The organism is Nonomuraea sp. NPDC048892, assembly GCF_040649735.1.
GTDB classification, from domain to species: Bacteria; Actinomycetota; Actinomycetes; order Streptosporangiales; family Streptosporangiaceae; genus Nonomuraea; species Nonomuraea maheshkhaliensis.
Genome location: NZ_JBEZFZ010000005.1, coordinates 346,093 through 402,345 on the forward strand (window position 1 = coordinate 346,093; position 56,253 = coordinate 402,345).

Consider the following 56,253-nt stretch of genomic DNA (forward strand, 5'->3'; position numbering starts at 1 on the left):
CGAGCCGGTCTTCACGGGCGACGGCGCGCTCGGCCCGCTGGAGACGGTCGAGCAGCGCGAGTCGGTGTCCATGGGCCTGCTCGTTCTGCTGGAACGGCTCAACCCGATGGAACGGGCCGTGTTCGTGCTGCGGGAGGCGTTCGGGTACGGGCACGCGGAGGTCGCCGGGATCCTCGGCATCGAGGAGGCGCACTCGCGCCAGCTGCGCCGGCGCGCCCGCGCGCACGTCGGGCAGCCGCGCAAACGCTTCGACGGCGACCGCGAGCAACATCTGCGGATCGTCAGGAGCTTCTTCGCCGCGACCGTGGACGGCGACGTCGAGACCCTGGAACGGATGCTCGCCGACGACGTCGTGGCCTGGGCGGACGGCGGCGGGGGCACGGCCGCGCGCCGGCCCGTGCGCGGCCGGGCGAGGGTGGCCCGTTACCTGAGCGGGCTCAGCAGACGCCCCGAGGCCGGTCAGGTGACGTTCGCGTTCGAGGAGGTCAACGGTGAGCCGGCGGTGCTCATCCGCGAGCCCGGCGGGCTGCTCGCGATCATGGCCGTGGAGATCGCGGACGGGCGGGTCGCCGCGGTCCGCACGGTACTGAGCCCGGCCAAGCTCGCCTACGCGACCGCCCAGCTCATGTGACTCGCGTCATAGGCCCGGGTTGTCACGAACCTCCCGCGTGCCCGGTTCAAGTGGGGACTTCGACAGGGGAGGAACCATGAAGGACCGCATCGTGGTGCTGGGCGCGGGCTACGCGGGGCTGGCGGCGGCCAAGCGAGCCGCCCGCCGGCTGCGCCGCGCCGGAGCACGGGTGACGCTGGTCAACGCGGCGGACCGGTTCGTCGAGCGGGTACGTCTGCACCAGCTCGCGGCCGGGCAGCGGCTGCCCGACCTGCCGCTGGCCGTGCTGCTGGCGGGGACCGGGGTCGAGCTGGTGGTGGCCAGGGCCGTCGGGATCGATCCGGTGGCCAGGACGGTCGAGCTGGACGCGCCGCCGTACACGGTGGGCTACGACATCCTGGTCTACGCCCTCGGGAGCGGCTCGGACGCGGGAGCGGTGCCGGGGGCGAGCGAGTACGCGTACCCGCTGGCCACCGGCGACGAGGCGGCGCTGCTGCGGGCCCGCCTGGCCTCGGGGCATGGGCCGGTCACCGTGGTCGGCGGCGGCCTGACCGGCATCGAGGCGGCGGCGGAGTTCGCCGCCGCCGGCCTGCGCGCCGAGCTGCTGTCCGCCGGCCAGGTCGGGCCCGGATTGTCCGCCCGAGGCCGCCACCACGTGCACCGGGCGCTGGCCCGCATGGGCGTCTCCGTACGCGAGCACGCGCGGGTCACCGGTGTCGGCCCCGAGTGTGTGCTGCTGGCGGACGGGGACGAGCTGCGCGCGGGGACCGTGGTGTGGGCGGCCGGCTTCCGCGTCCCCGGCCTGGCCGCCGCCGCCGGTCTGGCCACGGACGAGCACGGCCGCATGCTGGTGGACCGCACCCTGCGGTCGGTGTCGCACCCGGACGTCTTCGGCATCGGCGACGCGGCCGCCGCCGGCCACGCGACCAGGATGGCCTGCCAGACGGGGCTGCCCATGGGCGTCTGCACGGGCCGGGCGGTCGCCGACCTGCTGACCGGCCGCGATCCGCGCCCGGCCAGGTTCCGGTACGTCTGGCAGAACGTCAGCCTGGGCCGCCACGACGGCGTCACCCAGTTCACCAGGGCGGACGACAGCCCGCTCGACACCGTCATGACGGGCCCCGCCTCGGCCGCCTTCAAGGAGACCATCACCCGAGGCACCGTCTGGACCATGCGCCACTGACTCCCGCCCCGCGCGGCCGGGCACCGTGAGGGCCAGGCACCATCGGGCCGGGGCCCGTCGGCCTGGGGCTTGTCGGTCTGGGGCTGTGAGGCCGGGGCCCGTTGGGCTGGGGGCTGTGGGGACTGGGCGCTTCCCGGCTACATGCCGTCAGGTCTGGCCGTCGTTCAGCAGGTGCCACGGCAGGACGACCGGCGTGGCGGGCGGGTCGCCGGCGACGATGCGGCTCACCAGCGGACCGAGCCCCGCCGGCACGACCTGCTCGCCGTCGAGATCCGAGCCGGCCAGCTCGCCCAGGCTCCACCAGCGGAAGTGGTCGGTCGACTCCCGCTCCTCTTCGTCCATGCCCGAGGTGTCCACCTCCAGCCCGTCCACACGCAGGGCGAAGAAGGAGTCGCGGGCGAAGAACCGCCGCCCGCCGGAGGTCCACGGGCCCTCGCTGGTCGCCACCACCGGTCCGAGCGCGTCGGGGGAGACGACGTGCCCCAGCTCCTCCCGCAACTCCCTGGCCGCGGCCCGCCGTGCGCTCTCCCCGGGATCGACGCCTCCGCCCGGCGTGAACCAGGCGTACGGTGGATCCTCCGCCTGCAGCAGCCGGCCCCGGTAGAGCAGCAGCCGGTCGGCGCGGTCGATCACCAGCACCCGCGCCGACTCCCGAAGGATCACCTCACTCATGCGGTCACCTCGCACCTGGTCGCCTCACTCACGTGGTCATCTCCGCCGTGATGGCCCAGCGCTCGTGGTCCCGCCAAGCCCCGTCGATGAACTGGAACCTGGGCGAATAACCCTCCCGCTTGAAGCCGACCCGCTCGATCAGGCTCAGGCTGGCGGTGTTCGACGGCTGGATGTTGGCCTCCAGCCGATGCAGCTCCATCTCGCCGAAGGCGTGCCCGACGAGCAGCCGCAGCCCCTCGGTCAGGTAGCCGCGGCCGGTCGTGGAGGCGTAGGCGGAGTAGCCGATGGTGGCGCTCTGGTGGGTGCCGCGGATGATGTTGTTCACGTTGACCCGGCCGACGATCGCGCCGGTGTCGCTCCGGCAGATGAGGAAGCCTTCGTGCAGCGGGCCGTCGAACCTGGACAGGTACCCCTCGAAGTCCTCGTACGTGACGATCGGCGGCCCCGGCATCCACCTGGCCAGCATCTCGGCACTCTCCTGGTGCAGCGCCGACAGCTCGTCGAAGTCCGCCAGGCAGATGTACCGGATCGCCACCCGGCCCCCTTGCGCAAGATAGATCACGTCAGCATTCTCCCGGCCAGTTCCGGCACCGCCACGCCCGCCCTGGGCCGTACTCGACGAGAAACGGCACCGCGTGCGGCAGCGGCGCCCCCCAGACCCGCCCACCCAGCCCACAGAGCGCCCCGAGCCCGGTGGTCAGGCTGGCGACGTGCCCGACCACGGCGATCGTCCCGCCGGGATGGGCCGTGACCAGCGACCTCAGGGCGGCGGTGACGCGGGCGGTGACGGTGTGGCCGCTCTCGCCGTCGCCCACCGCCTCGTCCAGGTCGCCGTCCACCACCCAGGCCCGCAGCACCTCGGCCGTACGGGCCCGCACCGCCGGGTCCCGCGAGCCCTCCAACCGGCCCAGACCGACCTCCTCCAGGCCAGGCACGACGGTGACGCCGGAGGTGAGGCCGAGGGTGCGGGCGACGATGGCGGCGGTCTGGCGGGCGCGGACGGCGGTGCCGGCGTACACGTGGGTGATCCCCTCATCGCCGAGCCGCAGGCCCGCCTCCGTCGCCTGGGTGCGGCCCCGCGCGGTCAGTGGGGCGTCGGGCTGGGCGCCCGCGGTGCCGGTGACGACATTCTCGGACTCGGCGTGGCGCAGGCAGTGGAGCCGGACGTGGTCGTTCACCTCGGCTCCCTCCGATCCCCCCGTACCAGTAAGGGTCATTATCTTCTGTGACAGGTGCGGCAGAAGGGGTGTTCGGGGCAAGATGGTCAGCACAGGCGATGTCCCGACGATCTTCAGGGGGTAGGGGTCGGATGACAGCCCTCGACATCCATTTCCAGGCACTCGAAGACTGCGCGAAGATCGCGCGTGAGGTGGCGGGCCAGCTCCAGTACACCTCGACCAAGGTCGAGACGGCCGGTCTGTCGGGGATGCTGGCCGGCGCGGGCATGTTCGGCAAGCTCGCCGGGTCCGCCGGGCTGGTGTCCGCGGTCAACGAGGTCGAGACGATGGTGGGCGGCGAGTTCGAATCCGCCCGCGAGAAGATCGAAGCCGTCGCCAAGGCCCTGGGTGCGGTCGAACAGAACGTCCGCGCGGCCAACAAGGCCAACGGGGCGGCGGCGTAGTGGGCGCCAGCCTGGCCGAGAAGGTCGCCGCCTTACCGATGAGCTGGCAGCTCGTCCCGATCGTGCAGAACATCGAGGGCACCAGCCCCGCGGACATCCGCGACATCGCCAAGCGCTGGCGCAAGGCGGCGGGCAAGGCGAGCGAACAGTCCGGCCGGCTGAACCGGGCGGTCGGCGACGTCGACAACGCCTGGAAGGGCCAGTCCGCGGACGCGTTCGTCGGATACATGGGCAAGTACCGCAAGGCGGGCATGGCGCTGCACGACGCGGTGGACAGCGCCGCCGGCTCCCTCGACCAGGCGGCCCAAGCCCTGGAGACGGCCAAGACCAAGGTGACCACGCTCTGCAACGAGCTGCTCACGTTCAAGGCGGAGCAGAAAGACCCCGACAGCGACGCCGCGAAACAGGCCCTCGTGAACAAGGTCCTGGAGGCGGTGCCCAAGGCCACGGAGCTGGAAAGCACGGCGAGCAAGGCCCTGTCCACCGCCATGACGGAGATCAACAAGCAGCTGAAGGAACGGACGCCGACGTTCCGCTCCATCGACAGCCCGAGTGACGAGCCGTGGCGGCCGTCGAGCGGCAACACCATCGACTGGAAGCCGGTCCCCAGGACGACGCCGACGTCCTTCCAGGGCGGGAACGGCGGCAACGGCGTCACCCCGACCGCGTACACCCCCGGCGGCACCCCTGGCGGCGGGTCCGGCCCCACCGGCGCGGGCGGCGGACCGGGCGGCGGTGGCGTGCCGCAGCCCCTGACGTTCGCGCCGGGCACCGGGACGGGAGCGCGCATCGTCGAGGCCGCGCGGCAGCACATCGGCAGGCCGTACGTCTGGGGCGCCAACGGCCCGAACGCCTTCGACTGCAGCGGGCTCGTCTACTACGTGCTCAACCAGGCCGGCATCAAGATCGGCGACACCACGGCCGCCGGATACCAGGCGAGCGGCAAGCCGGTGTCGTCGCCGCAGCCTGGCGACATCGTCTTCTTCGGCCATCCCGCCAGCCACGTGGGCATCTACATCGGCGACGGCCAGATGATCCACGCACCGAAGCCGGGGTCCGACGTCACGGTGGCTCCCGTGGTGGCCAACGGCCGCTCCATCAGCTACCGCCGCTTCACCTGACCGCTCCGCAGAACGCGCGGACCCCGCCTTGGACGCGGGCCCCGGCCTTTGGACACGGGCGCGGCCTTGGACACGGGCGCCGGCCTTGGACACAGGTGCCGCAGGCGGTCTCGTCACCCGACCGACCGCTCACAAAGCGGAGGCCCCGGACCGTGATCACGGTCCGGGGCCTCTCGGCGTCCGTCGGGGTGCGGCCCCGCGGTGTCGTCCGGATTACCAGTCGCCGCCGCCGAAGTCGCCACCACCGAAGTCGCCGCCACCGCCGCCGAAGTCGCCCCAGCCGCCGCTGTCGCCGCCGCCGAAGTCACCGCCGCCGCCGTCGGAGTAACCCTCGGCGTAGCCGGCGCCGTAGCCGCCGAAGCCGCCGCCGAGCATGCTGCCCATCATGGTGCCGATGAACATGCCGGTCATGATGTCGCCGAAGCCGCCGTAGTAGCCGTAGGCGTACGGCTGGTAGGCGGGGCCCGCGTCGTAGTAGGGCCGGCGCTGGCCGTCGACCATGACCTCGCGCATCTGCGGGTCGAAGCCGCGCTCCACGGCCTCGGCGTCCATCTTGCAGGCGGGCACGTCGCGTACGGCGCCGCCGGGCGGGGCCCAGCGGATGTCGCGGACGGACGGGCCGTGCTGCGGGTTGAAGAAGCAGGGGGCGCGGCGCTCGGGCACCGGCTCCTTGTTGACCTTGGCCTTCACCACGGCGAGCGCGTAGCGGCCGTCCTCAAGGGTCTGCGTGACCTCGCGGACCTGCTCGGCTCGCTGCACGGTGGCCAGTTGCGTCTTGGCCTTCTCGTAGGAGTCGAGCGCCGTCTGCCACTCGTCGATGTGGCTGCCGCCCTGACCGGCGAGCGTCACGTCGGTGTCGAGAGCGGTGATCTCCTCGCCGAGCTTGGTGACGTCCTCTTCCACGGTCTGCTTGACCGCGGCGAGGTCCTTGGCGTCCTGGATGGCCTTTTTCTTCTTCTTGTTGCTGGAGTAGAGGAAGTAACCGCCACCGCCGACCACGATCAGCCCGCCGAGGACGGCGAGCGCGGCGGTGCCGCCGGCGCCGGGGTTGGCCTGGCTGCCGGGGTCGAGGGCGGAGCGGTCGCCCTTGACGGCCATGTCCACGCGGTTGGCGAAGTCCTTCATGCCGGCGGCCAGGTCACCCGAGTTGGCGGTGGTGGACAGCCGGGCCAGCTGGCCCGCGACACCCTGCCCGCGGATGGAGTTGGACGCGGCGTACAGCGTCGTGCCGTCGAGGACCGCGTAGGTCGCGGACGGCGCGCTCGCCGCCTTCATGGCGGAGTTGAGGCCGGTCATGAAACCGGCGATGCTGGAGTCGTCGACGGTGCCGTCGGGCAGCGCCACAGCGTAGATCTTGCTGCTCGCCCCCTCAAGCGCGTCACGGATCTCACTCTGCTGGTCGGACGTCAGTGACGAGCCGGACTCCACGTAGAGCGGGTCCTTCTTCCAGTTGGAGACCACCGTTCCAGGGTCCGGCGGCGCCGCCGCGTTGGCGGCAGGGGACAGCGCAAGAACGACGATCAGTCCGGCGATCAGAGCCGCGATCGCGGCCCCTGCTCGGCGCAGCGAATGGGTCATTGGCAGCAAGCCTCCTTCGCCCTTGAGGACGAACGGGCGGTCGGCAAAGTTCCTCAATGCGCACGCTACCTGTCCGGAGACTCGCAGGTGCGCATCGTGACCGAAGCGCAGTCACCGGTTCGGCTGCGTTCCGGTCGGGCGCGGGTCAAGGACGCTTCGCGAGCCCCGCTCACGTGTCCTTGATCTCGCAGATGGTGGCGCCGGCGGTGACCGTCTGGCCCACCGCCGCCGTCAGCCCTGTGATCGTGCCCGACTTGTGCGCCGTCAGCGGCTGCTCCATCTTCATCGCCTCGAGGACGACGACCGTGTCGCCCTCGCTCACCGCGTCGCCGTCGGAGGCGACGACCTTGACGATGGTGCCCTGCATGGGGCTGACGAGGGTGTCGCCGCCGGTGGCGGCCTTCTTCGCCTTGCCGCCGCCGCGCCTGGGCGCCTTGTTCGCGGCGGGCGCGGGGGCGGCGCCGCCCAGGCCCGCGGGCAGGACGACCTCCAGCCGCTTGCCGCCGACCTCGACCGTCACCGTCTCGCGGGCGGGGGCCTCGGCCGAGGCCACCTCGCCTTCGTACGGCGCGATCGGGTTGTCCCACTCCGTCTCGATCCACCGCGTGTGCACCGAGAACGGCGACGACGTGAACGCGGGGTCGGACACGACGGCCCGGTGGAACGGCAGCACGGTCGGCATCCCGGAGATCTCGAACTCCGCGAGTGCCCGCCGCGAGCGCTCCAGCGCCTCCTGCCGGGTGCGCCCGGTCACGATGAGCTTGGCCACCAGCGAGTCGAACGTCCCCGGCACCGTCATCCCGGCCTCGTAGCCGGAGTCGAGCCGGACACCGGGCCCGGAGGGCGGGCGCAGGGTGGTCAGCGTGCCGGGGGCGGGCAGGAAGTTCCGTCCGGCGTCCTCGGCGTTGATCCGGAACTCGATCGAGTGCCCGCGCACCACCGGGTCGTCGTAGCCGAGCGGCTCGCCGTCGGCGATCCTGAACATCTCGCGGACGAGGTCGATGCCCGCGACCTCCTCGGTCACCGGGTGCTCGACCTGCAGCCTGGTGTTGACCTCCAGGAACGAGATCGTCCCGTCCTGCCCGACGAGGAACTCGCACGTGCCGGCCCCGACGTAGCCGGCCTCCTTGAGAATGGCCTTGGAGCTGGACCGCAGGATCTCGACCTGCTCATCGCTGAGGAACGGCGCCGGGGCCTCCTCCACCAGCTTCTGGTGGCGACGCTGGAGCGAGCAGTCGCGGGTGCTGACCACGACCACGTGGCCGTCGCGGTCGGCCAGGCACTGGGTCTCGACGTGGCGGGGCCGGTCGAGGTAGCGCTCGACGAAGCACTCGCCGCGCCCGAACGCGGCGACCGCCTCGCGCACGGCCGACTCGTACAGCTCGGCGACCTCCTCCAGCCGGCGCGCCACCTTGATGCCGCGCCCGCCGCCGCCGTACGCCGCCTTGATCGCGATCGGCAGCCCGTGCTCCTCCGCGAACGCCACCACCTCGGCCACGTCCGCCACCGGGTCCTTGGTGCCCGCGACCAGCGGCGCGCCGACCTTCTGCGCGATGTGCCTGGCCCGCACCTTGTCGCCGAGCGCGGCGATGGCGGCGGGCGGCGGGCCGATCCAGATCAGGCCCGCGTCGATGACGGCCTGCGCGAACGAGGCGTTCTCGGCCAGGAAGCCGTAACCGGGGTGCACGGCGTCCGCGCCCGAGCGGCGGGCGACGTCGAGCAGCTTGCCGATGTCGAGGTAGGTCTCAGCGGGCGACTGGCCGCCCAGCGCGTACGCCTCGTCGGCGACCTTGGCGTGCAGGGCGTCGAGGTCCTGGTCGGCGTAGACCGCCACGCTGCCGATCCCGGCGTCCTTGCACGCACGGGCCACCCGCACCGCGATCTCGCCGCGGTTGGCGATCAGAACCTTCCGCACCGGCCTTCCTTCCTGTCATGGGCCTGCTCTTGGGTTCAGCGGCCCAGATAAGCGCCGCCGTTGACGTGCAACACCTGCCCGGTGACGTGCCCGGCTCCCGCGGAGGCCAGGAACAGAACGGTATCGGCCACGTCAGCGGGAGTTCCAGGGCGGCCGTTGCGCGTGTTGTCGACCCTGGCCCTGATGCCCTCCTCGGTGAGGCGGCCGCGGAAGAACTCGGTGTCGAGGACGAGCCCGGGGGAGACGACGTTGGCCGTGATGCCCCTGGGGCCGAGCTCGGCGGCCAGGTCGGCGGTCCAGGACTCCAGGGCGGCCTTGGCGGCGCCGTACGAGCCGGAGCCCGTGCCCCTGGCGGCGATCGAGCCGAGCGAGACGATCCGGCCGCCGTCGTTCAGCCGCGGGGTCAGAGCGGTCGTCACGAGCACGGCGGAGATGAGGTTGGCGTTGAGGTTGGCCCACCAGCTCTCGGCCACTTCGATCAGATCTTCCGGCTCTCTGCGGCCCAGGTTGGTGTTGCCGCCGGCGTTGTTGACCAGCACGTCCACCCGCTCGGGCAGGTGGGGCAGCGCCTCGCGCACCTCGGCGGCGCTGGAGGCGTCGAACGCCACGTATTCGGCCCTCAGCTTGCGTGCGGCCTCGGCCAGTACGTCCTCGCGGCGGCCCGTGATCGTGACGCGGTCGCCGAGCGCGGCGAACGCCTCGGCCATCGCGTATCCGATGCCTGTTCCGCCGCCGGTCACCACAACCTCGCGCATGAAACCGACAGCTCCCGAATGCGATCCGAACATTCCTCGGGTAGACCATAGCCGCTCGGCATATCTCCGGCGACGGCCGGTGCCCCTTCCTTAGGGTGAGTGCGCTTTCACAGGTCTCAGGAGGTATGCATGAGCCAGAGCATGTTCGGCGGAGACCCCGCGGAAATGCAGCAGATGTCGAGCCAGTTCACGCAGCAGTCGGAGGCGGTCCGCACCACGATGACCGCGCTCGACCGCGAGGCCGCCAAGGTGGGCACGGCGTGGACGGGGCCGGGTGCGCAGCGCTTCCAGCAGTCGTGGCAGAACTACCGGACGGCATTCCAGCGGATGACCGAGGAACTGCAGGAGGCTTCGCGGGTCATCCAGACCTACCGGCAGAACATCGAGTCCGCCACGAAATGATCACCGAGAGGGGCCCTGGCGAGGGTGCTGGGGCTTCTTTCCGTTGTGCCCGGGTTCTGCGGTGAGCGCGGCCTTCCCGCAGCATCGGCCCTATCGGCCCGTTCCGGGTCGATGACAGCCCGGAGGTGCATTGACGGTGAACTGTCAGAGAGGCGAACCGAAACCTCTGATGCGTATGTGACGTATTTGGTTAAATGTCTCTGTTCATGACGCCCATCCGGAGAGGACTGTCATGGCGGAGAAGGACTCCTCCACGCCTGAGCGCATAGGAGGCCGCACGATCGTCGGCCGCCTGGGCGAGGGGCCGCGAGGCCCGGTCCATCTGGCCCGTGAGTCCGAGGGCGCATCCCAGGTCGTGATCAAGACGCTGGCCGCCGATCCCGGTTTCGCCGACCGGCTCAGGGCCGCCACCCGGGTGTCCGGCCCGCAGCTCGCCCGCACGCTGGACGCCGGTGTCGAAGGCGGCGTCGCGTACGTGGTCAGGGAGCACGTCGAAGGCCGTTCGCTCACCGAGACCGTCGTGGCCGAGGGCCCGCTGACCGGCGACGCGCTGGAGCGAGTGGCCGTCGGCACGCTGACCGCGCTGACCGCCGTGCACGCGGCCGGGTTCGCGCACCGGGGGCTCACCCCGTCGAACGTGATCCTCACCGGCGACGGGCTCCGCGTCACCGACCTCGAACTCGGCGATCCGGTCGGCGAGCTCGGGTATCGGGCGCCTGAGCAGTTCGGCGGGCAGCAGTACGGGCCGTACGCGGACGTCTTCGCCTGGGCCGCGACCGTGGTCTTCGCCGCCACGGGCTCCGCGCCGTTCCGGCCCGACCCGGCCGCCGTGCTGAACGAGGAGCCGCAGGTCGGCGCGTTGCCGGAGCCGCTGCGTCAGGTGGTGCTGGCCGCCCTCGCCAAGGACCCGGCGAGCCGGCCGACGGCGTACGCGGCGCTGGAGCGCCTCCACACCGCCGTCGGCGCCCCCACCCCCAGCTCGACCGAGACCCCCGCCGCCCCGGCTGCGGTGGTGCCGGCCATCCTGCCGATCCAGCTGAACATCGAGGGCCTCCAGGCCCCCACAATGCCCCCTCCCCAGGCCGCCCAGGCAGGGCCGCCACCCCAGGCCGGGCCGCCACCCCAGGCCGTCCCGATGCCGCCCCCGCCCGCGCAGCCCGGCCCGATGAGCCCGCCTCAGATGGGCCCGGGGCCGATGGGTGCGGGTCCAGCGGGTCCTGGACCGATGAGCCCGATGGAACAGGCTCCCGGCTGGCCGGCTCCGGTCGGGCAAGGGCCGGTGGAGCAGGCCCCAGCCGGTCCAGGCCCGGTCGGGCAGGGGCCGATGGGGCCGGTTCCCATGGGTGCCGGGCCGATGGTTCCGGGTGCGATCGATTCGGGCCCGATGAGTCCGGGGCCGGTCGAGCAGGGCCCGATCGGCTCTGGGCCGGTGGGACAGGGTCCGATGGGACCTTGGCCGGTGGAGCAGGGGCCGGTGGGACCGGTGCCGATGGGGTCTGGGCCGGGGGAGGTCGGTTGGGCTGGTCCCGGGCCGGTCGCCGGACCTGCTTCCGGGCCGGTTGGCGGGCCTGGGCCGATGGGCGGTGGGGCCGGAGAGCCGGGGCCCGGGATGGTGTATCAGACCTGGGGACCTCCGCCCGGTCCCGGGCGGCCGGAGCCGGCCCATGGGTGGACGCCTCCGAGCGGGCCCAGGCAGGACGACGGCCGGCAGCAGAAGCCGTTCCCCATCGGGCTGGTGGCGGGGGTGACCGCCGTCGTGCTGATGGCGGGCCTCGGGTTGTGGGGCGCGAGTCAGTACACCGGCAAGGTGACGTTCACCCCGATCGCCGCCACCGGCGGCGGGACGACCACGGCAGAGCCGTCGGCCGGATCGGTCCCGAACGCCGTGACGAACCCGCCGACGCAGCCGCAGGACGAGGTGACCGCCCCTTGGGCGACCACGCCAGGCCGGCAGAACGACGACGAGGTCGGCCCGATGGTGCTGCCGACCGAGAACCCCACGGGCACGGCGAGCGTCCCGGTGCTCACGACGGTGCCGACCCCGGCGCCGCTCCCGACCAGTTCGGTGGCGATCCCCACGGCCAGGCCCACGGTGACGAAGACGGCCAAGCCGGCGACGCCCACCAGGAGGCCGGTCAAGAAGACGCCCACCAGGCAGGCCAGGCCCACGGCGACGGTGACGAAGACGGCGCGCCCGTCGGCCAAGCCGACGCAGACCCCCGCGCCGACCAGGACCACCCAGGCGCCCAAGCCGACCCCGAAGAAGACCACCAAACCGCCGGAGCCGAAGCCGACCCCGACCAAGACGACCGCGGCTCCGGTGAAGAACCCCTACACCGCGACCCAGGTGTGCGGCGGCGGCTTCGTGGTGCAGCGGTCGAGCTCGTTCTCCGGTGGCACGACGTACCAGCTGTGGAACAACAGCACGTCCCAGAACTGCGTGGTCACCATCAAGTCGGGTGCGAACGTCGGCAAGGAGACGCCGGTCAGCGCGACGCTGGAGGTGCAGGGCGGCGGCAGCAAGACCGACTCCGGGTCCTTCAAGTGGTACGCGGGCCCGGTGAAGCTGACGGCGGCCGGGAAGTGCGTCCGTTATTCGGGCAGCGCGGGTTCCGGCAGCACGAGCGCGGGATGGGCTAATTGCGGGTGATTCCTGGGGCTCGGGCGGGGCGCGTGATCGTGCGTGCCCTGCTGGCGATCGTGCTCGCCCTGCACGCCCTCGCGGCCCCGGCCGCCGCGGCGGCGCCGGAGGAGTGCAACCCCAAGAAGGGCACGCTGAAGCTGCCGGCCAGCGAGCCGTGGGCGCAGAAGCGGCTCGACATCAAGAACGCCTGGCGCCTGACCAGGGGCGCGGGTGTGCGGATCGCGGTCGTCGACAGCGGCGCCGATTACCGCCACCCGCAGCTGCCGATCGCCAAGATCATCGACGAGACGCACACCGGGCACACCGACTGCGTGGGCCACGGCACGGCCGTCTCGGGCATCATCGGCGCCCGCTACGTGGCCGGCGTCCCCTTCCACGGGGTCGCGCCCGAGGCCTCGATCGTGGTGGTCAAGCAGAGCAACAAGAGCGAAGGTGACATCAACAAGCTCATCGACGCCATCAACGACGCGGTCTCGGCCAAGCCCAAGGTGATCAACATCTCGGTGAAGGCAGCCGACCATCCCAACCTCAAGGCCGCCATCCAGCGCGCTCTGGCGCAGGACGTCGTCGTGGTCGCCGCCGCGGGCAACGTGGACGGCCCCGAGGACGAGGACGTGCCCGCCTATCCGGCGGCGTACGAGGGCGTGCTGGCCGTGGGCGCGGCCACCCCGGACGGCCGCAGGGCCGACTCCTCCAACGCCGCCACCCCGGTCGGCGTGCTCGGCCCCGGCACCGACATCACCGCGCCCTGGCCGGGCGGGACCTACATGCGCGGCCTGGAGGGCACGAGCTTCGCGGCGCCGTACGTGGCGGGCACCGCCGCCCTGGTGCGGGCCCGCTTCCCCCAGCTCGACCAGGAGCAGGTACGCCGGCGCATCATCGCCACCGCCGACGGCGCGGCCGGGGCGGGCACCGGGGCCGGCATGGTCAACCCGCTGCTCGCGCTGACCGCCGTGCTGCCGTACGAGCGGGGCGGCATGCCCGTGGTGGCCGAGCCGCCCCCCAGCGCGTTGCCCGCCGACGCCGTGGCCAAGGTTCCGCCGCGGGACGAGAACGCCGTCGGCGTCGCCATGGCGGTGGGCACCGGCGTGATGCTGGCGATCATGCTCACCGCCGCGTTCGCGTTGCTCATTCCGCAGGCGCGCCGCAGAAGGTGGCGTCCGGGGCGCATGGCTTAAAAGTTGCAATTGGGTGAAATGTCGATCTGCACGGCAAATCCCCTGATGCAGAAGTGACTGATGCGATTGAATGTCGCGATGAAGATCGTGGATTGACTGGAGGGACGGAAATGCACCCCTTGCGGCCGGGCGATCCCGAGAAGCTGGGCGCGTACGAGCTCTTAGGACGCCTGGCCGACGGCCCGCGTGGCGTGGGCTTCCTCGGCAAGGAGTCCGACGCCAAGGAGAACGACGACGCGCCGCTCCGGGTGATCAAACTGCTCCCGCCCGCCCCGAGTCTCGGCGGCGGCGACGACATCGTCCGGCTCTCCGGAACGCAACGCGTGTCGAGCTCGTACGTCGCCAGGGTCCTGGACGCGGGCCGGCACGGCGACCAGCTCTACGTGGTACGCGAGCACATCCAGGGCCACAGCCTGGCCGACGTCGTGACCCACGACGGCCCCCTCGACACCGACACCCTCGAACGCGTGTCCGTGGGCGTGCTGACCGCCCTGACCGCGGTGCACCTGGCCGGCATCACGCATCGCGGGCTGACCCCGCACAACGTCATCATGGGCCCCGACGGGCCCCGCGTGACCGACATCGACCTCGGCGAGCCGATCGGCGAGATGAGCTACCGCGCTCCCGAGCAGATCAAGGGCCTGGGCTACGGCCCGTACGCCGACGTCTTCTCCTGGGCCGCCATCATGGTGTTCGCCGCGACGGGGAAGCCGCCGTTCGGCCCCGACGAGGAGTCGGTGCTGACCGGCGAGCCCGAGGTGGGCGAGGTCGGCGTGCTGGCCGAGCCGCTGCGCCAGGTGGCGCTGTCGGCCCTGGCCAAGGACGTGGGCTCGCGCCCCACCACGTACGTGGCGCTCCTGCGCGTGCTCGGCGACAAGCGGGGCGTCACCGGCGGCCCGAAGGCCCCGCCGCTCCAGCCCGGCATCGCCGCCGCTCCCGGAACCCCGGCCGCCGCTCCCGATGCTCAGGGGATCGCGGGCGCTCCCGGCCCGCAGGGCCCCTTCGGCGCCCCCGGCCCGCTCGGCGCTCCTGGTATGCCGGCGCCCGGTGCCTTCAACCCGGCCGGCGGTCCTCCTCCCGGCGCGTTCCACCAGCCCGGAGCTCCCGGCGCCGCTGACGCGCCGATCGAAGGCGTTCCAGTGCCGAGCCTGCCTCCCATGGCCGGGCAGCCCATGCCGGGCCAGCCCCCGATGGGCGGGCCGCAGGGGCCGCCGCCGCAGCAGCCTTGGGGGCCGCCGGTCGTGCCGCAGGGCCAGCTGCAGGGCCAGCTGGAGGGCCCAGGGGCGATGGCCGGCGTGCCGATCGCGCCCGCGGGCCACGGCGCCGAGCCGCCGCCCGAGCAGCAGCGCCCGACGGCGGTCCTGGGCCAGACGGTGCCCTCCCGCCCGCCGCGCAGGTTCCCGCTGGGCCTGGCCGCCGCGGTCGGCGCGCTCGCGCTGCTGTCAGGAGTGGGACTGTGGGGCGCGGGACAGTACGCGTCCACGCACCGCTTCGAGGTGGTCGCGGCGGCGAACCCGTCGCCCGTGGGCACCGTGGAGGCCGGCGGCAAGGGCGGCGAGGCCCCTCAGTCGGCCGACCAGGGTGAGGGCCAGGGCCCGGGCCAGCCCCAGGCTCAGACGCAGCCCGACCCCGGGCAGCCCCAGGGCGAGGTGACCGTGCCGTGGGGCGTGACGCAGAGCGCCGACCCCGGCAATGACGTCGGCCCGATGGTGCTGCCGAACGACTGGACCTCCCAGACGCCCGCGACGCCCGAGCTCAGCACGGTGCCGACGCCGCTGCCCATCACCACCACCCGGCCCGTCGCGCCGCCGCGGGTGACCGTCCAGCCGCCGGTGGCCCAGCCCACGGTGACCGTGACGGCGAGCACCCCGTCCACGCCGACGCCCTCGAACGAGATCCCGCCCCAGACGACCGACACCCCGACGCCCACCCCGTCGGAGTCCGGGACTCCGGTGCCGACCGTCACCGTGACGATCACGCCCACCCCGACCGTGACCGAGACCGCGACGCCGGTCCCGACCTCCACGGCCACCGCGGCGCCGACCCTCACGTGGCTCCCCACGACGCCCGCCACGACCAAGCCGAAGCCGACGGCGACGCGGACCGCGCCGCGCCCCTCGCTCACCGCGAGGCCGGCTCGCAACCCGCACACGCCGTCCTCGGTCTGCGGGGCCGGGTTCGTCGTGAAGGGCGCGCAGGAGTTCCAGGGCGGCCAGGTCGTCCTGCTCGCCCACCCGTCGAGCGGTGAGGCCTGCGTGGTCACGATGAAGCGCGAGGACGTGGGCCAGAAGGCCAACATGAGCGCTGCGATCTCGGTGCAGAACGGCGGCGGCAAGAGGGACAACGGTTCGTACGAGTACTACGCCGGACCGGTCAAGCTGCCCGCCAAGGGCAAGTGCGTCCGGTACTCCGGCAGCGTCGGCACCGCCGGCACCAGCGGCTCGGCCTGCCTCTGACCCTTACGCGGCACGTGAAAACCCCCTCCGGGCAGGTCTCGGAGGGGGTTTTCCGCGTCAGAGGGGCTCAGCGGGCGTCAGAGGGTCACCGGCCGTTCGTGACCACGTTCAGGGACGCGGACTGCTCATGACCACGTTCAGGGACGCGAGCCGTTCATCAGCTCGTCCCTGGCGGCCGTGGCGGCCTGCTCGGCCATGATGACGGCCGCGGTGATCTCGTCGGCCAGGCGGCGCGCGTCCAGGCGCTTGCGGCTCAGCGGGTGGATGTCCAGCGCGACCAGCGTGCCGAGCGCGTCGGTCCTGGCCACGATGCGGCCCTCGTCGGCGCGCCCGACGAACTGGCGCGCGCTCCACTCGGCCGCCCGCTCCTCGGCCCGCCTGGCGGACGCCACGACGGCGTCCAGCCGCTCCATCAGCTCCCGCATCTCCCGCGTCCCGGGCATTCCAGGAATTCCAGGCATTCCAGGCATAAAAGACATGGCTCATCCCTCCCGCAGCACGCGCTCGATGTGGGGCGCGAGTGGATCGCCGCCGGGCATGGACGGGTTCCGGCCGCCCAGCCCCTCGGTCAGCTCCGTCAGCCGCTCGCCCATGGCGCCCTTGGCCGCGCCGATGGCCTGCTTGACGGCCTCGGCCAGCTCGACGTGGTCGAGGTCGCGCAGCCCGCGCGCGTCGATGCTCAGGCCGAGCAGGCCGCCGGTGCCCGAGACGCGGGCGCGGACGACCTTTCGGGCGTCGGTGCCCTCCATGCGTTCGCGGGCCAGCTCGTCCAGCGCGCCGCCGAGCGCGGCGGTCCAGGCGGTGACCTCGCGGACGAGGCCGGCCAGGTCGCCCTCCCTGCCCTGGAGGAACGCCTCGATCTCGGTCATGACTCCTCCATCGGGACCCAGCGGTCCTGGTGCTGGATCTGGGGCGAGATGTTGAGCTCGCGCGCGCCCTGCTCGGGCTTGCCGGAGTTGTAGAAGGCGCCCAGCAGGTCGTTGAGCCGCAGCTCCAGCTTGTTCAGCTCGCCTTCGTTGGTGACGTAGATGTCGGCGAACTGCTTGAGCAGGTTGCCGAGCGCGCCGGCCCAGATGCCGAGATAGCTCAGCAGGGCCGCCCGGCCGACGGGGTGCGCGCTCATGCCGGCCAGCGCCCTGAAGACGGGCGCGGAGCCTGCGTACAGGCCGAGCACCGACAGGTCGTACTCGGCGACCTCCTTGAACTGCGTCTGCATCGCGCCGCTCATGTCGTCGCTGACCTTGCCGAGCTGGCTGAACAGGCCGTTGACGTTGAACCTGACGTACTGCTGGAGCATCTCCGCCGCGTCGCCCTTCCAGTTGGGGGCGATGTCGTCGAAGTAGCCGCGCCACATGTTCGACCGGTTGCCCTCCAGCGAGCCGCTCATCTCCTTCCAGGTGTCGCGCCTGCTGGAGAAGAGGAACGGGTTGCCGACGTTGAGCGTGGCCGCCACGTCCAGGGCGAGCGCGGCCACGCCGAGCCCGGACAGCACCATCGCCTGGCGGGTGGGCTGGCGGGCGATGTTCAGCTGCCCGATCAGCCGGCGGTAGAAGCCGGGGTCGGGGCGGGCGCCGGCCGGAGTCACCTGGACGGTCCGCGCGATGTTGCCGCTGCGGTTGGCGATGTGGAGCTGCTGCGTGCCCGCGGGAGGAGTGTTCTGGCCGGGTACGACGAGCTTCGGCGGCTGGTTGGAGGGGGTCGACATCAGGATCCTCCACCCGGCCGCTCGGCGTTGCGGTAGTTGTCGGCCGCCATGGCGATCTTGCCGCTGTCGGTCTGGAGGACGTTGCGCAGGATGCCGGCGCTGTCCTTCCAGGAGTCGGAGATGCGATTGAAGCGGTTGACGAACATGAGCCCGACGAGGGGCACGCCGGCGAGGGGAGCCAGGTCCATGCCCTCGAAGCGGGGCGTGTACTCCTTGACCTCGTTCACGCCCTGCGCGGCGCCGCTGATGGAGCCGGCGAACTTGTCGATGGAGCCGGCGTTCGCCTCGTAACCGCCCTTCTTGCCGTCGCCCTTCTGCTCCGGCTTCGGGGCGGGCTTGGACGGGGCGGGGGAGGCGCTGGGCCGCAGCGTCGGCGGCAGGCACGCCGGTGGCGGGCACTTCGGCGTGTGCGGGCACGGGCTGACGACGGTCACGGTCGGCGCGGGCGACTGTGACGGCGCCGGCGACTGCGACGGCCCTGGCGACTGCGTGGGCGTCGGGGTCGGGTCCGGCGTCTGGCTCGGGGTCTGGCTGGGTGTGGGGCTCGGCGTCTGGCTCGGCGTGGGGCTCGCCGTCGGCGTGGGCGTCGGGCTGGACGACGGCGGGGGCGAGGAGGGCCCTCCGGCCGGCGTGTCCGGCGAGACGCCGGCCGTCGGAGACGCGCTGGGAGACGGGGTCGACACGTGATCAACGTAGCACCGGAAGTAACACGAAAAATCGGTATAAGCCCAGGTTAGAGGCCCATTAAGCTACGTTTCACGCACTTGTCATTCGCCGTTCTCCTGGCTCAGTACGGCTTGTATCCGCCGCCGCTCTCCAGCGACCTGATCCCCGGATGGCCGGCCAGGTTCCCGTACCGGCTGTAGGTGTAGAGCACCCCGGCGATGATGTTGTCCACCGGCTCCCGGATCTTGTCGTACCCGGGCAGATGGTGCGTCTTGAACGTCGGCGGGATGGTCTGCATCAACCCCTGGGACGGCACGCCGTTCCGGGCGTTGATGTCCGTGAGGTTGATGGCGTCGGGCCTGCCGCCCGACTCGTGAAAGATGATCGTCCAGATGCGCTGGATGTCCTGGGGATCGTTCGGGTCCAGGTCGCTCACGTTCAGGCCGCGCTGCCGCATGATCGCGGCCATCTCCGGCGAGCGGATGACGGTGAGCGCCTGCTTGATCCACTCGACGACCTGGGGCTTGGGCGCGGGGGCACTGCCGTACGACGACGGCGCCCCGACGCCGCCACCCGCGCCGCCTCCGTCGCCGCCGAGCGTGCCGCCGGGCCCGCCGGGGTCGCCTGTCGAGGCGAACTTGGTGGTCGGGTGGTAACTGCCGATCTTGCGCCAGTCGACCTTCTTCTCACCGGGGTCGAAGTCGGCGCCACCGGCCGCGCGGATGCCCTTGAAGAAGCCGAACCCGTCGCCGAGCTGCCCGTCGAGGGCCTCCTTGGCCGTGGTGAGCGCCTTCTGTGCCCTGGTCACCTGTTTGCCGGCCTCGGTCACGGGGTCGGCGTCGAACTGGCCGCGCACGTGCGCGTCGATCTGCTCCTGCGTGGTGTCGGAGTGCTTGCCCTGGTAGGCGCTCTCGGCGCTCTGCGCGGTCCTGTGCAGCCCGTCGATGGTGTTGTAGGCGCTTTCGAGCGTGGACGCGGCCGTGTCCAGCGCCTTGGCGCAGGAGTCGAGGGCGCCGTCCAACTGGCTGCCCGCCTTCGGGTAGGCCGCCATGTAGCCGGCGAAGGCCGTCGCGGAGTCGCCCTGCCAGGCCTTGCCCACCTCGGCGACGTACTTGGGCAGCCGGTTCGTCGAGGTGGAGGCATGGTCGCCCGCCGTGCGCAGGCCGGCCGCGATGGCGCGGATGGCCGCCGGGTCGCCGTGGACCTTCTCCCTGAGCGCGGCGAGCTGCGAGGCGACGCTCATGCGCCGGAGGCTCCCGCGGCGCCGCGGAAGTTCGCGGCGACCTTGCCGAGCGCCTCCTCGACGCCCTGCATCCGGCTGCGCCCCCAGCCGTACTCCTCCTTGACCGAGCCCCAGACCTCGTCGATCTTCTTGGCCAGGGCGCCCGCGCCGTCGAGCGAGCCGAAGATCTCGGCGCTGGTCGCGCCCTTCGGGGCCTTGCTCTTGCTGCCCGTGAACGCGTCCTCGAAGTCGAGCATGTTCCTGACCTTGTACGCCTCCTGGCGGCACTCCTCGATCGCCTGGACGTGCACATCGACAAAGCTCATGAAACTCCCTGACTGACCGGGCAAACGCGCGCAACGGAGCATAGTGGACGGCTCACGGCGACTCCAGGTACGCGGTCTGGATCAGCCGGGCCCCGAACCGCCGGTCGGCGTAGAAGCCGCGGCCGACCGGCAGCGGCTGCGGGCGGATGTTGCCGAAGAGCTGGCCCTCTTCCCGGTTGCCCGACATGATCAGCGCCGGGCTGGCCATCTCCTTCATCCGCTGCACGGCCTGGTCGTACATGGCCCGGCTGGCGCCGCCGCTCTGCCGGGCCAGGATGAGGTGCAGGCCGATGTCACGGGCCTGCGGCACCAGGTCGGCCAGCGGGGCGAGGGGGTTGTTGGACGTGGCCACCAGGTCGTAGTCGTCCACCACGATGTAGAGGTCGGCGCCCTGCCACCAGCTGCGCGCCCGCAGCTGCTCCGGTGTGAGGTCGGCCGGCGGCAGGCGCTTGAGCAGCGCCGAGCGGGCGTCCTGGATCAGCTCGGTGGCCGCGGTGCTGGAGGCCGCGTAGCCGATGCGGTGGTCGGTCACCGCCGTGTCGAGCAGCGACCGCCGGTAGTCGATCACGATCATCATGGCCTCGCGGGCCGTGTTCCTGGCGACCACGCCCTCCATGATCAGCTTGATCACGTTGGACTTGCCGCACTCGGTGTCGCCGAACACGATGAAGTGCGGGTCGGTGTCGAAGTCGAGCGCCACCGGCGACAGCGTGTCCTCGTCGATGCCGATCGCGATCCGGCCCCGTCCCGTCTGCTCAGGGCCCGGCAGAGCGGAGACGGGCAGCAGCGAGGGCAGCAGCCGCACGGGCGGGGCGGCGGGGCCCTGCCACGACTGCCGTACGGCCTCCACCAGGGAGCGGGTGGCGTCGGCCACGTCGCCGGCCCCCGTCTTGCCGTCCACACGCGGCAGCGCGGCGAGGAAGTGGAAGCCGTCCCTGGTCAGGCCGCGCCCCGGCACGCCTTCCGGCACGGCCAGCTGCGCCTTCCTGTTGACCTCCGACTCGTACGAGTCGCCCAGCTTGAACTCGATCCTGGTGCCGAACAGGTCCCTGATCCCGGACCTGAACTCCGACCACTTGTTGGTCGAGGCCACCACGTGGATGCCGTACCCGAGGCCGCGCGCCGCCAGGTCGGTGATCACCGTCTCCAGGCTCTCGTACTCCTGCCTGATCGTCAGCCACCCGTCCACGACCAGGAACACGTCACCCCAGCCGTCGCTCTGGATGCTGCCGTCGGCGGCCATGCGCCGGTAAGTGGCGATCGAGTCGATGCCGTGCGCGGCGAAGCTCTGCTCCCGCTGCCGCAGCAGCGCGCTCACCTCGGCCACGGTCCTGCGGACCCGATCGGTGTCGAGCCGGGTGGCCACGCCGCCCACGTGCGGCAGGCCGTCCAGCGCGGCCAGGCCGCCGCCGCCGAAGTCGAGGCAGTAGAACTGCACCTCACGCGGCGTGTGGGTGAGCGCCATGCTGGTGACGATCGTGCGCAGGGCGTTGCTCTTGCCGCTCTGCGGCCCGCCCGCCACGCCGATGTGGCCCGCCGCTCCCGACAGATCCAGCCAGTACGGGTCCCGCCGCTGCTCGAACGGCTTGTCGATGATCCCGATGACGGCGTGCAGCCGCCCGCGCCCGTCCCAGCCAGGAGTGGACAGGCCCAGCTCGGGCGTGGCCGACAGCGGCGGCAGCAGGTGCGCCAGCGTGGGCGGGTCGCCGAGTGGGGGCAGCCAGATGCGGTGCGCGGATGGGCCGTGCCCGGCCAGTCGGCGTACCACGATGTCGAGCAGGCTCTCTTGGCCACCGCGCTCGTCCACCTCGGTGGCGCGGGCCTCCTTGGGCTGCTGCTTGACCATGGGCACAGGAACGTAGCTGGGGCCGTACTCGACGACCTGGCGCAGGATGGTGCCGCCGTCGTCGATGCTGGGGCGGCGGGACTCGGACTGGTAGGCGCCCGACACGTACGCGGCCTTGAACCGGGTCATGCCGGTGGTCTCGAACTTCAGGTAGCCGTTGCCCGGCGCGGACGGCAGCTCGTACGCGTCCGCCACCCCCAGCACCACCCGGCTCTCCATGGCCGAGAACGTGCGCAGGCCGATCCGGTAGGACAGGTGGGTGTCGAGACCGCGCAGCCGCCCCTCCTCCAGGCGCTGGGAGGCCAGCAGCAGGTGCACGCCGAGCGAGCGGCCGAGCCGTCCGATCATCACGAACAGGTCGATGAACTCCGGCTTGGCCGACAGCAGCTCGCTGAACTCGTCCAGCACCACGAACAACGTCGGCATGGGGGAGAGCTCGGCGCCCTGCTCCCTGGCCCGCTCGTAGTCGCGCAGCGAGGCGTAGTTGCCCGCGGCGCGCAACTGCTCCTGGCGGCGCACCATCTCGCCGTGCAGGGCGTCGTACATGCGGTCGACCAGCGGGAGCTCGTCCTCCAGGTTGGTGATGACGGCCGAGACGTGGGAGAGCGAGTCGAGGCCGAGGAAGGTCGCGCCACCCTTGAAGTCGACCAGGACGAAGTTGAGGATCTCCGACGAGTGCGTCAGGGCGAGGCCCAGCACCAGCGTGCGCAGCAGCTCGCTCTTGCCGGAGCCGGTGGCTCCGATCACCAGCCCGTGCGGCCCCATGCCGCCCTGCGCGGACTCCTTGATGTCCAGCTCCACGAGGCGCCCGTCGGCGCCGATCCCGATCGGCACCCGCAGCCGGTTACGCCCGGCGCGGGGCCGCCAGACGACCGCGGGGTCCACGTGGGCGGGGTCGCCGACGCCGAGCAGGTCGGTCAGCGTGGTGTTGACCGCCAGCACGTCCTCGGCCTCGCCGCCGGTGGCCGCCGAGGCCCGCAGCGGGGCGAGCTGCCTGGCCATGCCCTCCGCGCGCATGTAGTCGAGCCCGTCGGGATCGCCGAAGCGGGTCTTGTGCTCCTTGCCCGCGTGGTCGATCTTCACCATGTGGAAGCCGTCCGGCCGGACGTCCAGCCGCAGCGTGCTGTTCTCCTCCACGTCGGGGGTGGAGCCGGACAGGTCGATCACGGTCACGCCCTGGATGGCGTCCGCGCCGAGCTGGGAGTCCTGCGACACGTAGCCGCCGTCCACGATCAGCACGTGGTACGGCAGCACGTCGGCGGCCGCGCCCGGGCGGAACCGGGCGCGTTCCTTGAGCTCGTCGCCGACCAGCCGGTCCAGCTCGCTCAGATTGTCGGTCATCAGCCGCACCTGGCCGGCCGCGTCGGTCTCCTCCGGGTGCAGCGCGTGCGGGAGCCACTTGATCCACTCCCAGTGCGGCATCCACTCGGCGTTGGCGCACACCATGATCCGCATGTCGTCCGGCGAGTGGAACACGGTCAGCTGCGCCACCATCGCCCGCACCAGGTCGCGCATCGCCGTCGGGTCGCCGGTCAGCCTGATCCGCGCGAACGAGCCGAGCGCCACCGCCACGGGCAGCTTGGCCACCGTCGAGTGCGCCCTGATGAAGCGGCGCAGCGCGCCGGCCGACAGCGCGTCCAGGTCCTCCACGGGCTTGGAGTCCGGGGGGATGATCTGGATGGCCAGTTTCTGCACGCCGGTGCCGAGCCGTACGGTGGCGAAGTCCTCGTCGCGGGGGCGGCGCTCCCACAGGCGCTGGCTCATCGCCACCCACCACAGGCCGTCCGGCTCGGGGTTGCTCCACTCCAGCGCCTCGCGCTGCTGCTTGGCCGCCCGCCTGGCCCGCTTGCGCACCTGGTCCAGGTAGCGGAAGTAGTCGCGGCGGGCGCCGTTCAGCTTGTACTTGCGCTCTCCCGACTGGCGGCCGACCTGGCCCAGCGTCATGCCGACCATGGACAGCGCGAACAGGCCGCTGGAGACGTACATGATCGGGTTGGAGTTGCCGAACGAGGTGAACATCAGGGCCATCGCCGCCGCGCCCGCCAGCATGGGCAGGTACGTCAGCACGAGGACGAAGCCCTGCCCCTGGATCTCGGGGATCTCGGGAGGGGATTCGAGCAGGATCTCGCCCCGCGGCGGCTTGGGGCCGGGGCGGCGCTCGGGGCGACGGACGACGACGATGCTCATCGAGACGTTCTTACCAGAAGAGACCAGATATGTTCTTCGTTGTCCCTTAGCGTTGCTGTGGACGGAGTTAAGAGTTGGGTCACATCGTTCAGGGACCTCCGCCCGGGCGGCCCCCGATGCCGGGACCTCCCCACGGTCCGCCCCCCATGCAGGCGCCACCGCAGGTCTACAACGGGCGGATGGGTCCCCCGCCGCCGCAGGGCCCCTTCCAGCAGGGCGCCCTGCCGCAGGTGCCCATGCCGCTCCCGACCCAGTGCCACGTGACCGTCGTCGGCCCGCGGCGCAAGGCCGACCTGGCGCTGCCCGCCGACATCCCCCTCCCGAACGTGCTGCCCAGCCTGCTGCGCGCGCTGGGCGAGGTGGGCGGCGACGCCGCGGCGGCTCCGGGATGGACGCTGCAGCGGCTCGGCGGAGCCCCGCTCGACCTGGGGCAGAGCCTCAGCACCCTGGGCGTGCTCGACGGCGAGATCCTCTATCTCAGGCCGCGTGAGGCCGTCCTGCCGCCCGCCCTGTACGACGACGTGGCCGACGTGGTCGCCACCGGCGTGCGTGGCGGACGCGGCGTGTGGTCGCCCAAGCACACCAGGATCGTCGGCGCGAGCGGCGCCATGGGCCTGCTGATGCTGGGCTCGGTCGGGCTGGCCGTGTCGGGCATGCCGGGACTGACCGTCACGATCGTGGCCGGGCTGCTGGCGCTGCTGCTCATCGTCACCGGCACGCTGCTGTCGCGCGCGGTCGGCGACTCGATGGCCGGCGCGCTGATCGGGCACGCGGCGCTGCCCTACGGGTTCGTGGCCGGCCTGTTCGCGCCCGGGACGGCGGCCGGCTTCGGGGCCCCGCACATGCTGGCCGCGCTGGCCTGCACGGCGCTGGTGGCGGCCGTCAGCGGGGCGCTGATCTCCGACGGCGTGCCCGGCTTCCTCGGCACGGCCGGCGTCGCCACGGTCGGCGGCATCTGCGCCGCGGTGGTCATGGTGTGGGCGGTGCCCCCTGCCGGGGTCGCGGCGCTGGCCATGGCGCTGCTGCTGGCCTTCAGCCCGCTGGTGCCCACGCTGTCGTTCAAGCTGGCCAAGGTGCCGCTGCCGGCGATGCCGACCACGGCCGAGGAGCTGCGCGGCGACAACCAGCGGCTCGACGCCCCCGTGATCCAGGAGCGCACCCGGGTCGCGCAGGGCTACGCCACGGGCATGATCGCCACCCTCGCGCTGTCGGCCCTGGCCACGCAGACGCTGCTGGTGCTGAACGACGACTGGGTGTCGGACGTCATGACGGTGTCGCTGTCGCTCACGCTGATCATGCGGGCCCGGGTCTTCCGCGGGCTGGGGCAGCGGCTCTGGCTCATCGGCACGGGCCTGGCCGGGTTCGCCATGCTCGCCCTGTCGCTGGTGGGCGAGGGCGGGATCGTGGGGTCGCTGGCCGTGGCGATCGGGGTGCTGTGGCTGTCGCTGATGACCGTGGGCGTCGGCGTCTGGCTGGCGACGGGCAAGCCGTCGCCGTTCTGGGGCCGCGCCGGCGACATCCTGGACGTGGCCTTGATCGTCCAGCTCTTCCCGCTCGCCCTGGGAGTGCTGGAGCTTTATACCTGGGTGCGCGGACTGTCGGGATAGGAGTGGCATGAACGAGTTCGGAGACTTCGCGAACATCGACGTCGACAAACTGCTCAGGGAGATGGACCGGGAGGTCGGCCGCCTCGACGACTTCCAGCGCGACATCGGAAAGTGCGTCGGCCGGGCCGAGGACGAGAACGGCTTCGTCACCATCGAGTACGGCAGCGACGGCGTACGAGAGCTTGAGCTGCACCCGAAGGCGATGCGGCTGTCCTCGGGCGAGCTGGCCGAGCTGATCAAGGACGTGCTCCACGAGGCGACCCAGGACTTCCAGGACCGGATGTACTCGCTGGCCAACGACGCCTTCGGCGAGGCGGACAACCCGCTGCGGCAGATGAAGGACCCCGACGCCGCGCTCGCCAAGATCAAGCAGGCCGAGGCCGTCTACGACCGCGCGTTCGAGGACGTGATGAAGGAGTTCGACAAGATCCGCCGCCGGATGAACCTCTGACGCGGCCCCTAACGTGACGCGGCAACTGTGCCGGCGGCCGAAATGTCAGAGTTGACAGGGGCCTTCGACCTGCGGATTTGTCCGATAGTCACCATGTCGCGACAGATCCGTAATCTGAGGTTGCTGGGAAAAATGGGGTCAATGGTGGCTACGATGCCATTTGATGTTGTTCGCGGGGGGTAGTCGGTTTCCTTGCGGGACCGCCCGCCCTAGCAGACGAAGCCATCTCGACTTGGAGGTCCAGTGGCACTGTACGGGGCAAGCCCGACTCAGCTGACGAACGCGGCAGGCTACTGCGAGGAGACCGCGCAGTACATCGAGGGCATGAGGCAGCGGGTGCAGGCGATCAAGACCCAGCTGGTCACGCAGGGGTGGAAGGGCGGGGCTTCCCAGAAGTTCAGCGGCGCGCTCGACCAGTGGGACCTGGAGTTCAAGGCCGTCATCAAGAGCCTTGAGGACATCTACGACCGCCTGAACATCGGCGCCGGGGTCTACAAGAACGCCGCCGACGAGAACATGGACCTGGCCGGCCGCGCCACCAGCGCCGGCGCCGGTCGCGTCGACTCCCTCATCAACCGCTGACCTGGACGGAGCACAACGCCATGGGTATGCCCGCAGAGGACTACACGTTCGTCCGGTTCGGCTCGATGGACGAGGCCTACGAGGACCTCAAGAAAGTCATCACCGAGCTCGACCGGGTCACCGACCAGCTCTACGCCGACATCAAGAAGGAGCTCGGGCCGAGCTGGCAGGGTGACGCCCAGCAGTACTTCGACAAGAAGCGCGAAGAGTGGAACACCCACGAGAAGGCCATGGGTGAGCAGCTCTTCCAGGCGGCCTCCTCGGTCAACATCGCCAACGGCAATTACCAGGCCGCTGAGCGCCGCAACATCAGCATCTGGTCGGACTGACCCGACACCTTTCCACCCTCTCGGCCATCGCCGCGGCGCGATGGCCGAGAGCACTGTTGCCGGGGGAAGGCATGAGCGAAAACGCGCCGGAGATGAACGTCGACCCCAAGTTGTTCGACGCGCGGGAGAACTCGCCGTCGAGCATGCGGGTGATCGCGGAGGAGCTGAGGAGCACCTTCGAGGCCCTGATGGGCAAGAGTGAACGCCCGAACGGCAACGTCAACCAGATCTACAAGGGCGGCGAGCTGTCCCGCGCCGAGTTCGGGCAGTGGAACGACGCCACCCGCCTGGCCGCCCTCCTCGGCTCGGACAACGCGGGCAAGAAGTTCGTCGAGGTGTACGAGAAGTTCATCGAGGCGTTCGAGAAGGTGGCCGACGCGGTCGAGGTCAGCGCCGCCAACCACGACAAGGCACGCCGGGAGAACGAGGGTGAGGCCTGATGGGTGATCACGGGTCGGTCTGGCTGGCCCAGGGCGCCGCCGGTCCGTCGGGGGAGTACCCCTCGGAGGACAAGAGCCAGATCAAGCAGTGGCTCGACGGCGCCAACCCGCTCGTCATCGACGGTCAGGGGCAGACCTACCTCAACGCCAGCAGCAAGGTCGAGCAGGCGTACACGGCCCTGGAGACGCACGCCCCCAAGATCGCCGCGATCTGGAAGGGCCCCGACGCCAACAAGGCCAAAGAGGCACTGGAGCTGCTGCACGCCACCGGCAAGGAGCTGTCGGGCGCGCTGCAGAAGATGGGCTCGCAGCTGTCCACGTACGCCCAGCACCTCACGACCGCGCAGACCAAGGTCGACGAGGAGCAGAAGGTCCCGTCGGGCACGGAGGACGCGGCCACCGTCAAGAAGGTGCTGGAGGACATCCACGCCCGGCAGACGCTGCACGAGCTCAACCAGAAGATCGTCGAGGTCTACAACGCGGCCCCGAAGTACCTCAACTACAACCTGCCGACGGTCAGCCTCCCCGGCTCCGGCGGCCCGACCACGACGAACCCGAACTACCCGACCGGCACGCGGTACACGACCACCGGCTCCGGCTACGACGGGTCGAGCGGCGGCAACTACGGCGGATACGACGGATCGGGCGGATCGGGCGGATCGGGCGGATCGGGCGGATCGGGCTCCGGCGGGTCAGGCTCGGGCGGCGGCTCCGACTCGGGCGGCTCCAATCCCGGCGGGACGAACCCGGGCGGCACGAACCCCGGCGGGACGAACCCCGGCGGCTCCGACCCCGGCGGGACCGACCCGGGCAACTCAGGCCCCGGCGCCCCCGGCACCCCTGGGGACCCCGGTCAGACGCCGCCCCCCACCACCACGGGGCCAGGCGACGGCACGGTGCCCCCGGTCATCGGTGACCGCGACACCACCACGACCACCGGCGGCCCCACCACGACCGACTCGCGCCAGACGGACATGGCGAGCTACCGGCCCCCGGTGGTCCCGACCACCCCGACCGTGCCGACGACCATGACGCCGCCGCCCACCACGCTGACCCCGACGCCGGGCTACGGCATGCCGACGCCCGTGGGCGCCGCTCCCGGCATCCCGTCGGTCATCGGCTCTCCCGGTGTCGGCGGCGCCCACCCCGCCCTGGCCGGGCCCGGCTCAGGCCGCGCCGGCGGCGTCGGTCCCGGCGGCATGCCGATGATGCCGTTCATGGGTGGCGCCGGAGGCGGCGGGGAGTACAGCGACCTGGAGCGGAACACGTACATGCCGGAGGACTCCAGCAACTGGACGTCCGGCCATGAGACGACGGATCCGGTGATCGGATGACGAACAACGGTTCAAGCCCCTACGGCGATCTCGGCGGGATGCCCGGCATGGGACAGGGCGTCTCGTTCGAGAAGGGCGAACTCGACCGGGCCGGCGGGAAGATCGACGGCCACGTCCAGTACTTCTCCAGCCTCGGCGAGAAGGCCGACGCCCTGCGTGTTCCCTCGCCGCACTTCAGCGTGCTCGGCATGGGCGTGCAGAGCGCCCACGAGAAGGCGATCCAGAACCAGCGCGACGTGCTGAAGCGCGCCCACGACGCGCTGGCCTCCTGGAAGTCGGCGCTCAAGGCGGCCGACCAGAACTACAAGGCCGCGGAGGACGGGAGCGGCAACCAGTACCCTCCCGGCGGGCTGCCCACCGGCAAGCTGCCCGGCGGCATGAACCCCGGTGGCCTGAAGCCGGGCGACCTGCCCAACGGGGGCGGCCTCGACCTGCCCAAGCCTCCGGGCAGCGACCTTCCCGGTGGTGACCTGCCCAAGCCTCCGGGCAGCGATCTTCCCGGTGGTGACCTGCCGGGCGGCGATGTGCCCGGGGCCGACGTGCCCGGCGCGAACACCCCGGGCGGGCCGGGCACGAACCTGCCCGGCACCGACATCCCCCAGCCCGAGCTGCCGAAGACCGATCCGGCGGACATGAAGGTCCCCAGCATCGACTCGGCGATCAACGACCCGTCGAAGACCGACCTGTCGCAGTTCACGCCGCAGAACCCGTCGCTCACCGGCAACCTGCCGCCGGGCACAGACCCGTCGGCGCTGGGCAACCGCACGGCCGTGCCGAACACGTACGGCGGGCCTGGCGGCGGCGTCAGCGCCGGCACCGGTGCCGGTCTCGGGGCCAACGGCCTGCCGGCCGGCGGCGCGGCGGGATTGCGCGGCGCCGGCCCCGCGGGCGGCGCGCCGATGATGCCCATGATGCCGATGAGCGGCGGTGCCGGCGGCCAGGAGGGCCGCGACCGTGAGAAGACCATCGGGCTGTCGGAGGACGAGGGTCTCTGGATGGGCGATGAGGACATCGCGCCGCAGGTGATCGGCCAGGAGGAAGTGTGAGCGGCAAGGAGATGTTCGACGCGGCGGCGACGATGTCGGCCGGCGCCGCCCTCATGATCCTGCGGCCCTGGGCGTTCTACGTCGCGGCCACCATCGCCACTCTGCGCAGCCATCCCGATGGCATGCGCGACTCGGCCACCAACTGGCGCTCCGCCGACAAGAACGGCGTGACCACCGAGCTCGACAGTCTCGTGGGCGAACTGAACAACCTGAAGAAGGAGCTGAAGGACCAGGGCAAGTGGGAAGGGGGCGCCTTCGACACGTTCGAGGAGGTCCACGGCAACTTCCTCAAGTCGGTCGAGCAGCTCAAGAGCGCGCGCAACGACGCCGGCGACGCCGTCGACTCGAACGCGAACTTCCACTCGCAGGTCGCGGTGGTCGCTCTCGCCATCGCCATCGCCATGGTGGCCTGGGGCCTGTTCGTCTTCGCCGCACGATGGCTGCCCGCCTACAACGCGGTCGTGCTCGGCATCGACGCCGCGCTGGGCAAGGCCATGCTCCAGGGCGCCAAGAAGATCCTGGCGAACAACATCAAGGCGGCCCTGATCCTCACCGGAGTCATCTTCGGCGTCATCACCCTCAGCGAGATGACGGCCAAGTCGTTCCCCACGGTCAAGGCCATGCCGAACGAGATGTCGGCGATGACCGGCAAGGGGAAGACCCCGGACGACATGCGCCAGCCGTTCACCAACGACGGGCTGGAATACGACAAGGAGACCGGGCAGCTCATGCCCAAGACCAACCTGGAGATCTGACCTCCGGCTGATTCGCGTTCGCCGCCGGCTCGATGCCGGCGGCGGCCGTATTTTGGCCGCGCCGCCGGTTCCACGCCGGCGGCGGCCGGGCGTCACTGCGACTGCTGCTGCTGGAGCGGCATGGTGTCCGGCACCGGCGTCCCCGCCGCCGCCGGGTCCAGCGAGGGGCCGTCGGGGATCAGCCGCAGCAGGTGGGCGGGCACCGGCGCCACGTCGGTGATCTCGTAGCCCAGCTTGCCCACGACGTCGGCGGAGGCCAGCCGGAACCTCCTGCCCTGATCCGTGATCAGCGAGTACTGCTGCACCGCCGAGAGCTGCCCGTCCCCGGGCAGGGTCCCGGCCAGCACGGCGGTGCCGGGCGGCAGCAGGACCTGGTCGACCTTGTCGGGGCCGGCGCTGGCCGGCGGCGTCGGGATGCGGATCTTGCTGCCGGTGGACAGGACCGCGCTGGTCGAGCCCTTGAGGGTGTTGCCGTAGACCGCGCAGAGCGGGGCCGTCACGCCGGGCGCGCGGAAGCGCGGCATCGTCTTGGGCATGCCAGGGTTCTGCAGGTTGCGGGCCGACGCCTTGGTCGCGTTGGCGCTCGCGGCGTCGATCGCCGTCTCGCGCACCGGGCTCTTGCCGTACGCGATCTTGCTGGCCGGGTCCTGGAGCAGCAGCATCGCCTGCGTGTGGCTGATCGGGGCCAGGCCGTCGGGGAGCAGGACGTACCAGCGTTCCGGGGCGCCCGCCATGGAGGCCACCTTGTAGACGTGCCCGGCCCTGGCCGTCGCGCCGCCTGGCCCGCGGGTCTTCTTGCCGCGCTGCGGGATCACCGGAGGGGCGAAGTCCGTGCCCGCGGGGATGGCGTTGACCCAGGAGGCGGGCACGCGGCGCGGTGTCTGGTCGGTGAGGCGGTCCACGTTCCGCACGCGCATGCGCTGGTTGGCCCACAGCACCCAGTTCTGCTGCCCGTCGCTGACGACCAGTGCCTCGCCGCCCACGGGCGTCCCGCCGACGTCGATCCCGGCCACGAGCGTGACGTACGCCCTGCGTACGTTGGCGGCGTCGGCGCCCTCGACCACGCAGGCCGACCACGGCGCCTTGACCAGCCGGGCCGGCTTGGGCAGCGAGTCGGGCGCGCCCATGATGCCGACCTTGTGCCCCCGGGTGTAGCCGGCCAGCGACTCGGCCGACACCGTTCTGACCTTGATCTCCTGGCTGTCGAGCAGCAGCCGGGCGGAGACGTAGTTAGCCACCGGCTGCAGCGTGCCGCTCTTCTGGTTGTAGACGTAGGAGGCGCCGGTCTCCTCCTCAAGCAGCAGCTGGCCTGCGTCCGTCAGCTTGGTGGCGTTGCCGGGCTTGAGCAGGCCCCAGATCCCGAACGCGGCCATGATGAGCACCGCGATGATGATCCCCGCGAAGGTGGCGACGTTGTGCCGCCGCATCGGGGATTCGGGCAGATCCGGCTCACCCTGGAGCAGGGCGAGTCCCAGGCGCTGCGTCATGAAGCGATGCGCCTGATAAAGATCCTTTTGGTTCTGCATATTTGCTTATGTTACGCATGTTGACTATGGGTCTTCTGTACGGCAAAGAAACGATCCACTAAGCTCCTTGATCGAGTGCCAAGGGGGAGTCTCATGGGAACGGAACCACCTAAGGACTGGCCGGGGCTCGTCGCCGACCGGGACGGTGTCACGTACGACGCGAAGAAGATCGAGAACATCGCGGGAGCGCTGCGCGAGGCACTGAAGCCCATCGACATGATGGGCACCGGCACCCGGCCGGGCTCCCTCCAGGACCTCAGTATGGTGAGCTACACGCTGACGGCGCTGCGTGAGCAGCTGCAGACCATCAAGGGCTGGGCCGGCGGCGAGTTCGGCTCCCAGCTGGAGAACAGCCACACCGAGATACAGAAGATGTATCAGGATGTGCTGACCAGCCTCAACACCGCGATAGCCCTCGTGGAGGCGGGAGCCGGCACCTACAAGGTGACGAACGCCGCCAACCAGGGCGGGAGCTGATCGGCGTGGGGAAGACCAAGCACCAGGTGCACATGCTGAAGACCCTCTGCCTCGACTTCAGCGTCAAGACGGACGCTTACAACGTCGAGCAGGTCGTGACCCTCATCAGGGGCCTCGACCCCACCAAGGGCATCCCCAAGGCGGCGACCGCCTACGAGAACGCCCACAAGGCCCTCGGCACCGCCAGGGAGGCCGTCAAGGACCAGGCCATCGAGCTGGCCAAGGTCTGGGAGGGCAAGTCCTCGGTCGAGGCGCAGACGGCACTCGGCGTCCTGTACGTCACCATGGGCAAGCTGATCGAGGCGCTGTCCCCCCTCAAGAAGTCCCTGGACGGCCTCGGCAAGGTGGTACAGGCGCACCAGGCCTTCATCGACGACGGCCACAAGGGCATCCTGGACACCTGGCACAACCAGAGCATCGGCTCCTGGAACGACAGCATCCCCGACGTGTGGAGCACGTACAAGGGCTACTACAGGAACCCCAACGGCGGCGTCGGTGACGACAACGTCGAGAACGAGGCCGACCACAGCTGGGGGTCGCAGAACGACCTGGCGGGCGAGCACCTGCAGACGCTCAGCGCGGACCTCCAGGCGGTCTTCATGGAGATGCCGGACTCGGTGGAGTCGACGCTTCCCGACATCAAGCCCCCGGACCCGTGGAACGGCAAGCCGCCGCCGGTGAAGTACCCCAATGGCACGCCCTCGCCGCTCAACACCGGCTCCACCCTGCCCCCGTACGGTCCTCCGTACGGACCTGGCCAGAACCTGCCGGGCGCCGGCGACATCCCCGGCGGGCCCGGCGGTCCCGGCAACGGCACGCCGAACCTGCCCGGCACCGGCGACCCGTCGCTGCCCGGCACCACGACTCCCGGCGCCGGCGACCCGTCGAACCCCGGCCAGCCCGGCGTTCCCGGCACCCCCGGCGCGCCGAACGGGTACGTCCCGAACGGGCAGATTCCCACCACCACCGACCCGAACGGCGCCGTGAACCCGGGGACCATCGGCAGCCCCAAGACCAACCTCCAGGACTTCCAGCCCACCGCCACGAACCAGCCCCTCGGCACGACCCCGCCCTACGGCCAGAACGTCCCCACCACGACCGGCTACAACAGCCCCAGCACGCCGTCGTACGGGCCGGGCGGCGGTCCTGGCACCTTCGGCGGGGTGGGCGGCGTCGGCGGCGCGATGGGCCCGGGAGCGGCCGGAGCCGCCGCCCGCGGCGCCTCCGGGACGGGCGGCATGCCGTTCATGCCGATGGGCGGAATGGGCGCCGGTGCGGGCGGGGCCGACCAGTCCAACGACCGCGAGTCCACGACCTGGCTGCACGAGGACGACGACGTCTGGGGCGGCGACTCCGACTCGGTGGTCAACGGCCGCATCGGCTGACCCGCGCCGCGGGCCGCTCATGGGAGCAGCAGTCCCCAGTACAGCGCCCACGGCACGAACAGCGCGCCGCCCGCGACGACCAGCCCGAGCCGGGCCCGCTCGCCGCGGGTGGCGGCCCGCCGCCACCGCGCCGCGGTGAGCGCGGTCGCCACCACGGTCGCGACCGCGACCGCCTGCAGCGCCAGCCAGACGACGGGCCGGCCGGCCAGCAGCGGCCCCGGCTCGGACAGCTTGCCGCCGGTCATGATCACGTAGAACAGGTACGCGAACCCGCCGGCCACCGCCGTGAGCCCGCCCGCGCTGACCAGCCGCGCCGCCTTGACCGGTGCCACGTCGCGCCGCCCCCTGATCCGCCGGATCAGGGCCACCAGCGGATAGCCGCAGAAGGCCACCAGGAACAGCACCAGCGCCACGAGTTGCGCGCCCGCCGACTCCCACCACGCGGTGGGCGGCACCTCGACGGTCCTGCTCGCCTGCTCGGGCGCGGGGCCGGACACCTGGGCCAGGGGAGCGCGTCCTGACGTGGCCTGGCCGACCCAGGTCCCGACCAGCTCGGGATAGCCGGGCGCCAGCTCGGGCAACCGGGTGACGCCGCCGTCGGGGGTCAGGTGCGCGGCGTGATCGGCGCCGGGGAAGAACCGGAACGTGTACCGGCGGTTCCCGCCGTCCTCAAGGGCCTTGGCGAAGATGGGCGGCGTCTCCACCGGCGGCGTGAGCAGGTCGTGCACGCCCCAGACGGCCAGCACGGGCTGACGCAGCCGCCCGATGACCGGCGCCGGGTCGAAGTAGGGCTGGGGGAACATCCCGCCGTCCGCGATCACCCGGTACAGGTTGTGCTCGGCCCGGTCCACCAGCGACCCGCTCACGCCCGCCTTGCGCAGCCCGGCCGCCACGGCCCAGGTCTGCTGGCGCAGCGGGTTGAGTCCGTTGGCGCCGACGAGGATGACGAAGGCGACGTCCCGCGAACGGGTGGCGGCGATCGGGACCACCCATCCGCCTTCGCTGAGCCCCCAGAGGCCGACCTTGGCCGGATCCACGCCGGGCTGGCGCCGCAGCGTCCCGACCGCGCCCAGCGCGTCCTCGGCGAGCTGCGGGTACGAGCGCTCGAAGAGCGAGTAGCCCTCAGAACGCTTGTCGTAGACGAGCACGGACATGCCCTGCCGCGCGAAGGCCACCGCCTCGCCGAGCAGCTTCTCCCTCGGGGTCCCCGTGCCGGCGCCGTGCACCAGCACGACCCCCGGCCGTCCCTCCTTGGCGTCGACCTGGCTGATCACGCTCCCGCGCAGCTCCAGCCCTCCGCCACCGCGAAAGCTCACCTCGGTCGAGGTCAGATCGGCGGGTACGGCGGGCGCCGGGGTTTCGGCGGCGGCGGCGCTGGTCGCGCCGGGCCAGGCCGACGCGACGAAGACGGTTGACGCGGTTAACACGGTGCTCAGGGCCGCGACGATTCTTCTCATACGGCAGAGACTAGTCTGCAGAGAGCTCTCGGCAAACAAAAGTCTGCAGATATCGTTCGGGAGTATTAGCCTGATCCTCATGAAGGATGAGGAGCCGTACCTGCTCGACGACCCCGAGCGGCTCAAGGCGCTGGCCCACCCGATGCGCCGCCGCATGCTGACCCACCTCAACGTGCACGGTCCCGCCACCTCCACCACCCTCGGCGACCTGCTCGGCGCGAAGACCGGCACGACCAGCTACCACCTGCGCCAGCTGGAGAAATACGGCTTCATCGAGGAGATCCCCGAGCGCTCCACAGGCCGCGAACGCTGGTGGCGCCGCGCCCTCACCCCCAGGGACATGCGCCTGCCCACCCCCGACCAGGTGGCGCCTGAGGACCAGGCCGTGCTGGAGGAGTTCCACCGGGTCGGCTACGAGGAGGACCGCGTCCTGTTCGAGCGCTTCCCCGCCGCCTACCAGGCCGACCCCGCCTGGGCGCGCGGTTCGCGCGGGCTGGCCCGCGTGACGAAGGAGGAGCTCGACGCGTTCTACGAGGAGTACATCGCGCTGCTCATGCGCTACAACCGCCCGCCGGAGGAGGCCCCGCCGGACGCCCGCCCCGTCTACGTCCGCTTCTTCACCCTGCCCGCGGACGAGGACTGAGCTCAGGCGGTGTCCGGCGGGGCCTGCCTGGCCCGTGTGAGGTCAGGCGGTGTCCGGAAGGGCCGCCTGGATCGGGGTGAGGTTGCCCGTCGTCACCAGGAACCCGCGTCCCGCCGGCCCGCCGGTCGTGCCGCGCGGCAGCCGGATCGTGAACAGGTCGCCGTCGGTCTGCCCCTGCACCGCCAGGAGCATCCCCGTACGAGCCTTGCGCGCCTCCGCCACGAACCCCCGGTACGCCACGGCCAGGTCGCCCGTCGTGCCCGCGACGAGCAGTCCGTGGTCTCCGTCGCGCCCGGTCCTGAGCACCTCCTCAAGGGCGGTGCCCAACGGGCCGTCGGCGTTGACCAGCTCGGCGTCGTCCACCAGCACGACGTAGTGACGCTGGTCGGCCAGAATCTCCAGCAGGTCGGTGGCCTCGCCGTTCAGCACGGCCAGCGCGCCGTCGAGGTCACGCAGCGGGCTGCGCCTGGGGGCGACGGCGACGACCGGGGTGCCCTGGGAGATCAGCCAGTGAGCGGCGGTCATCAGCACCGACGAGCGGCCCGAGCGCGACGGCCCGGCGATCACGGCGGCGGGCCCCTGGGCCATCAGGTCGATCCCGAGCGGCGCGAGCGCGTCGCCCCCCGCGCCGAGCAACGCCCACAGGGGCGACGGCGGGCTGAACCCCGGCTCCAGAGCCAGCGCCTGAACGGCGGTGATGCGCATCGGCAGCGCGTCGACCCGCAACGGCGGCTCCCCACCCCACCGCCACACACTCCTCCCGGGCACCACGGCATGCGCGGGCCCACCGCTCCTGCCGGCCAGGCCCGCAGCAGCGGAGTCGGCGTCGGCGGGGCCGGTCGGGTCCGTGGCGGTGCGGGCCAGGGCTTGGAGGGCGGCGACCTGGGCCGGGCCGGCCGGGTCCGCGGCCAGCAGGGCGATCTGGTGCTCCACGATGCCGTGCTCGCCCATCGACAGGGCCCGCCCGGCCGGCATCACCGAGGGCAGCCCCTTGAGCGGGAAACCGGCCAAGCCGTAGTCGGCGTTGTCCGACAGCCGCAGCAGCAGCCGGTCGTCGAACACCGTCGACACCTGCCCGAGCAGCCCCGACCGGTCGGCGCTGACCACCGCCCTGAACCCGACCGCCGGCCCCTCACGCAGCAGCTGGAGCAGCGCCTCGATCAGCCGCCCGTAGTCGTAGCCCTCGAACGCGGCCACGAAGCCCTCCCACCGGTCGAGCATGAACACCAGCCACGGCAGCCGATGCCCCGCCTGCCGGTATTCGGCCAGCGAGGCGTGCCCGGCCTCGGCCAGCAGCTGCTGCCGGCGGCCCACCTCGACCCGCAGCCGGGTGAGCAGCCGTTCCACCCGGTCGAGCTGGTCGCGCGTCACGACGGCGCCGCAGTGGGGCATGGCGACCAGGGGCAGCAGCGCGCCCGAGCCGCAGTCCACGGCGTGCAGGTGCACGTCCTCGGGCGAGGCGTGACAGGCGATGGATCCGGCGATCGTGCGCAGCGCCGTGGACCGGCCGCTGCGCGCGGCGCCGGCGATGAGCAGGTGCCCGCCGTGGGCCACGTCGAGCGCCAGTTGTCGCCGGTCCTGCGCCCACGGCCGGTCGGTGATCCCGAACGGGATCGGCGCCACCTCCGCCCCACCTGACACGCCCGCCGGGTGCCCCGCGAGCCGGTCGGTGGGCCGGTCGGTGGGCCGGTCGGTGGGCAGGTCGGTGGGCAGGTCGAGGACCAGGTGGGTGGGCAGCGGGTCCAGCCACGGGCTCGGCTGGGCGGGCACGCCGACCAGGTTCGCGGCCTCGATGAGGGCATCGGTGACGAGCGTGAGGTCGGTGGTCGACGACTCCTCCTCGGCCGGCCGCGGTGGCGGCGGCAGCGGCTTGCCGAGGGCGCGCCAGGCCACGTCCAGCACCCGTACGCCCCCACCGCCCGAGGAGGGCGCGCCTGGCGTACCACCAGGTCCAGCGGGGGAGCGCCCGCCGACCCGCGCCGTCTGCACGGCCACCGCCGCCCCCACCCCTGAACGCACGTAGCAGCGCCCGGGCGTGGACTTGGAGATGTGCGCGGCGTCCGGCGTGTCGATGACGTCGGCCGACTCGGCCGGCTCGGTCACCCGCAACGCGATCCGCAGCGAGGTGTTGGCCTGGATGTCGGCCGTCACCACGCCGGCGGGCCGCTGGGTGGCCAGGATGAGGTGGATGCCCAGCGACCGCCCCCTGCGCGCGATGTCCACGAGCCCCGTCACGAAGTCGGGCAGCTCGGCCACCAGGGCGGCGAACTCGTCGATGATCAGCACCAGCCGGGGCATCCCCGGCCCCTCGTAGTCGTCGATGTCCTTCGCGCCGGCCGACAGCAGCAGCCGCTCCCTGCGCCGCAGCTCGGCCGCCAGCGAGTCGAGGGCCCGCTGCGTCAGGTGCCCGTCGAGGTCGCTCACCATGCCGACCGTGTGCGGCAGGCGTACGCACTCCTTGAAGGCCGCCCCGCCCTTGTAGTCGATCAGCACGAACGTGAGCTGGTCGGGCCGGTTGGCCACCGCCAGCGAGCAGATGAGCGTCTGCAGCAGCTCCGACTTGCCCGCGCCGGTGGTGCCGGCGATCAGCCCGTGGGGGCCGTCGAGCTTGAGGTCCACGGTGAAGGGCCCGTCGGGGCCGACGCCGATCAGCGCCTCGGTGCTGCCGTGCTTCCGCCACTGGGCGGCCAGTTCCTTGCCTGACGGTACGGGCATGCCCATGAGGTCGAGCAGGCGGGCCGCGTCGGGCAGGTTGCCGCCGGGGTCGTCGCGGCTCACGTCGCGGATCGGGGCCAGCGCCCTGGCCAGGCGGTCGCACCAGGTGACGGAGACGAGGTCGGCGAGCAGCGGGCCGATCACGTCGAGGCCGCCGCCGCGCAGCCGGACGAGGCCGTCGGCGCCGCACGCGGCCACCGTCTGGCACTCCTCGGGCAGCAGGCGCTGGTCGTCGTCGATGGCGAGGGTGTAGACGCCGGAGCGCGGGCCCTGGCGCAGCACCTGCGGCATGCTGGGCAGCCCGCGCAGCACCTGGGCGCCGTCGAGGACCACCAGCACGTCGTACGGGCGCACGTCGTAGGAGGAGAACGTGGGCTTCTCGGGGCCGCCGAGGTCGTCCCAGCCGGTGGGGATCTTGCCCAGTTCGGGGATGGCGGTGTTCTGGCGCTCGTCGATGAGCGCGGCCAGCTCCGCGACCCGGCGCGCGGCCGACTCGGGATCGGCGCCCACCAGCACCACGCACTCCTCGCCCGCGCGCGGCGTGCAGTGCGGCAGCCAGCGCAGCCAGCCCCAGCGGCGCTCGGCGTCGGGGTGCGCGGAGACCACCACGATGGCCAGGTCGCGCGGGCTGTGCAGGGTCGCGGCCTGGGCGATCAGCCAGCTCGCCAGGCTGGTCGCGGCGGAGCGCGGCCCTGTCACGCCGGCCACCCCCAGCCGCCGCATGGGCAGCGCGACCGGCACAGAGCGGCAGATCGGCGGGTCGATGGGCCCGCCCTGCTCCTCCGACAGCTGCAGGTCGGCGGGCAGGTCGGCCAGCCCGACCCGCAGCCTGAGCGCGTCGGAGTCGTGGATCCTGCGCTCCCACAGCCGCCTGCGCGGCCCGGTGGCGGTCAGCAGCACCTGGGCGGGGTCGGGCGCGTCGGCCCTGCGGGCCGCCTCGTCGGCCACCCTGGCCCGCTCGACCGCCGCGTCGTACTCCTCGACCTTCTCCTGCCACTCCTTGACGGCCTTCTTGTGCTGCTTCTTGCCGTGGCGGCGGTCGCTCCACCACTGGCCGATCATGATCACGGGCGTCATGAGGGCGACGAGCAGGTAGTACGGCTGCTTGAGCGCGATGGCCAGGGTCACCCCGAGCACGGCGGGCAGGAGCGCCGCCAGCAGTTGCAGCCGCATGCCCTCGTTCCTGGACGGCTCCTTGGGCCGGACGAACGCGCGCTCTGGCTCGGGCCTGCGCAGCCGGGGCGGGCGGTTGTAGGCGACGCCGCCCTCGCCGCGCGGGGCCAGGTGCGCGTCCTTCGGCTCGATCGAGGTCAGCACGAACACCGAGGAGCCGCAGGTCAGCACGGCCTGGTCAGGCCATTCGACCGGCTCGGTGAGCGGGCGGCCGTCGAGCTCGGGGATCTCGCCGTAGCCGGCCGCGAACTCGGCCGCCTCGCGCTCGGCCGTGCGCGCGGTGAGCTCGGCGACCTCGTCGGCCCAGCGTCCCTTGAGCTTGAGTCTGGGGGCCTCTCCCGGCGGCAGCCAGGTCCGCTCGACGGTGATCGCCTCGGGCGTCACGCGTACGGTGACCGCCTCGGGGGCCAGCGCCGGGTCACCGGCGGCGATGGCGCACATCGGGTCGGAGCCGATCACGTGCACGCCGAGCCCGAGCCGGTGCACGGCCCCTGCGGCGGGCCCGCCCACGACCCGTACCTCGGCCACCCCGCCTGGCTCCGCGACGAGGGTCGCGCGGGCGAGCTGGGGGTCGAGCGTGACCTTGTCGCCGTCGCGCAGCACGGCGGCGACCGGCGCTCCTGGATCGAGCGTCCTGCCGTCGCGCCACAGCGCGGGCGGCCCCATGTCGGAGCGCTCGGGCCGGCGCGGCTGGGGCACGTAGGCGCCGCCCTGGGCCATCCCGTACGGCGCCCGGTTCTTGGGCAGGCGGACCACCGTCGCCAGCGGCGCCTGGTCGCCCAGCGCCGCGCTCAGCTCCGCCACTGTGGCGCCGTCGTCGCCATCGATGACGACGTCACGGTCGCCGTGCCCGCCGATGACGGTGAGCATGATCCGCATGGTGCCGTCTCCTCGGTCGACTTCGGGCGCCAAATTATCGTCCGGAACGTGGTCTGGCGCGCCGGTTGACGGCAATGGCATGGGGAATCGCCGCCGGAGTGGATTTAGTGCTGGATGTCGGCACAAAAGCCGAAATGTGTGTGAATGAAGTGACGGATGTGATTGATGTGGTGGTTAACCGGAAATAGCGGGATTCGTCAACTCGATAGAAACAACAGGCATCGATGAATTCGGCTTGACATCATGTCACCTGCGAAACGAGCATGGGTCCGCGAATTCCGCCAACACCGCCGTGGTGATCCCCACATAATGGCGTGAATTCCGCAATTCACCCCCGGGAGCCCCCCACCCATGAGGACCAGTGAAAAGCCTGCCGCCAACGCGGCGGGGTTGTCCGGCCCGGCCTCGCGCAAGCTCCCCGTTCCACCCAGGGAACGCAAGCCGGCGCTGGCGGCGCTGGCCGTCCTGCTCATCCTCGGCGGCGCGCTGGCCACGACCCTGCTCGTCCTGCGCAGCGGCGACCGCGTCTCCGCCATCCGCGTCACGCAGCAGATCGGCGCGGGCCAGAAGTTCACCCCGCAGGCGATCGAGGAAGTGAAGATCGCCGACACGGGCATCGCCTTCGTCTCATGGACACAACGCGACAAGGTGCTCGACAGCTTCGCGGCCGTCACCCTCCTGCCCGGCACCCTGCTGACCAACGAGATGGGCGTGCGCGCCAGCAGCGAACTCAGGGAAGGAAAGGCCACCGTCGGGCTGGCCCTGAAACCCGGGCAAATTCCGGCCGGAGTGCAGGCGGGCGACCGCGTACAGGTGATATTCGTACCGGCGCGGTCGAGTCAGGGAGAAAGCCGCGTGCTCGCCGCGAGCGCCCTCGTCTTCAGCGTCGGCGACAGGTCGAGAACCGGAAATTCCGGTCAGATCACCGTGGTCGTGGAAGCGCCCGCAGCGCCCGAGATCGTGGCCGCCGCCTCCGCGGGAGAGGTCGCCGTGGCCGAGCTTCCGGGGGCACGCTGACGTGGCGCTGATCGTACTGGCGGCCGACAAGGGCGCGCCGGGGGTGACCACCGCCGCCACGGCCCTGGCAGCGGTGTGGCCGCGGCCCGTGCTGCTCGCCGAATGCGACCCCGCGGGCGGCGACCTCGCCTACCGGCTGCCCGCCGCCGACGGCGGCGTGCTCAACCCCGGCAGAGGGCTGCTCACGCTGGGCGCGACCGCCCGCCGCGGGCTTGAGGCGGCGCAGATCCACCAGCACACCCAGAAGATCATCGGCGGGCTCGACGTGCTCGTCGGGCTCACCCACGGCGAGCAGGCGGCCGGGCTCGCCTGGATGTGGGGCGCGCTCGGCCGGGCGCTGGCCGCCATGCCCAACGCCGACGTGATCGCCGACTGCGGCAGGCTCGGCGCGCATCCGCAGCTCGGCGACCTGATGGCCGAGTCCGAGCAGGTCGTGCTGCTCACCAGGGCCACCCTCGACCACGTGGCCCACCTGCGCGAGCGGCTGCAGGTCAGCAAGGCCCACGGCGTCGTCGTGATCGCCGACCCGCGCAACTACCGGGGCTCGATCGAGGACGTACGCAGGATCGTCGGCCACAGCGTGCAGTTCGTGCACGGCCTGGCCTACGACCCCAAGGGCGCCGAGCTGCTGCGCGGCCAGTGGGGCGGCCGGCTCGACCGCTCGCTGCTCATCCGTACGGCCAGAGACCTCGCGGGGAGGCTGGTGAGTCACCGATGATCGACCACTCCCTCGTCAAGCGCTTCCGCCAGGAGGTCGGCGACCGGCTGGCCCACCAGCGCCGGCTCGACCAGGCCAACGGCCTGCCCCCGATGAGCGGCGAGGACGAGCGTCAGTTCGCCCGCGCGCTCATCTCCCAGGTGCTGGAGGAGCACGCCCGCAGTGAGATCGGGCTCGGCCGCACCCCGCCCACCGTCGAGGAGGAGGAGGCGCTCGCGGCCGGCATCCACGCGGCGCTGTTCGGGGTGGGGCGGCTGCAGCCGCTGCTCGACGACACCCAGGTCGAGAACATCGACATCAACGGCTGCGACAAGGTGTTCGTCAGCTACGCCGACGGCCAGGAGCTGACCCACGACCCGGTCGCCGAATCCGACGACGAACTGATCGAGCTGATCCAGATCCTGGCGGCCTACTCCGGGCTGTCGAGCCGGCCGTTCGACACCGCCAACCCCCAGCTCGACCTGCGCCTGCCCGACGGCTCCCGGCTGAGCGCGGTCATGGACGTCACGGTCAGGCCGGCCGTGTCGATCCGGCGGGCCCGCCTGGGCAAGGTCTTCATGTCCGACCTCGTGGGCAACGGCACGATCGGCCCCGACGTCGGGCGCTTCCTGTCGGCCGCCGTCGCCGCCCGCAAGAACCTCATGATCGCCGGGTCCACCAACGCCGGCAAGACCACCCTGCTGCGCGCCCTGGCCAACGAGATCCCGCCCGGCGAACGCCTCATCACCGTCGAACGCGCCCTTGAGCTGGGCCTCGACCAGTTCCCCGAGCTCCATCCCAACATGGTCGCCTTCGAGCAGCGCCTGCCCAACTCCGAGGGCCAGGGCGAGATCTCCATGGCCGAGCTCGTCCGGCGCTCGCTGCGGATGAACCCCAGCCGCGTCATCGTCGGCGAGGTGCTCGGCGACGAGATCGTCACCATGCTCAACGCGATGACCCAGGGCAACGACGGCTCCCTGTCGACCATCCACGCCAACTCCAGCATGGAGGTCTTCAACCGCATCTCCACCTACGCGCTGCAGGCCCGCGAGCGGCTGCCGATCGACGCCACCCACATGCTCATCGCCGGCGCCATCGACTTCGTCGTCTTCATCGAGAAGCGCAACGACTACCACCTCGGCGGCAAGCTGCGCCGCTACGTCTCCAGCATCCGCGAGGTCAACGGCTGCGACGGCCGGGTGCTGTCGAGCGAGGTCTTCGCGCCGGGCCCCGACGGCTGCGCCGTCCCGCACGCCCCGCTCTCCTGCCTGGAAGAGCTCGCCGCCCACGGCTACAACCCCGGGGGCTGGTGACGCATGACCGCCGCTGTGCTCACGACCGCGGGCCTTCCTGGAGGTCGATGACGTATGCCGTTCACGTTCGACCCGCTCGCCCTGCTCGCGGGGGCGGCCGCCGGCGGCGGCCTGTTCCTGTTCTGTCTCGCCCTGTACGGCCTGCGCCCCCGCCCGACCAGGCCCAAGCGCCACCTGATCAAGGTGCTGACCACCCGCGCCGCCGTGGCGGCGGTGGCCGCCACCCTGGTCCTGATCGTCACCGGCTGGCCGGTCGTCGCGGTGGGCACGGTGCTGCTCGTGTTCGCCTGGCGTGGGCTCGCCGGCGGCGCGGCAGAAGAGCGCACGGCCATGCAGCGCCTGGAGGGGCTGGCCGCCTGGACGGAGTCGCTGCGCGACACGATCGCCGGCGCCGCCGGCCTCGAACAGGCCATCCCGTCGTCCATCAGGGCCGCCGCCCCCACGCTCAGACCCCACCTGCGCGCCATGATCGACCGGCTGCACACCAGGATGGCGCTGCCCGAGGCGCTCGGCCGCTTCGCCGACGAGCTCGACGACCCCTCGGCCGACCTCGTCGTGGCCGCGCTCATCCTCAACTCCAAGCTGCGCGGCCCCGGCCTGCGCGACGTGCTCGGCGCGCTGGCCGTCTCCGCCCGCGAGGAGCTCGACATGCGCCGACGGGTCGAGGCCGAGCGCCGGGCCACCCGGCGCAGCGTGCAGATCGTGGTGATCACCGCGCTGGCCTTCGCCGGAATCCTCGTCGTCTTCAACCCCTCCTACGTCGCCGAGTACGAGGGCGTGCTGGGCCAGGCGGTCCTGGTCGTCGTGGCCGGGCTGTTCGGCGCCGGGTTCGCCTGGATGCGGCGGCTGGCCAGGTTCGACAAGCCCACGCGGCTGCTCATGGGAGGAGGCGGTGGCGATGGTTGAGGGCGCGCTGGCGGGAGCGGTGGCGGGGCTCGGCCTGTTCGTCCTGCTCAGGGCGCTCTTCCCGGCCCGTCCCGGGCTGGTGGCGCGGCTGCTCGCGCTCGACGCCGTACGCGAGGACGCGGGCGCGCCCCGCATCCAGCTCGTGCTGCCCGACGAGGAGGTCAGCGCGTTCCGCCGCGGCCTCGGCACCCGCCTGGCCCGTCTGTACGGCGCCCGCGGCTGGGAGGTCAGGTCGGCCAAGGCGGACCTGGCCCTGCTGGGCCGCTCGTTCGAGGCGTTCCTGGCCACCAAGGTGCTGCTGGCGGCCGGTGGCCTGCTCGTCTTCCCGCTGCTGCTCGCCTGGCTGGTGCTCATGGAGTGGGGTGCCTCCCTGACCGTGCCGTTCTGGGCCGCGATCGTGGCGGCGGCCGTCTTCTTCTTCCTGCCCGACCTGCAGATCAAGCGGGACGCGGCGGCCCGGCGGCGGGACTTCCGCCACGTCGTCGGGGCCTTCCTCGACCTCGTCTCCATGAACCTGGCCGGCGGGCGCGGCGTCCCCGAGGCCCTGATGATGGCGGTCTCGGTCAGCGGTGAGCAGCCCAACTGGGCGATGGGCCGCATCCGTGACGCGCTCGGCGGCGCCAGGATCGTCGGCATCACCCCGTGGCAGGCGCTCGGCCAGCTCGGCGAGGAGATCAACGTCGACGAGCTGCGCGACCTGTCCGCCGCGCTCGGCCTGGTCGCGGACGACGGCGCGAAGGTACGCGCCTCGCTGACCGCCAGGGCCGCCACGCTGCGCCGGCGCGAGCTGGCGGAGATCGAGGGCCGGGCCGGCGAGCGCTCCCAGTCGATGCTCGTCGCCCAGCTCCTGCTGTGCGCCGGTTTTGTGATCTTTCTCAGTTATCCCGCCGCTATGAAGATGTTGGGGGTCTGATGAACCATCCCTGGATCGTGTATTTCACCGCGTTCATGGGCGATCGTCTCCACCGTGCCAGGACCGCCCCCACCCGGGGCGCCTCCGCCGTCGAGTGGGTGATCATCACCGCGATCATCGCCGGCGTCGCGCTCGGCCTGGCCACGTTGATCGCCAACCTGGTCGAGCAGCAACAGGCGCAGATCCAGGAGAACTTCGGCGAAGGCGGTGGCGGCGGCGGTGGCGGCGAGCCGTGATCGTCCGCCCTCGGGACGAGCGTGGCGTGACGGTGATCGAGCTGGCCCTGCTCATGCCGGTCATCCTCGCGACCGCGCTGCTCATCGTGCAGGTCGCGCTCTGGTTCCATGCCCGCGAGGTCGCCGAGGCGGCGGCCCAGGAGGGCGCCAGGGTGGCCAGGTCGGCACCGTTCGACTCCGGCGCCTGGGAGGGCGCGGCCACCGCGAAGGCCACCGAGATCGTCCGGACGATCGGTCCCCGGCTGCTGCGCGAGGCCACGGCGACGACCTCGGAGAAGGAGCCCGACGAGCGCTTCGTCACGGTGACCGGCAGCGCCGTCCAGGTGATCCCGCTGCTGCCCGACCTCGCGTTCACGATCACCGCCACCGCGGGCGGCCCCGTCGAGTGCTTCAGGCCCGACAACGGCGGAGAGGACTGCGAGTGAACGAGCGGGGCTCGATGGCGGTGGAGACGGTCATGCTGGCCCCCGTCTTCCTGCTGTTCCTCATGTTCCTGGCCGGCGCCGGCGTGGTGGTGGAGTCGCAGGGACGGGTCAACGGGGCCGCCCGCGACGCCGCCCGCGCCGCTTCCGTGCAGCGCACCCAGGACGAGGCCGAGGGCGCCGCCGAGGCCATCACCACGAGCGTGCTCCAGGGGCGCTGCCAGTCCTCGGAGGTCTCGCTCGCCGAGTCCGAGTGGGAGCAGGGCGGCCAGGTGCACGCCGAGGTGACGTGCGAGCTCGACCTGGGCTTCCTCGGCTTCGGCGGCACCCAGCGGCTGACGGGGACCGCCGTGGTGCCGCTGGAGCAGTTCAGGAGGATCGAATGAGGCCCGGCGAGCGCGGGTCCATGTCGGTGTTCACCGTGCTGTTCTCGGTCGTGGTGTTCCTGCTGGCCGGACTGCTGGTGGACGGCGGTTCGGCGATCAACGCCCGGCTGCGCGCCGCCGACGTGGCCGAGCAGGCCGCGCGGGCCGGCGCCGACGAGCTCGACGTCGACCACCTCAGGCAGACCGGTCAGACCCGGCTGCTCGGCGAGGACCAGGTGTGCGCCAGGGCCGACGAGATCGTCACGGCCGTGGGCGGCGACGACGTGAGCCCGGGTGAGTGCTCCGTCGGCCAGGGCCAGGCACTGGTGACGGTCACCGTCTCGGTCCGGTGGGAGGCGTTCTTCCTCAGCGCCATCGGCCTGTCGGGCTCCGAGATGACGGGCGAGGCCACGGCCGCGCCGGAAGCGAGATAGACCGAATCCCGCCACTCGATGGAGGCGGGGACACATGAGCCACGACGCTTGACCGGAGAAGGGAGAGGCGATGCCGACGCGAGAGCCCGCGCGTTCCCACGGACGTCATGTGCCCGTGCCCGTGCGCGTCCCGGCCCGGCGCCGTGCCGGTGACGTGCTGGCCGGCCTCGGGGCGCTGGTCGTGCTGGTGGCGCTCGTGGGCGGCGTCCCGTACGCGCTGCTGACCTTCGTCGGGCCGCCGATCGCGCCCGAGCTGCTCGACATCGACGTGCTGACCAGCAACGTCGGCCCGAGCACGATCATCGCCGTCCTGGTGCTGCTGGTGTGGCTGGCCTGGTTCCAGCTGTTCGTGTGCGTGCTGGTCGAGGTGTATGCCGGCGTCCGCAGGGTCGGCATGCCCGCCCGGGTGCCGATGTCCGGCGGCATGCAGTTCCTCGCCAACAAGCTCGTGTCGGCCGTGCTGCTGCTGTTCACGGCGGGGGCGATGGTGGTGCCGCTGGCCAAGCTGGCGCCCACGCCCGCGGCTCCGCCGGTGACGGCGGTCGCGTACTCGGCGCCGCTGGTCGAGCAGACGCTGGAGACGCACAAGACCAAGAAGGTGTACGTGGTGCAGCCGCCGCACGGCCGGCACCACGAGAGCCTGTGGGAGATCGCGGAGAAGTGCCTGGGAGACGGCCGCCGCTATCCCGAAATTTACCGACTTAATCAGGTGAAAGAGCAGCCGGACGGCAGCCGCCTGCGCATGGCGGACCTGATCAGGCCCGGCTGGGTGCTCGACATGCCGGACGACGCCAGAAACGTGCACATCGTTCCCTCCGGCCAGCCGCGCGAGCAGACGCTGCGCGAGCACCCCGGCAGGGCGCAGGCCGAGACCAGGCCCGACACGCCGGAGCGCAGGACGCAGGACAGGACTGAGGGCAAACACCGCCAGCAGGACCAGCGGGAGGACCGCAAGGAGGCCGACCGCCAGGGGAGCACGCAGACCGAGCGCCAGGACGATCGCGGCCCGCAGACCATCATGCGGGAGGCCCAGGACGGCGACCTGACCGACTACCTGGCCGCCGCCTCGCTGGCCGCTGCCGGGCTGCTGCTCGTGCTGGCCAGGCGGCGGCGCGAGCAGCTCTGGCGGCGCGTGTTCGGCCGCAGGATCGTCCGCCCGCGCGACGACGCCGCGCAGGCCGAGGTCGCGCTGCGGCTCGGCGGCGACGCGCCGGGCGCCCGCGTCCTCGATGTCGGGCTGCGCGTGCTCGGCGCCGAACTGGCCGCCCAGCGCCGCACCCCGCCCACCGTGTACGGGGCCCACCTGTCGGCCCGCACGCTCGACCTGTGGATCCACCCGGCGGACGACGACCCGCCCGCCCCGTGGACGGCGGCCGACGGCGGCCAGGTCTGGCGGCTGCCCGCCCACGAGGGCCGCCTGCTGCCGGAGGGCGGGCCTGGACAGGGCGGTGCGCCGTACCCCGGGCTGGTCTCCATCGGCACCGACGACGGCGGCCGGGTGCTGATCGACCTGGAGGCCGCGCAGGGCCTGATCAACGTGCGCGGCGCGCACACCACCGCGGCGCTGGCCGCGCTCGCCGTCGAGCTGGCCACCAACCGCTGGTCCGACCGCATGCGCATCACGCTCGTCGGCTTCGGCGAGGAGCTGACCGCCATCGCACCCGGCCGGATCAGGGCCGTCGGCGGCCTGGCCGAGGTGCTGCCCGAGCTGGAGGCGAGCGCGGCCCCGCGCATGGAGGTGCTGACCGGCCGCATCACCGGCAGCCCGCGCAGCGCCCACTACCTGCTGTCCGCGGTCGCCCCCACGCACGAGGAGGCCCGCCGCCTGGCGCTGCTGGCCCGCCGCGACACCGCCGGCTACGTGCTGGCGGGCGAGGTCCCGCACGCGACCTGGACCCTGGAGATCGACGAGGACGGCCGGGCCAGGCTCGCCGAGCTGGGCTTCGAGGTGGAGGCCCAGCTCCTGCCCCGCCGCCACTACCGCGCGCTGATCGACCTGTTCCGCACGGCCGACCGCCTCGACGGCGAGCTCATGTCCGAGCCGGAGCCGCTGGAAGGGCTGCACCCGCCCGCCGTCGAGATCAGGATCCTCGGCCCCGTCGAGATCACCGGCCTGCCCCCGCTGGAGGAGGGCCGGATGGCGCTGGCGACCGAGCTGCTGGTCTACCTGGCGACCCACGTCGGGGGCGTGCATCCCGTGGTGCTCGGCGGCGTGCTGTGGCCGCGCGGCGTCCAGGACATGGTCAGGGACGCCACCATCGCCAGGGTCGCCCAGTGGCTGGGCCCCGAGAACCTGCTGACCGACGAAGCGGGCCGGCTGCGGCTGGGGCCCGACGTACGGACGGACTGGGCGTTGTTCCGCGAGCTGGTCCGCCGTTCCCACGGCGACCCCACGGCCAGGGCCGTGCTGTTGGAGAAGGCACTCGGCCTGGTCCGCGGCCCGCTGCTGGCCGGCCGCAGGTCCGGCGGATACACCTGGCTGGCGGCCGACGACCTGGAGTACGACGTGAGCGCAGCCGTGGCCGACGCCGCCCACCAGCTCTGCGAGATCCGGATCGCGGGCGGCCAGCCGGACGCGGCGGTCGCGGCCGTGCGCGCGGCGCTGCTGCTGGCGGCCGACGACGAGGGCCTCTGGCGCGACCTGCTGCGGGCCACCCACGCCACCGAGGACGTCGTCCGGCTGCGCGCCGTCGTCGAGGGGCTGACCAGGCGGGCGGCCTCGCACCCGTACGGGGGCGGGATGGCCCCCGAGACCGAGGCGTTGATCGAGGAACTGCTGCCTTCGTGGCGCATCCATGTGGTGAGGGAGTCGTCGGCATGAGACGTACGGCGATCGTGCCGGTCCTGGCACTGAACCTGCTGCTGGTGGCCGGCTGCGGGCCGGCCGAGCGGCCGTACCAGCCGGGGGAGGGCGCCGCCTCCGCGCCCCCTTCTACTACGGCCGCGGCGGAGCCGGAACCTGCGGAGAGCGAGACCCCGGGAGCGGGCACGGTCTCGATCGGCGGCGGCAAACTCAAGGTCACCATCGACTGGCCCGCCAAGCGGGATCCGCTGATCCAGCTCATGGCCGACTACCACCTCGCCACCAGGAAGGCGATCGCCTCCGGAAACGATCGATACCTACAGGATCTGGATCTCGAACTCACCGGGGCCCGCGAAGCGTACGACTGGGTGTCTCAGTACACCGAACAGGACAAGAGCATGAAAGGCACGTCCCGCCTCTACAACCTGCGTGTCGCCGCGAAGCTGGACAAGGGCGCGCAGGTCAACGCCTGTGTGGACGATCGGGGCGCGCGCGTGGTCCACACGCGTACCGGCAAGGCGGTCGTGCCCCAGCCCGACTGGATCCGCCGGCCCCACCTCCATGCCATCCTCGTCCACCGGAGCGACGACGGTGTCTGGCGGATCAGGACATTTCGCTACAGCTATAAGGGGTGCCCCGTATGAAGGTCCTGATCGCGATGGTCGCCGCGGGCACGATGATGCTCGGCGCGCCCCCGGAACAGCCGAGCGGTGAGACCTTCATCGACAACGGCAAGACGAAGGGGATCGTGCTCAACCACTCCGACGTCATCGTCTCCGGCAACGGGGCCCGCGGCGGCAAGTCCGACGGTTACGTGCTCAAACGCCCCTGCTGGTACGAGCCCCGCACGAACGCGGCCGACATGCTCAAGACGCAGGAGAGCCTGCGGGCGTACTGGTTCCGCCACACCAAGAACCCGACCGAGGAGAAGTTCAAGGAGTTCCTCAAGCAGTTCCAGGACAAGATCGGCAAGGAGGGGCGCTGGTGGGGGCCGGCGTACGACGCCTCCGACCCCAAGGGTGAGGCCTGCTTCTCCGCCCTCGACCCCTTCGTCTTCGTACCGCCCGGCCAGACGCCGCCGTCCGGCATCACCATCCAGGAGCTGGCCGAGATCGCCAGAGCCGCGCTGACCGTGCCCGAGCCCACCGTCAAGCTCAACCCCGACGCCAAGAGCTACGTGAACCTGCCGACCTGGGTGTGGCTCGACGGCATCGGCGAGACCCGCCGCTCGGTGACCGCGACCATCCCCGGCGTCATGAGCGTGACCGTGACGGCCGCGCTGGAGGACGTCAAGATCGACCCCGGCACCACGAAGGACCGCGCCGAGGTGCACGAGGAGGGCTGCGGGGCGGCGGGCAAGCCGTACGTCAAGGGCGGCACGTTCGCGTGCGGGGTGCGTTACCTGCGCTCCTCCATCGACCAGCCGCGCGAGCAGTACACGCTGACCGTCACGACGGTGTGGCCGGTGACGGTCGAGGGCAACGTGGTGCCGTTCCAATTCGCGCCGGTGCAGTTGGACACGACGCGGGACGTACCGGTCGGCGAGATCCAGAGCAACGTCACCCCACCGGCGAGTTAGGTCAGGACGGAGGCGAGCGGGGCCAGCTCCGGCTGCTCCGCCGCCTCGGCCAGCACCTCCTTCAGCACGGCGTCGTGCGTCGGCCCGGCCAGCGCCAGCAGTTCCCGCCCGGCCGGCGTGACCTCCGAGTAGATCCCGCGCCGATCGTCCCGGCACAGATAGCGGCGCAGCAGCCCCCGGTTCTCCAGCCGGGTCACCAGCCGCGTGGTGGCGCTCTGGCTCAGCACGACGGCCCTGGCGAGCTGCTGCATGCGCATGTGCCACCCGTCCTGCCTGGCCAGCACGTCGAGCACGGTGTACTCGCTGACGCTCAGCCCGTGCTCCTTCTGCAGCGCCTTCTCCAGCCGCTCCTCGATCTTCCCGTGCAGCGCGGCGAGGGTGCGCCAGCCCTGGGCGCGCGCTTCGGCGGCATCATCGGCAATGGCCATGTCGCGGGCTCCGTCCCCTATGGTTCTGCGCTCGCCTAGTGGGCGTCCGCAAATAATGCCCACGCCCACTAACGTCGCTTGCCGAAAAGTCTATGCCTCCCACCCCGCCCACCTCCGCACCCATCGGCCTTCGGCATGGGCACGACGACACGTTCACCCACGACGAGGCCGGCACGACAGAACATCGCACCGGCCGTCTACGCCAGAGGGGGTCAGCTGAGCACTTCGTCGATGCTGGTGGCGGTGAGTGCCCTGTCGAGCCAGGTGTCCAGGATGGCCGTGTCGGTGCAGGCGAGGATGTGTTCGCGGGCTTCGTCGGTGACGGGGATGCCGCGCTTGTCCAGCACCTTGAGGATCACGTTCGCCTCTCCCTCCGCTCGTGCCACCGCCTCTGCCCGCGCCTGACAGCGCTCCACCCACTCGCGGACGAGCGGGAGGTGCATGAGGTCGTCGACGGTTACGGCCATGTTCGTCCTTGTACAGGTTCAGGTCAGCTGAGCAGTTCGTCGATGTTGCTGACGACGGCGGATTTCTTGAGGCGGCTCTCCAGCATGGAGATGCTGGTACGGGCGAGGATGCGTTCGCGGGCTTCCCCTGAGGCAGGAATGCCTCGCGCGTCCAGAACGATGAGAATGGCCCTCGTCAGGCCCTCCATCCTGCCGACCCTTCTGCCGAACCCCTGGCCGACCTCCCTACCCAGTGCCAGGCACTCCGCCTTGCCGATCGTCGTGCCCGCCGCTTCGCCGTCTGCCGTCGGCTCGCCGCTGGTCGAGACGGGCGCGAGGTCGTCGGCGCATATGGCCGCCACCAGTTGCTGCCAGAGGTCCTCCGCATCCGGCTGAGGAAGATGCGTGAATACCAGATCAGCGTAGTTCGGCCGTTCTCTCGGCTGCTCAGCCGTGGCCTCGATGGGTGTGCGATGCACCTTGCTCTCCTTCGGGAATCGCCGTCCCGAACATATTACCGAGAGCTGCCATTAGATTACTTTGGGTTGGCAATTCCTCCTGATTCGTGGGTAAGGAGCCACTCTTTTACCGGTACGCCGTAGTAATAGCCGCCGTACCCCCCGCTGCTGGGCAGGACGCGGTGGCAGGGGACGAAGGGGGCGATCAGGTTCTGGGAGCAGGCCGAGCCCGCCGCTCTGGCGGCCGTCTTCGGCAGGCCGGCTCGTTCGGCCAGTTCGCCGTACGAGACCGTCGTGCCCGGCTTGACCTCGCGCAACGCCGCGTGCAGGCGGCGGCGGGTCGGGGTGCCGGGCTGGGAGACCGGGACGGCGTCCAGGGCGGTCAGGTCTCCCGCCAGGTACGCGCGTACGGCCTCCGAGGCGGGTCCGAGGTCGTCCACGACCTCCAAGCCCTCCGCCTGGAGCTCAGGGGTGAGGCGGCCGAACATCTGCTCGGGGTCGGCGGTGAAGCCGGCCGCGACCAGCACACCCTCGCGGGACAGCAGGGCCAGCGGCCCCGCCGGCGTCGGTACGAGCTGGGCAGCGATCATGAGGAGCTCCAGAGATGCAGGGCGGCGTACGCGCGCCACGGGCGCCACCGTTCGATGTGGTCGTGCGGGATGCCCAGGGCGGCCATGCGCTTGACGAGCACCAGGTCTCCCGTGGGCCACGCGTCGGGGTCGCGCAGCGCGCGGAGCGCGATGTAGCCGGCCGTCCACGGGCCGATGCCGCGCACCTCCAGCAGCCCCGCCACCGCCTCCGCCGGGTCCTGGCCGCCGTCCAGGTCGATCCGGCCCTCGGTGAGGTGGGCGGACAGCTCCTTGAGCGTGGCGATCCTGCGGTTGGTCAGGCCGAGCCCGGTCAGGTCGGTCTCCATGAGGTGGGTGGGAGCGGGGAAGAGCCCGCCGGGTGCGGCGGCGCGGGCGACGATGCGGCCGAGCAGCGTACGGGCGCCGGCCACCGAGATCTGCTGGCCGACGACCGCGCGTACGGCCAGCTCGAACCCGTCGAACGTACCCGGCACCCGCAGCCCGGGCCGCGCCGCGACCAGCGGGGCGAGCGAGGTCTGGCCGAGCACCTCCGAGATCGCCTCGGGATCGGCGTCCAGGTCGAGCAGCCGGCGGCAGCGGGCCACGACGCGGGCGAGCAGCCGGGTGTCCTCGACCGCCACGTCCAGGGCGATGTGGTCCGGCCGGGGACTGAGGGTGATCGTCCCGCCTGGTACGGCCCTGGTGTACGACTTCGGCTCCGCCACCTCAAGTCCGGGAATCGCCCGGGAGGCCAGGAACGCGAAGATCCCGTCCACGTCGTACGGCTCCCGCCGGTTCAGCCGCAGCCGGAGCGTGACGGGCCCGGCCGGCAGTGCCGCAGGACCGGGGGATTCTGCTGTGGCGGCCTCAGGAAGGCTCTCCGAGGCTCGGATGGGCAGGTCGGCCACCAATGGGTGGGCGCGTGGTGTGGCGGCCGTGGGGATGTTTCCGGCTGTCCGCGAGCCGGTCGTGCTGTCGGCTGTGCGCGAGCCGGTCGTGCTGCCGGTCGTCCGGGAGGCGGCCGTGCTTCCGGTTGTCCGGAGTCCGGCTGTGCTTCTGGCCGTCCGGGGGCCCGACGTGGCGCGCAGTTCGCTGGGCGTGAAGCCGTACGTTTCCCGCATCGTCGCGTTGAACTGCCGTACGCTGCCGAACCCCGCCGCGAACGCCACCTCCGTCACCGGCAGTGCCGTCTCCGTCAGGAGCTGCTTGGCCAGCAGCAGCCGCTTCGTGCGCGCCACCGCCAGCGGCCCGACGCCCAGCTCGGCCACGAACAGCCGGTGCAGGTGGCGTTCGGTGATGTGCAGCCGCCTGGCCAGCCCGGCGATGCCCTGCTCGTCGGCGTCGCCGTCGTCGATGAGGCGCAGCGCCCGTCCGATGAGGTCGCCGCGCAGGTCCCAGCCGGGGTCACCGGGCGACAGCTCGGGGCGGCAGCGCTTGCACGGGCGGAACCCGGCCGCCTCGGCGGAGGCCGCGTGCCGGTAGAAGCGCACGTTACGGGACGCGGGCGTACGGGCGGGGCAGATCGGGCGGCAGTAGATACGGGTGGTCGTCACCGCGGTGTAGAAACGACCGTCGAACCGGGAGTCCCTGGCGGAGACGGCCCGGTAACAGGAGTCGAAGTCGAGCTCTGTGGGCGACATGTTTCCGACAGTATGCGCTTCCCGGAGGTACCGACTGGCGGAAATCGGACGTCACCGCCCAGACCTTGGAACCCCGGACGACGCCCGGCTCAGCCCCGCCGACGACAGCCGGTCCAGGGCCGCACGACGGCCGGCTCAGGGTCGCACGACGGCCGGCTCAGGAGGCGCCACGACGGCCGGGCTCAGGGCCGCCCGACCCTGGCCGGGCGCCGTGGGTCACGGCGCCGGCCGCACGTCGCGGGTCACTTCGACGAGACCCCCACCCCCAGGTCGAACTCCCGGTAGACCCGAGCCCAGAACCCGTCACGCAGCCACACCCGGGCCTCGGGATAGGGCCGCAGCGAGTGCCCCAGCTCCTTCTCGGCCTCGATCAGCAGCTCGGTGTCGATGACGGTCGGCAGGATCGGGCCGGGCAGCAGGTCGCGGATGTTGTCGCGGCCACGGGTGAGGATCCACTTCTGGGCCACGTGCTCGCCCACGTCCTCGACGCGCGGCCGGCTGGGCCCGAGCTTGGCGACCTGGCCGGGTTTGGCGTGCGGCTTGACGGGCGCGCGGCCGGCGAAGACCTGGGCGGGCGAGGGCGCGGCGGCGGGTGGGGTGACGGGGACGGGCTGCGGCGCACGGCTGAAAAAGGGCCTTAGGAAATCAGCGGAGATCACTTCGACGGTGTCGGACTCCCACACGAGGCGTTCGGCCTGGTTGGTGCCGTAAGGAGGTTCGACGCCCCAAAGATGGATGCGCACGCCGTACGCCTGCGCCGCCTCGACCGCCGGAACCATGTCCTCATCGCCCGCCAGCAGGATCGTGTCGGTGACCGCGTGGTGCCTGGCCAGCGCCTCCAGATCGCTCCTGATCTGCGCGTCCACGCCTTTCTGCTGGCCACGGGCGTTCAGGTTGCCGAGGCGCACCTTGACCCAGGGAAGCTGGGCGATCACCCGCTGGTCGACGGTCGGCACTCGGTCACGGGCGGCGTCATACCAATAGATCCGCAGAAGTTCGCCAGATATACGTTCCTCTGCATGTTTCTGTAGACTCTGGATGAGCTCATCGGCGGCCACCCGATATTCCTTGCGTTCCTTCGCACCGAGCAGCACTTCACCCGCCGCCGCGTAGAGATAACCGACATCCACTAGGACGGCGT

General features: G+C 71.8%; 54 protein-coding genes (2 of these 54 cut by a window edge). 32 read left to right on the top strand and 22 right to left on the bottom strand.

What is annotated here, in order from left to right:
• On the top strand, positions 1-631 hold the 3' portion of the coding sequence (sigJ, locus tag AB0C28_RS18935; protein ID WP_358076002.1) for an RNA polymerase sigma factor SigJ. It extends 269 nt beyond the left edge of the window; the window shows 631 of its 900 coding nt (coding positions 270-900); its start codon lies off the left edge, out of view; it ends in the stop codon at positions 629-631.
• A 76-nt stretch (positions 632-707) separates the two neighbouring features.
• On the top strand, positions 708-1,793 hold the full coding sequence (locus AB0C28_RS18940) for an FAD-dependent oxidoreductase (RefSeq protein WP_357847559.1): 1,086 nt from the start codon (positions 708-710) through the stop codon (positions 1,791-1,793).
• A 147-nt stretch (positions 1,794-1,940) separates the two neighbouring features.
• Here the strand turns inward: AB0C28_RS18940 and AB0C28_RS18945 are convergent, their stop codons facing one another.
• From AB0C28_RS18945 to AB0C28_RS18955, 3 genes are read right to left on the bottom strand one after another with little or no spacing between them, the layout of a single operon-like run.
• Positions 1,941-2,465: an NUDIX domain-containing protein gene (locus AB0C28_RS18945; protein ID WP_358076005.1), complete on the bottom strand. Its 525-nt coding sequence runs from the start codon at positions 2,463-2,465 to the stop codon at positions 1,941-1,943.
• A 28-nt stretch (positions 2,466-2,493) separates the two neighbouring features.
• The gene (locus AB0C28_RS18950) at positions 2,494-3,027 is read right to left on the bottom strand and encodes a GNAT family protein (RefSeq protein WP_357847553.1); all 534 of its coding nucleotides are present in this window, start codon (positions 3,025-3,027) and stop codon (positions 2,494-2,496) included.
• A gap of 1 nt (position 3,028) precedes the next feature.
• Positions 3,029-3,643, bottom strand: a complete 615-nt coding sequence (locus AB0C28_RS18955) for a histidine phosphatase family protein (RefSeq protein ID WP_358076008.1) — start codon at positions 3,641-3,643, stop codon at positions 3,029-3,031.
• A gap of 131 nt (positions 3,644-3,774) precedes the next feature.
• Here AB0C28_RS18955 and AB0C28_RS18960 point away from each other — a divergent pair, with 131 nt between their 5' ends.
• Both AB0C28_RS18960 and AB0C28_RS18965 read left to right on the top strand, forming a co-directional pair.
• The gene (locus AB0C28_RS18960) at positions 3,775-4,086 is read left to right on the top strand and encodes a hypothetical protein (protein ID WP_357847547.1); all 312 of its coding nucleotides are present in this window, start codon (positions 3,775-3,777) and stop codon (positions 4,084-4,086) included.
• On the top strand, positions 4,086-5,207 hold the full coding sequence (locus AB0C28_RS18965) for an NlpC/P60 family protein (RefSeq protein WP_358076011.1): 1,122 nt from the start codon (positions 4,086-4,088) through the stop codon (positions 5,205-5,207). The genes AB0C28_RS18960 and AB0C28_RS18965 overlap by 1 nt, the downstream gene beginning before the upstream one ends.
• 213 nt (positions 5,208-5,420) lie before the next feature.
• On the opposite strand, the gene AB0C28_RS18970 is transcribed toward AB0C28_RS18965, so the two are convergent.
• From AB0C28_RS18970 to AB0C28_RS18980, 3 genes are all read right to left on the bottom strand, one after another.
• Positions 5,421-6,785, bottom strand: a complete 1,365-nt coding sequence (locus tag AB0C28_RS18970; RefSeq protein ID WP_358076014.1) for a hypothetical protein — start codon at positions 6,783-6,785, stop codon at positions 5,421-5,423.
• Between the two features lie 169 nt (positions 6,786-6,954).
• Complete coding sequence (locus AB0C28_RS18975; RefSeq protein WP_357847538.1) at positions 6,955-8,700, bottom strand: biotin carboxylase N-terminal domain-containing protein; 1,746 nt, start codon at positions 8,698-8,700, stop codon at positions 6,955-6,957.
• A 35-nt stretch (positions 8,701-8,735) separates the two neighbouring features.
• Complete coding sequence (locus AB0C28_RS18980; RefSeq protein ID WP_357847535.1) at positions 8,736-9,455, bottom strand: SDR family oxidoreductase; 720 nt, start codon at positions 9,453-9,455, stop codon at positions 8,736-8,738.
• A gap of 129 nt (positions 9,456-9,584) precedes the next feature.
• On the opposite strand from AB0C28_RS18980, the gene AB0C28_RS18985 reads away from it, so the two are divergent.
• The 4 genes from AB0C28_RS18985 to AB0C28_RS19000 all read left to right on the top strand — a co-directional run bounded on the left by AB0C28_RS18985 (position 9,585) and on the right by AB0C28_RS19000 (position 16,135).
• Positions 9,585-9,857 (top strand): WXG100 family type VII secretion target, encoded by a 273-nt coding sequence (locus tag AB0C28_RS18985; RefSeq protein WP_358076017.1) that lies wholly within the window; start codon positions 9,585-9,587, stop codon positions 9,855-9,857.
• A gap of 232 nt (positions 9,858-10,089) precedes the next feature.
• Positions 10,090-12,507 (top strand): hypothetical protein, encoded by a 2,418-nt coding sequence (locus AB0C28_RS18990; protein WP_358076020.1) that lies wholly within the window; start codon positions 10,090-10,092, stop codon positions 12,505-12,507.
• Between the two features lie 23 nt (positions 12,508-12,530).
• Positions 12,531-13,679: a S8 family serine peptidase gene (locus tag AB0C28_RS18995; RefSeq protein WP_358076023.1), complete on the top strand. Its 1,149-nt coding sequence runs from the start codon at positions 12,531-12,533 to the stop codon at positions 13,677-13,679.
• A gap of 110 nt (positions 13,680-13,789) precedes the next feature.
• Entirely contained in the window at positions 13,790-16,135 is a 2,346-nt protein-coding gene (locus tag AB0C28_RS19000) for a hypothetical protein (RefSeq protein WP_358076026.1), read from the top strand.
• A 137-nt stretch (positions 16,136-16,272) separates the two neighbouring features.
• Here the strand turns inward: AB0C28_RS19000 and AB0C28_RS19005 are convergent, their stop codons facing one another.
• Genes AB0C28_RS19005 through AB0C28_RS19020 form a run of 4 tightly spaced genes read right to left on the bottom strand, consistent with a single transcriptional unit; the run spans position 16,273 to position 18,274 of the window.
• A complete protein-coding gene (locus AB0C28_RS19005; protein ID WP_358076029.1) occupies positions 16,273-16,578 on the bottom strand; it encodes a YbaB/EbfC family nucleoid-associated protein in 306 nt (101 codons plus the stop codon).
• Between the two features lie 39 nt (positions 16,579-16,617).
• Positions 16,618-17,004, bottom strand: coding sequence for a YbaB/EbfC family nucleoid-associated protein (locus tag AB0C28_RS19010; protein ID WP_357847519.1), 387 nt, complete (start codon positions 17,002-17,004; stop codon positions 16,618-16,620).
• Entirely contained in the window at positions 17,001-17,840 is an 840-nt protein-coding gene (locus AB0C28_RS19015) for a hypothetical protein (protein ID WP_346115016.1), read from the bottom strand. Before AB0C28_RS19015 ends, AB0C28_RS19010 begins: the two co-directional genes overlap by 4 nt.
• Positions 17,840-18,274 carry a hypothetical protein gene (locus tag AB0C28_RS19020; protein WP_357847516.1) on the bottom strand — a complete coding sequence of 145 codons (435 nt, stop codon included), beginning with the start codon at positions 18,272-18,274 and terminating at the stop codon, positions 17,840-17,842. The genes AB0C28_RS19015 and AB0C28_RS19020 overlap by 1 nt, the downstream gene beginning before the upstream one ends.
• 55 nt (positions 18,275-18,329) lie before the next feature.
• On the opposite strand from AB0C28_RS19020, the gene AB0C28_RS19025 reads away from it, so the two are divergent.
• Complete coding sequence (locus tag AB0C28_RS19025; protein WP_358076032.1) at positions 18,330-18,527, top strand: hypothetical protein; 198 nt, start codon at positions 18,330-18,332, stop codon at positions 18,525-18,527.
• Between the two features lie 100 nt (positions 18,528-18,627).
• Here the strand turns inward: AB0C28_RS19025 and AB0C28_RS19030 are convergent, their stop codons facing one another.
• From AB0C28_RS19030 to eccCa, 3 genes are read right to left on the bottom strand one after another with little or no spacing between them, the layout of a single operon-like run.
• Entirely contained in the window at positions 18,628-19,749 is a 1,122-nt protein-coding gene (locus AB0C28_RS19030) for a WXG100 family type VII secretion target (protein ID WP_358076035.1), read from the bottom strand.
• Positions 19,746-20,054, bottom strand: a complete 309-nt coding sequence (locus AB0C28_RS19035) for a hypothetical protein (protein ID WP_358076038.1) — start codon at positions 20,052-20,054, stop codon at positions 19,746-19,748. Before AB0C28_RS19035 ends, AB0C28_RS19030 begins: the two co-directional genes overlap by 4 nt.
• A 52-nt stretch (positions 20,055-20,106) precedes the next feature.
• Complete coding sequence (gene eccCa, locus AB0C28_RS19040) at positions 20,107-24,087, bottom strand: type VII secretion protein EccCa (protein WP_358076041.1); 3,981 nt, start codon at positions 24,085-24,087, stop codon at positions 20,107-20,109.
• Positions 24,088-24,233: 146 nt separating this feature from the next.
• Here eccCa and eccD point away from each other — a divergent pair, with 146 nt between their 5' ends.
• The 8 genes from eccD (at position 24,234) to AB0C28_RS19080 (ending at position 30,631) form a co-directional block, all read left to right on the top strand.
• Positions 24,234-25,694, top strand: a complete 1,461-nt coding sequence (gene eccD / locus AB0C28_RS19045) for a type VII secretion integral membrane protein EccD (RefSeq protein WP_357847501.1) — start codon at positions 24,234-24,236, stop codon at positions 25,692-25,694.
• Between the two features lie 7 nt (positions 25,695-25,701).
• Positions 25,702-26,145 (top strand): YbaB/EbfC family DNA-binding protein, encoded by a 444-nt coding sequence (locus AB0C28_RS19050; protein WP_358076044.1) that lies wholly within the window; start codon positions 25,702-25,704, stop codon positions 26,143-26,145.
• Between the two features lie 243 nt (positions 26,146-26,388).
• Positions 26,389-26,727: a WXG100 family type VII secretion target gene (locus AB0C28_RS19055; RefSeq protein WP_357847494.1), complete on the top strand. Its 339-nt coding sequence runs from the start codon at positions 26,389-26,391 to the stop codon at positions 26,725-26,727.
• A 20-nt stretch (positions 26,728-26,747) separates the two neighbouring features.
• Positions 26,748-27,056, top strand: a complete 309-nt coding sequence (locus tag AB0C28_RS19060) for a WXG100 family type VII secretion target (protein WP_146178084.1) — start codon at positions 26,748-26,750, stop codon at positions 27,054-27,056.
• A 71-nt stretch (positions 27,057-27,127) separates the two neighbouring features.
• The gene (locus AB0C28_RS19065; RefSeq protein WP_357847491.1) at positions 27,128-27,496 is read left to right on the top strand and encodes a hypothetical protein; all 369 of its coding nucleotides are present in this window, start codon (positions 27,128-27,130) and stop codon (positions 27,494-27,496) included.
• Positions 27,496-28,830: a hypothetical protein gene (locus tag AB0C28_RS19070; RefSeq protein ID WP_358076047.1), complete on the top strand. Its 1,335-nt coding sequence runs from the start codon at positions 27,496-27,498 to the stop codon at positions 28,828-28,830. The genes AB0C28_RS19065 and AB0C28_RS19070 overlap by 1 nt, the downstream gene beginning before the upstream one ends.
• Positions 28,827-29,876: a hypothetical protein gene (locus AB0C28_RS19075; RefSeq protein WP_358076050.1), complete on the top strand. Its 1,050-nt coding sequence runs from the start codon at positions 28,827-28,829 to the stop codon at positions 29,874-29,876. Before AB0C28_RS19070 ends, AB0C28_RS19075 begins: the two co-directional genes overlap by 4 nt.
• On the top strand, positions 29,873-30,631 hold the full coding sequence (locus AB0C28_RS19080; RefSeq protein ID WP_357847481.1) for a WXG100 family type VII secretion target: 759 nt from the start codon (positions 29,873-29,875) through the stop codon (positions 30,629-30,631). Before AB0C28_RS19075 ends, AB0C28_RS19080 begins: the two co-directional genes overlap by 4 nt.
• Positions 30,632-30,723: 92 nt before the next feature.
• Here the strand turns inward: AB0C28_RS19080 and eccB are convergent, their stop codons facing one another.
• On the bottom strand, positions 30,724-32,157 hold the full coding sequence (eccB, locus tag AB0C28_RS19085; RefSeq protein ID WP_358076053.1) for a type VII secretion protein EccB: 1,434 nt from the start codon (positions 32,155-32,157) through the stop codon (positions 30,724-30,726).
• 93 nt (positions 32,158-32,250) lie between these two features.
• Between eccB and AB0C28_RS19090 the strand changes: the two genes are divergently transcribed.
• Both AB0C28_RS19090 and AB0C28_RS19095 read left to right on the top strand, forming a co-directional pair.
• A complete protein-coding gene (locus AB0C28_RS19090; protein ID WP_357847475.1) occupies positions 32,251-32,634 on the top strand; it encodes a hypothetical protein in 384 nt (127 codons plus the stop codon).
• A 5-nt stretch (positions 32,635-32,639) separates the two neighbouring features.
• Positions 32,640-34,019 (top strand): hypothetical protein, encoded by a 1,380-nt coding sequence (locus AB0C28_RS19095; protein ID WP_358076056.1) that lies wholly within the window; start codon positions 32,640-32,642, stop codon positions 34,017-34,019.
• Positions 34,020-34,036: 17 nt separating this feature from the next.
• Here AB0C28_RS19095 and AB0C28_RS19100 read toward each other — a convergent pair whose 3' ends face one another.
• Complete coding sequence (locus tag AB0C28_RS19100; protein ID WP_358076059.1) at positions 34,037-35,476, bottom strand: prolyl oligopeptidase family serine peptidase; 1,440 nt, start codon at positions 35,474-35,476, stop codon at positions 34,037-34,039.
• Positions 35,477-35,555: 79 nt separating this feature from the next.
• Here AB0C28_RS19100 and AB0C28_RS19105 point away from each other — a divergent pair, with 79 nt between their 5' ends.
• A complete protein-coding gene (locus AB0C28_RS19105; protein ID WP_357847466.1) occupies positions 35,556-36,119 on the top strand; it encodes a helix-turn-helix domain-containing protein in 564 nt (187 codons plus the stop codon).
• Between the two features lie 42 nt (positions 36,120-36,161).
• Here AB0C28_RS19105 and AB0C28_RS19110 read toward each other — a convergent pair whose 3' ends face one another.
• Positions 36,162-40,886 (bottom strand): FtsK/SpoIIIE domain-containing protein, encoded by a 4,725-nt coding sequence (locus tag AB0C28_RS19110; RefSeq protein WP_358076062.1) that lies wholly within the window; start codon positions 40,884-40,886, stop codon positions 36,162-36,164.
• 351 nt (positions 40,887-41,237) lie between these two features.
• On the opposite strand from AB0C28_RS19110, the gene AB0C28_RS19115 reads away from it, so the two are divergent.
• From AB0C28_RS19115 to AB0C28_RS19170, 12 genes are all read left to right on the top strand, one after another.
• Complete coding sequence (locus AB0C28_RS19115; protein WP_357847460.1) at positions 41,238-41,903, top strand: hypothetical protein; 666 nt, start codon at positions 41,238-41,240, stop codon at positions 41,901-41,903.
• 1 nt (position 41,904) lies between these two features.
• Positions 41,905-42,621 (top strand): hypothetical protein, encoded by a 717-nt coding sequence (locus AB0C28_RS19120; protein ID WP_357847457.1) that lies wholly within the window; start codon positions 41,905-41,907, stop codon positions 42,619-42,621.
• On the top strand, positions 42,618-43,913 hold the full coding sequence (locus AB0C28_RS19125) for an ATPase, T2SS/T4P/T4SS family (protein ID WP_358076065.1): 1,296 nt from the start codon (positions 42,618-42,620) through the stop codon (positions 43,911-43,913). The genes AB0C28_RS19120 and AB0C28_RS19125 overlap by 4 nt, the downstream gene beginning before the upstream one ends.
• A gap of 54 nt (positions 43,914-43,967) precedes the next feature.
• Positions 43,968-44,819 carry a type II secretion system F family protein gene (locus AB0C28_RS19130; protein ID WP_357847451.1) on the top strand — a complete coding sequence of 284 codons (852 nt, stop codon included), beginning with the start codon at positions 43,968-43,970 and terminating at the stop codon, positions 44,817-44,819.
• Positions 44,812-45,732, top strand: a complete 921-nt coding sequence (locus tag AB0C28_RS19135; protein WP_357847880.1) for a type II secretion system protein — start codon at positions 44,812-44,814, stop codon at positions 45,730-45,732. Before AB0C28_RS19130 ends, AB0C28_RS19135 begins: the two co-directional genes overlap by 8 nt.
• Complete coding sequence (locus AB0C28_RS19140) at positions 45,732-45,968, top strand: hypothetical protein (protein WP_357847448.1); 237 nt, start codon at positions 45,732-45,734, stop codon at positions 45,966-45,968. Before AB0C28_RS19135 ends, AB0C28_RS19140 begins: the two co-directional genes overlap by 1 nt.
• Before the next feature lie 26 nt (positions 45,969-45,994).
• Positions 45,995-46,393 (top strand): TadE family protein, encoded by a 399-nt coding sequence (locus tag AB0C28_RS19145; protein ID WP_357847445.1) that lies wholly within the window; start codon positions 45,995-45,997, stop codon positions 46,391-46,393.
• On the top strand, positions 46,390-46,776 hold the full coding sequence (locus AB0C28_RS19150) for a TadE/TadG family type IV pilus assembly protein (protein WP_357847442.1): 387 nt from the start codon (positions 46,390-46,392) through the stop codon (positions 46,774-46,776). Before AB0C28_RS19145 ends, AB0C28_RS19150 begins: the two co-directional genes overlap by 4 nt.
• The gene (locus AB0C28_RS19155; RefSeq protein ID WP_357847439.1) at positions 46,773-47,189 is read left to right on the top strand and encodes a flp pilus-assembly TadE/G-like family protein; all 417 of its coding nucleotides are present in this window, start codon (positions 46,773-46,775) and stop codon (positions 47,187-47,189) included. Before AB0C28_RS19150 ends, AB0C28_RS19155 begins: the two co-directional genes overlap by 4 nt.
• Before the next feature lie 70 nt (positions 47,190-47,259).
• On the top strand, positions 47,260-50,010 hold the full coding sequence (locus AB0C28_RS19160) for a BTAD domain-containing putative transcriptional regulator (RefSeq protein ID WP_358076068.1): 2,751 nt from the start codon (positions 47,260-47,262) through the stop codon (positions 50,008-50,010).
• Positions 50,007-50,636, top strand: coding sequence for a hypothetical protein (locus tag AB0C28_RS19165; RefSeq protein WP_357847432.1), 630 nt, complete (start codon positions 50,007-50,009; stop codon positions 50,634-50,636). Before AB0C28_RS19160 ends, AB0C28_RS19165 begins: the two co-directional genes overlap by 4 nt.
• A complete protein-coding gene (locus AB0C28_RS19170; protein ID WP_357847429.1) occupies positions 50,633-51,571 on the top strand; it encodes a hypothetical protein in 939 nt (312 codons plus the stop codon). Before AB0C28_RS19165 ends, AB0C28_RS19170 begins: the two co-directional genes overlap by 4 nt.
• Here the strand turns inward: AB0C28_RS19170 and AB0C28_RS19175 are convergent.
• From AB0C28_RS19175 to AB0C28_RS19200, 6 genes are all read right to left on the bottom strand, one after another.
• Complete coding sequence (locus AB0C28_RS19175; RefSeq protein WP_357847426.1) at positions 51,568-51,999, bottom strand: MarR family transcriptional regulator; 432 nt, start codon at positions 51,997-51,999, stop codon at positions 51,568-51,570. The two genes, AB0C28_RS19170 and AB0C28_RS19175, sit on opposite strands and share 4 nt — an antisense overlap.
• 212 nt (positions 52,000-52,211) lie before the next feature.
• Complete coding sequence (locus tag AB0C28_RS19180) at positions 52,212-52,466, bottom strand: hypothetical protein (RefSeq protein WP_358076071.1); 255 nt, start codon at positions 52,464-52,466, stop codon at positions 52,212-52,214.
• Between the two features lie 23 nt (positions 52,467-52,489).
• Positions 52,490-52,924 carry a hypothetical protein gene (locus AB0C28_RS19185; protein ID WP_357847420.1) on the bottom strand — a complete coding sequence of 145 codons (435 nt, stop codon included), beginning with the start codon at positions 52,922-52,924 and terminating at the stop codon, positions 52,490-52,492.
• Between the two features lie 56 nt (positions 52,925-52,980).
• Positions 52,981-53,493 (bottom strand): methylated-DNA--[protein]-cysteine S-methyltransferase, encoded by a 513-nt coding sequence (locus tag AB0C28_RS19190; protein ID WP_357847417.1) that lies wholly within the window; start codon positions 53,491-53,493, stop codon positions 52,981-52,983.
• Positions 53,490-55,112, bottom strand: coding sequence for an AlkA N-terminal domain-containing protein (locus tag AB0C28_RS19195; protein WP_358076074.1), 1,623 nt, complete (start codon positions 55,110-55,112; stop codon positions 53,490-53,492). Before AB0C28_RS19195 ends, AB0C28_RS19190 begins: the two co-directional genes overlap by 4 nt.
• A gap of 242 nt (positions 55,113-55,354) precedes the next feature.
• Positions 55,355-56,253, bottom strand: the 3' portion of a protein-coding gene (locus AB0C28_RS19200) for an NYN domain-containing protein (protein WP_125632505.1). 43 nt of this gene lie beyond the right edge of the window; 899 of the gene's 942 nt are visible here — the last part of the coding sequence; its start codon lies off the right edge, out of view; its stop codon occupies positions 55,355-55,357.

Coding starts and splice junctions, on each gene's coding strand:
- AB0C28_RS19110 (WP_358076062.1), bottom strand. CDS start 40,886: ATGCGGATCATGCTCACCGTCATCGGCGGGCACGGCGACCGTGACGTC.
- AB0C28_RS19140 (WP_357847448.1), top strand. CDS start 45,732: ATGAACCATCCCTGGATCGTGTATTTCACCGCGTTCATGGGCGATCGT.
- AB0C28_RS18990 (WP_358076020.1), top strand. CDS start 10,090: ATGGCGGAGAAGGACTCCTCCACGCCTGAGCGCATAGGAGGCCGCACG.
- AB0C28_RS19105 (WP_357847466.1), top strand. CDS start 35,556: ATGAAGGATGAGGAGCCGTACCTGCTCGACGACCCCGAGCGGCTCAAG.
- AB0C28_RS19100 (WP_358076059.1), bottom strand. CDS start 35,476: ATGAGAAGAATCGTCGCGGCCCTGAGCACCGTGTTAACCGCGTCAACC.
- AB0C28_RS18940 (WP_357847559.1), top strand. CDS start 708: ATGAAGGACCGCATCGTGGTGCTGGGCGCGGGCTACGCGGGGCTGGCG.
- AB0C28_RS19180 (WP_358076071.1), bottom strand. CDS start 52,466: ATGGCCGTAACCGTCGACGACCTCATGCACCTCCCGCTCGTCCGCGAG.
- AB0C28_RS19070 (WP_358076047.1), top strand. CDS start 27,496: ATGGGTGATCACGGGTCGGTCTGGCTGGCCCAGGGCGCCGCCGGTCCG.
- AB0C28_RS19075 (WP_358076050.1), top strand. CDS start 28,827: ATGACGAACAACGGTTCAAGCCCCTACGGCGATCTCGGCGGGATGCCC.
- AB0C28_RS19175 (WP_357847426.1), bottom strand. CDS start 51,999: ATGGCCATTGCCGATGATGCCGCCGAAGCGCGCGCCCAGGGCTGGCGC.
- AB0C28_RS19125 (WP_358076065.1), top strand. CDS start 42,618: ATGATCGACCACTCCCTCGTCAAGCGCTTCCGCCAGGAGGTCGGCGAC.
- AB0C28_RS19160 (WP_358076068.1), top strand. CDS start 47,260: ATGCCGACGCGAGAGCCCGCGCGTTCCCACGGACGTCATGTGCCCGTG.
- AB0C28_RS19170 (WP_357847429.1), top strand. CDS start 50,633: ATGAAGGTCCTGATCGCGATGGTCGCCGCGGGCACGATGATGCTCGGC.
- AB0C28_RS18945 (WP_358076005.1), bottom strand. CDS start 2,465: ATGAGTGAGGTGATCCTTCGGGAGTCGGCGCGGGTGCTGGTGATCGAC.
- AB0C28_RS19135 (WP_357847880.1), top strand. CDS start 44,812: ATGGTTGAGGGCGCGCTGGCGGGAGCGGTGGCGGGGCTCGGCCTGTTC.
- AB0C28_RS19015 (WP_346115016.1), bottom strand. CDS start 17,840: ATGTCGACCCCCTCCAACCAGCCGCCGAAGCTCGTCGTACCCGGCCAG.
- AB0C28_RS19090 (WP_357847475.1), top strand. CDS start 32,251: ATGGGAACGGAACCACCTAAGGACTGGCCGGGGCTCGTCGCCGACCGG.
- AB0C28_RS19035 (WP_358076038.1), bottom strand. CDS start 20,054: ATGAGCTTTGTCGATGTGCACGTCCAGGCGATCGAGGAGTGCCGCCAG.
- AB0C28_RS19155 (WP_357847439.1), top strand. CDS start 46,773: ATGAGGCCCGGCGAGCGCGGGTCCATGTCGGTGTTCACCGTGCTGTTC.
- AB0C28_RS19030 (WP_358076035.1), bottom strand. CDS start 19,749: ATGAGCGTCGCCTCGCAGCTCGCCGCGCTCAGGGAGAAGGTCCACGGC.
- AB0C28_RS19000 (WP_358076026.1), top strand. CDS start 13,790: ATGCACCCCTTGCGGCCGGGCGATCCCGAGAAGCTGGGCGCGTACGAG.
- eccCa (WP_358076041.1), bottom strand. CDS start 24,087: ATGAGCATCGTCGTCGTCCGTCGCCCCGAGCGCCGCCCCGGCCCCAAG.
- AB0C28_RS19165 (WP_357847432.1), top strand. CDS start 50,007: ATGAGACGTACGGCGATCGTGCCGGTCCTGGCACTGAACCTGCTGCTG.
- AB0C28_RS18985 (WP_358076017.1), top strand. CDS start 9,585: ATGAGCCAGAGCATGTTCGGCGGAGACCCCGCGGAAATGCAGCAGATG.
- AB0C28_RS18980 (WP_357847535.1), bottom strand. CDS start 9,455: ATGCGCGAGGTTGTGGTGACCGGCGGCGGAACAGGCATCGGATACGCG.
- AB0C28_RS19190 (WP_357847417.1), bottom strand. CDS start 53,493: ATGATCGCTGCCCAGCTCGTACCGACGCCGGCGGGGCCGCTGGCCCTG.
- AB0C28_RS19060 (WP_146178084.1), top strand. CDS start 26,748: ATGGGTATGCCCGCAGAGGACTACACGTTCGTCCGGTTCGGCTCGATG.
- AB0C28_RS19130 (WP_357847451.1), top strand. CDS start 43,968: ATGCCGTTCACGTTCGACCCGCTCGCCCTGCTCGCGGGGGCGGCCGCC.
- AB0C28_RS19195 (WP_358076074.1), bottom strand. CDS start 55,112: ATGTCGCCCACAGAGCTCGACTTCGACTCCTGTTACCGGGCCGTCTCC.
- eccD (WP_357847501.1), top strand. CDS start 24,234: ATGCAGGCGCCACCGCAGGTCTACAACGGGCGGATGGGTCCCCCGCCG.
- AB0C28_RS18970 (WP_358076014.1), bottom strand. CDS start 6,785: ATGACCCATTCGCTGCGCCGAGCAGGGGCCGCGATCGCGGCTCTGATC.
- AB0C28_RS19115 (WP_357847460.1), top strand. CDS start 41,238: ATGAGGACCAGTGAAAAGCCTGCCGCCAACGCGGCGGGGTTGTCCGGC.
- AB0C28_RS19010 (WP_357847519.1), bottom strand. CDS start 17,004: ATGACCGAGATCGAGGCGTTCCTCCAGGGCAGGGAGGGCGACCTGGCC.
- AB0C28_RS19050 (WP_358076044.1), top strand. CDS start 25,702: ATGAACGAGTTCGGAGACTTCGCGAACATCGACGTCGACAAACTGCTC.
- AB0C28_RS19005 (WP_358076029.1), bottom strand. CDS start 16,578: ATGCCCGGGACGCGGGAGATGCGGGAGCTGATGGAGCGGCTGGACGCC.
- eccB (WP_358076053.1), bottom strand. CDS start 32,157: ATGCAGAACCAAAAGGATCTTTATCAGGCGCATCGCTTCATGACGCAG.
- AB0C28_RS18960 (WP_357847547.1), top strand. CDS start 3,775: ATGACAGCCCTCGACATCCATTTCCAGGCACTCGAAGACTGCGCGAAG.
- AB0C28_RS19065 (WP_357847491.1), top strand. CDS start 27,128: ATGAGCGAAAACGCGCCGGAGATGAACGTCGACCCCAAGTTGTTCGAC.